Source organism: Ureibacillus manganicus DSM 26584, from assembly GCF_000772945.1.
In the GTDB taxonomy this organism is placed as follows: domain Bacteria; phylum Bacillota; class Bacilli; order Bacillales_A; family Planococcaceae; genus Ureibacillus; species Ureibacillus manganicus.
Window position 1 is genome coordinate 1 of the sequence record NZ_JPVN01000021.1, and the last position, 52,265, is coordinate 52,265.

At 34.6% G+C, this 52,265-nt stretch carries 46 protein-coding genes and 2 riboswitches; of the genes, 9 read left to right on the forward strand and 37 right to left on the reverse strand.

Annotation, left to right across the window (positions count from 1 at the left end; genetic code table 11):
• Positions 1-151: 151 nt before the first annotated feature.
• Positions 152-1,363, reverse strand: a complete 1,212-nt coding sequence (locus CD29_RS15015) for a sensor histidine kinase (protein WP_408056628.1) — start codon at positions 1,361-1,363, stop codon at positions 152-154.
• Between the two features lie 106 nt (positions 1,364-1,469).
• Entirely contained in the window at positions 1,470-2,198 is a 729-nt protein-coding gene (locus CD29_RS15020; protein ID WP_036188615.1) for a response regulator transcription factor, read from the reverse strand.
• A 280-nt stretch (positions 2,199-2,478) separates the two neighbouring features.
• Here CD29_RS15020 and CD29_RS15025 point away from each other — a divergent pair, with 280 nt between their 5' ends.
• Positions 2,479-3,465, forward strand: a complete 987-nt coding sequence (locus CD29_RS15025) for a diaminopimelate dehydrogenase (protein WP_036188618.1) — start codon at positions 2,479-2,481, stop codon at positions 3,463-3,465.
• A gap of 93 nt (positions 3,466-3,558) precedes the next feature.
• Here the strand turns inward: CD29_RS15025 and CD29_RS15030 are convergent, their stop codons facing one another.
• Positions 3,559-4,512, reverse strand: coding sequence for a LysR family transcriptional regulator (locus CD29_RS15030; protein ID WP_052124193.1), 954 nt, complete (start codon positions 4,510-4,512; stop codon positions 3,559-3,561).
• Between the two features lie 189 nt (positions 4,513-4,701).
• On the opposite strand from CD29_RS15030, the gene CD29_RS15035 reads away from it, so the two are divergent.
• The 4 genes from CD29_RS15035 to CD29_RS15050 all read left to right on the forward strand — a co-directional run bounded on the left by CD29_RS15035 (position 4,702) and on the right by CD29_RS15050 (position 9,140).
• Positions 4,702-5,916, forward strand: a complete 1,215-nt coding sequence (locus tag CD29_RS15035) for a pyridoxal phosphate-dependent aminotransferase (protein ID WP_036188620.1) — start codon at positions 4,702-4,704, stop codon at positions 5,914-5,916.
• A complete protein-coding gene (locus CD29_RS15040) occupies positions 5,913-6,353 on the forward strand; it encodes a RidA family protein (protein ID WP_036188622.1) in 441 nt (146 codons plus the stop codon). The genes CD29_RS15035 and CD29_RS15040 overlap by 4 nt, the downstream gene beginning before the upstream one ends.
• A 157-nt stretch (positions 6,354-6,510) precedes the next feature.
• Positions 6,511-7,794, forward strand: a complete 1,284-nt coding sequence (locus CD29_RS15045) for a dicarboxylate/amino acid:cation symporter (RefSeq protein WP_081976287.1) — start codon at positions 6,511-6,513, stop codon at positions 7,792-7,794.
• A gap of 41 nt (positions 7,795-7,835) precedes the next feature.
• A complete protein-coding gene (locus tag CD29_RS15050) occupies positions 7,836-9,140 on the forward strand; it encodes an aminotransferase class V-fold PLP-dependent enzyme (RefSeq protein WP_036188624.1) in 1,305 nt (434 codons plus the stop codon).
• A 74-nt stretch (positions 9,141-9,214) separates the two neighbouring features.
• Here the strand turns inward: CD29_RS15050 and CD29_RS15055 are convergent, their stop codons facing one another.
• Positions 9,215-10,471: a cation:dicarboxylate symporter family transporter gene (locus tag CD29_RS15055; RefSeq protein ID WP_036188626.1), complete on the reverse strand. Its 1,257-nt coding sequence runs from the start codon at positions 10,469-10,471 to the stop codon at positions 9,215-9,217.
• Between the two features lie 131 nt (positions 10,472-10,602).
• Positions 10,603-10,751, reverse strand: a riboswitch (cyclic di-AMP (ydaO/yuaA leader).
• A gap of 468 nt (positions 10,752-11,219) precedes the next feature.
• Here CD29_RS15055 and CD29_RS15060 point away from each other — a divergent pair.
• On the forward strand, positions 11,220-12,473 hold the full coding sequence (locus CD29_RS15060; protein ID WP_036188629.1) for an amidohydrolase family protein: 1,254 nt from the start codon (positions 11,220-11,222) through the stop codon (positions 12,471-12,473).
• Between the two features lie 61 nt (positions 12,474-12,534).
• Here the strand turns inward: CD29_RS15060 and CD29_RS20815 are convergent, their stop codons facing one another.
• The 3 genes from CD29_RS20815 to CD29_RS15070 all read right to left on the reverse strand — a co-directional run bounded on the left by CD29_RS20815 (position 12,535) and on the right by CD29_RS15070 (position 15,426).
• Entirely contained in the window at positions 12,535-12,663 is a 129-nt protein-coding gene (locus CD29_RS20815) for an aldehyde dehydrogenase family protein (protein WP_140422916.1), read from the reverse strand.
• A gap of 4 nt (positions 12,664-12,667) precedes the next feature.
• On the reverse strand, positions 12,668-13,756 hold the full coding sequence (locus CD29_RS15065; protein ID WP_036188631.1) for a LysM peptidoglycan-binding domain-containing protein: 1,089 nt from the start codon (positions 13,754-13,756) through the stop codon (positions 12,668-12,670).
• Positions 13,757-14,091: 335 nt separating this feature from the next.
• Positions 14,092-15,426, reverse strand: a complete 1,335-nt coding sequence (locus tag CD29_RS15070) for an amidohydrolase family protein (protein ID WP_036188633.1) — start codon at positions 15,424-15,426, stop codon at positions 14,092-14,094.
• 124 nt (positions 15,427-15,550) lie between these two features.
• Here CD29_RS15070 and CD29_RS15075 point away from each other — a divergent pair, with 124 nt between their 5' ends.
• On the forward strand, positions 15,551-16,444 hold the full coding sequence (locus tag CD29_RS15075; protein WP_036188634.1) for a helix-turn-helix domain-containing protein: 894 nt from the start codon (positions 15,551-15,553) through the stop codon (positions 16,442-16,444).
• A gap of 175 nt (positions 16,445-16,619) precedes the next feature.
• Here CD29_RS15075 and CD29_RS15080 read toward each other — a convergent pair whose 3' ends face one another.
• The 22 genes from CD29_RS15080 to CD29_RS15185 form a co-directional block, all read right to left on the reverse strand.
• The gene (locus tag CD29_RS15080) at positions 16,620-17,441 is read right to left on the reverse strand and encodes a cobalamin-binding protein (protein WP_036188638.1); all 822 of its coding nucleotides are present in this window, start codon (positions 17,439-17,441) and stop codon (positions 16,620-16,622) included.
• 37 nt (positions 17,442-17,478) lie between these two features.
• On the reverse strand, positions 17,479-17,907 hold the full coding sequence (locus tag CD29_RS15085; RefSeq protein ID WP_036188640.1) for a bifunctional adenosylcobinamide kinase/adenosylcobinamide-phosphate guanylyltransferase: 429 nt from the start codon (positions 17,905-17,907) through the stop codon (positions 17,479-17,481).
• Positions 17,862-18,497, reverse strand: coding sequence for a histidine phosphatase family protein (locus tag CD29_RS15090; RefSeq protein ID WP_036188643.1), 636 nt, complete (start codon positions 18,495-18,497; stop codon positions 17,862-17,864). The genes CD29_RS15085 and CD29_RS15090 overlap by 46 nt, the downstream gene beginning before the upstream one ends.
• On the reverse strand, positions 18,449-19,207 hold the full coding sequence (gene cobS / locus CD29_RS15095; RefSeq protein ID WP_036188706.1) for an adenosylcobinamide-GDP ribazoletransferase: 759 nt from the start codon (positions 19,205-19,207) through the stop codon (positions 18,449-18,451). The genes CD29_RS15090 and cobS overlap by 49 nt, the downstream gene beginning before the upstream one ends.
• Positions 19,204-19,758 carry a bifunctional adenosylcobinamide kinase/adenosylcobinamide-phosphate guanylyltransferase gene (locus CD29_RS15100; protein ID WP_036188646.1) on the reverse strand — a complete coding sequence of 185 codons (555 nt, stop codon included), beginning with the start codon at positions 19,756-19,758 and terminating at the stop codon, positions 19,204-19,206. Before CD29_RS15100 ends, cobS begins: the two co-directional genes overlap by 4 nt.
• On the reverse strand, positions 19,755-20,840 hold the full coding sequence (gene cobD, locus CD29_RS15105) for a threonine-phosphate decarboxylase CobD (protein WP_036188649.1): 1,086 nt from the start codon (positions 20,838-20,840) through the stop codon (positions 19,755-19,757). Before cobD ends, CD29_RS15100 begins: the two co-directional genes overlap by 4 nt.
• Before the next feature lie 18 nt (positions 20,841-20,858).
• Positions 20,859-21,839 (reverse strand): adenosylcobinamide-phosphate synthase CbiB, encoded by a 981-nt coding sequence (cbiB, locus tag CD29_RS15110; protein ID WP_052124194.1) that lies wholly within the window; start codon positions 21,837-21,839, stop codon positions 20,859-20,861.
• Positions 21,839-23,380 (reverse strand): cobyric acid synthase, encoded by a 1,542-nt coding sequence (locus CD29_RS15115; RefSeq protein ID WP_036188652.1) that lies wholly within the window; start codon positions 23,378-23,380, stop codon positions 21,839-21,841. Before CD29_RS15115 ends, cbiB begins: the two co-directional genes overlap by 1 nt.
• Before the next feature lie 58 nt (positions 23,381-23,438).
• The gene (locus CD29_RS15120; RefSeq protein ID WP_036188655.1) at positions 23,439-23,990 is read right to left on the reverse strand and encodes a cob(I)yrinic acid a,c-diamide adenosyltransferase; all 552 of its coding nucleotides are present in this window, start codon (positions 23,988-23,990) and stop codon (positions 23,439-23,441) included.
• Between the two features lie 18 nt (positions 23,991-24,008).
• The gene (cobT, locus tag CD29_RS15125) at positions 24,009-25,052 is read right to left on the reverse strand and encodes a nicotinate-nucleotide--dimethylbenzimidazole phosphoribosyltransferase (RefSeq protein WP_036188657.1); all 1,044 of its coding nucleotides are present in this window, start codon (positions 25,050-25,052) and stop codon (positions 24,009-24,011) included.
• Positions 25,053-25,056: 4 nt separating this feature from the next.
• Complete coding sequence (locus tag CD29_RS15130; RefSeq protein ID WP_081976288.1) at positions 25,057-26,439, reverse strand: cobyrinate a,c-diamide synthase; 1,383 nt, start codon at positions 26,437-26,439, stop codon at positions 25,057-25,059.
• A gap of 109 nt (positions 26,440-26,548) precedes the next feature.
• Complete coding sequence (locus CD29_RS15135; protein WP_036188663.1) at positions 26,549-28,027, reverse strand: adenosylcobinamide amidohydrolase; 1,479 nt, start codon at positions 28,025-28,027, stop codon at positions 26,549-26,551.
• Between the two features lies 1 nt (position 28,028).
• A complete protein-coding gene (locus CD29_RS15140; RefSeq protein WP_036188665.1) occupies positions 28,029-29,093 on the reverse strand; it encodes a FecCD family ABC transporter permease in 1,065 nt (354 codons plus the stop codon).
• Positions 29,059-30,051 (reverse strand): ABC transporter substrate-binding protein, encoded by a 993-nt coding sequence (locus CD29_RS15145; protein ID WP_036188668.1) that lies wholly within the window; start codon positions 30,049-30,051, stop codon positions 29,059-29,061. Before CD29_RS15145 ends, CD29_RS15140 begins: the two co-directional genes overlap by 35 nt.
• Before the next feature lie 184 nt (positions 30,052-30,235).
• A riboswitch (cobalamin riboswitch) is annotated at positions 30,236-30,437 on the reverse strand.
• Between the two features lie 73 nt (positions 30,438-30,510).
• The gene (locus CD29_RS15150; protein WP_036188671.1) at positions 30,511-31,056 is read right to left on the reverse strand and encodes a histidine phosphatase family protein; all 546 of its coding nucleotides are present in this window, start codon (positions 31,054-31,056) and stop codon (positions 30,511-30,513) included.
• A gap of 558 nt (positions 31,057-31,614) precedes the next feature.
• Positions 31,615-33,354 (reverse strand): recombinase family protein, encoded by a 1,740-nt coding sequence (locus tag CD29_RS15155; RefSeq protein WP_036188674.1) that lies wholly within the window; start codon positions 33,352-33,354, stop codon positions 31,615-31,617.
• Between the two features lie 174 nt (positions 33,355-33,528).
• Complete coding sequence (locus CD29_RS20890) at positions 33,529-34,815, reverse strand: murein hydrolase activator EnvC family protein (RefSeq protein WP_052124195.1); 1,287 nt, start codon at positions 34,813-34,815, stop codon at positions 33,529-33,531.
• A 315-nt stretch (positions 34,816-35,130) separates the two neighbouring features.
• Positions 35,131-35,607: a ZIP family metal transporter gene (locus CD29_RS15165; RefSeq protein WP_052124198.1), complete on the reverse strand. Its 477-nt coding sequence runs from the start codon at positions 35,605-35,607 to the stop codon at positions 35,131-35,133.
• Between the two features lie 50 nt (positions 35,608-35,657).
• Positions 35,658-36,065, reverse strand: a complete 408-nt coding sequence (locus CD29_RS15170) for a VanZ family protein (RefSeq protein ID WP_235801852.1) — start codon at positions 36,063-36,065, stop codon at positions 35,658-35,660.
• 363 nt (positions 36,066-36,428) lie between these two features.
• A complete protein-coding gene (ccsB, locus tag CD29_RS15175; RefSeq protein WP_036188680.1) occupies positions 36,429-37,616 on the reverse strand; it encodes a c-type cytochrome biogenesis protein CcsB in 1,188 nt (395 codons plus the stop codon).
• A gap of 36 nt (positions 37,617-37,652) precedes the next feature.
• Entirely contained in the window at positions 37,653-39,305 is a 1,653-nt protein-coding gene (locus CD29_RS15180) for a cytochrome c biogenesis protein ResB (RefSeq protein ID WP_036188682.1), read from the reverse strand.
• 201 nt (positions 39,306-39,506) lie between these two features.
• Complete coding sequence (locus CD29_RS15185) at positions 39,507-41,030, reverse strand: multicopper oxidase family protein (RefSeq protein ID WP_036188684.1); 1,524 nt, start codon at positions 41,028-41,030, stop codon at positions 39,507-39,509.
• Between the two features lie 249 nt (positions 41,031-41,279).
• Between CD29_RS15185 and spoIIP the strand changes: the two genes are divergently transcribed.
• The gene (gene spoIIP, locus CD29_RS15190) at positions 41,280-42,107 is read left to right on the forward strand and encodes a stage II sporulation protein P (protein ID WP_036188686.1); all 828 of its coding nucleotides are present in this window, start codon (positions 41,280-41,282) and stop codon (positions 42,105-42,107) included.
• 248 nt (positions 42,108-42,355) lie between these two features.
• On the opposite strand, the gene pdxT is transcribed toward spoIIP, so the two are convergent.
• The 5 genes from pdxT to CD29_RS15215 all read right to left on the reverse strand — a co-directional run bounded on the left by pdxT (position 42,356) and on the right by CD29_RS15215 (position 47,090).
• A complete protein-coding gene (gene pdxT / locus CD29_RS15195) occupies positions 42,356-42,961 on the reverse strand; it encodes a pyridoxal 5'-phosphate synthase glutaminase subunit PdxT (protein ID WP_036188688.1) in 606 nt (201 codons plus the stop codon).
• Position 42,962: 1 nt separating this feature from the next.
• Positions 42,963-43,847 carry a pyridoxal 5'-phosphate synthase lyase subunit PdxS gene (gene pdxS / locus CD29_RS15200; protein ID WP_036188690.1) on the reverse strand — a complete coding sequence of 295 codons (885 nt, stop codon included), beginning with the start codon at positions 43,845-43,847 and terminating at the stop codon, positions 42,963-42,965.
• 171 nt (positions 43,848-44,018) lie between these two features.
• The gene (locus CD29_RS15205; protein WP_036188692.1) at positions 44,019-44,984 is read right to left on the reverse strand and encodes a C39 family peptidase; all 966 of its coding nucleotides are present in this window, start codon (positions 44,982-44,984) and stop codon (positions 44,019-44,021) included.
• Between the two features lie 605 nt (positions 44,985-45,589).
• Positions 45,590-45,796 carry a copper chaperone CopZ gene (gene copZ / locus CD29_RS15210; RefSeq protein WP_036188695.1) on the reverse strand — a complete coding sequence of 69 codons (207 nt, stop codon included), beginning with the start codon at positions 45,794-45,796 and terminating at the stop codon, positions 45,590-45,592.
• Between the two features lie 370 nt (positions 45,797-46,166).
• Positions 46,167-47,090 carry a cupredoxin domain-containing protein gene (locus CD29_RS15215; RefSeq protein ID WP_036188696.1) on the reverse strand — a complete coding sequence of 308 codons (924 nt, stop codon included), beginning with the start codon at positions 47,088-47,090 and terminating at the stop codon, positions 46,167-46,169.
• A gap of 680 nt (positions 47,091-47,770) precedes the next feature.
• On the opposite strand from CD29_RS15215, the gene CD29_RS15220 reads away from it, so the two are divergent.
• Positions 47,771-49,132 (forward strand): IS4 family transposase, encoded by a 1,362-nt coding sequence (locus CD29_RS15220; RefSeq protein ID WP_036188698.1) that lies wholly within the window; start codon positions 47,771-47,773, stop codon positions 49,130-49,132.
• A gap of 12 nt (positions 49,133-49,144) precedes the next feature.
• Here CD29_RS15220 and CD29_RS15225 read toward each other — a convergent pair whose 3' ends face one another.
• From CD29_RS15225 to CD29_RS15235, 3 genes are all read right to left on the reverse strand, one after another.
• On the reverse strand, positions 49,145-49,474 hold the full coding sequence (locus tag CD29_RS15225; protein WP_036188714.1) for a four-helix bundle copper-binding protein: 330 nt from the start codon (positions 49,472-49,474) through the stop codon (positions 49,145-49,147).
• Positions 49,475-49,717: 243 nt separating this feature from the next.
• The gene (locus CD29_RS15230; RefSeq protein WP_036188700.1) at positions 49,718-51,157 is read right to left on the reverse strand and encodes an MATE family efflux transporter; all 1,440 of its coding nucleotides are present in this window, start codon (positions 51,155-51,157) and stop codon (positions 49,718-49,720) included.
• Between the two features lie 100 nt (positions 51,158-51,257).
• A complete protein-coding gene (locus CD29_RS15235; protein ID WP_036188701.1) occupies positions 51,258-52,055 on the reverse strand; it encodes a hypothetical protein in 798 nt (265 codons plus the stop codon).
• Positions 52,056-52,265: the final 210 nt, after the last annotated feature.

Genomic DNA, 52,265 nt, shown 5'->3' on the forward strand with positions numbered 1-52,265 from the left:
CGAATTTTTATCCACATTTGTACCGTAGAACGCCTCTATGAGACATTTCATCAGGAAATCCCCGACTCTTGTGTTTCACAACTTTAGCAAAATTATTACCACAGCTCAAAAGTAAAGAGATGGCTCGAAAGTTAGTCTTTCAAGCCATCTCTTAAATCGGCAATTCAATGATAAAATTCGTGCTTCCGCGCGTTGGATTTGTATCCACATAAACGCGCCCATTATGTTTTTGAACAATCTTTCTCGTAATGGCTAAACCTAAACCAGTTCCACCATCATTCATTCTACTTTTGTCTCCTCTTACAAATGGTTCAAAAAGAGTTTCCGCAAGATCTTCACGAATCCCTGTACCATCATCACCAATTTCAATCACCAAAAGATCCTTTGATTCTTTCAAACTAATAAAGACATTCGTTTGTAATGGATTGTACTTAATCGTATTTTCTAAAATGTTTGAGATTGCCCTATAAAACAGTTTCTGGTCGAATGAATACACTATCCTTTTTGAAGGAATTTCAATATTTAGCTCCATTTCTTTCTCTGCAAACATTTCATAAAACTCGACAATAAGCTGCCTCAAAAATTCACATAGGTCTTGCTCTTGTTTATTAATTAGCGAATCTGGATTATCTAATTTTGAAAAGATGAACAATTCATCGATTAAATCAGTTACTCGTATCGACTTATCATAAATGTATTTTAGATAGCGTCTTCTCTGTTCTTCATCTTCTACAAAATTATCATATAGCGCTTTTGAATAGCCTTGAATCGTCGTCATAGGTGTTTTCAAATCATGAGACAAGTCTGCTAGCATTCTTTTTTTACTTTCTTCTAACCTTTCCTTCTCCTCGCTTTTAATCCGCAATTCTTCTGCCACTCTTTTTAAGTCTTCATTCAATTCTTTATATCTTAACGAAGCCTTCATAATAAAAGGAAGAATGGCTCCCCCAAATACAGGCGGTAAAAAACTAACAATTAAAATCAAATGGTCAGGAAAGACTGTCTGATAGATGAGGATTAAACTAAATATGGCATAACTACCACATAGCCAATACAACCATTTCCACTGCAGACGTGTCATTAGATACGAAAAAACAAACACGATATATAAATATAATGGATCATAAAAATAAGAAAGAACAAGCGTAATTACAAGCTCAACTACAACGAAAAGAATTAAAAACTTCGAACTCCAAAATATTTGTCGATAGACAATAACAAAAATTAATAATAACAATAGCCCCGGATAAAGAGTTTCTGTAGGTTCTCGTAACATAAAGAACAGTGGTATACACATATTCGCTAGATAAATATATGGAAAAATTCCTTCTTCCTTTGGAAATACTTGATTAAATTTGTTCAAATTCATCCCCTCAATGTTTGGCCTATTAATGATAGAATAATAGATCTATCTTAAATTTATCTTAACTCCACCTTATGTTTTTCTTATTGAGTCCTTTAAAATTGGCCTAAACCTTAGAATTCTGTTTTTCAAACTTATAACCAAGTCCCCTAACCGTTTTAATATATAGAGGCTTTTTCGGATTCACTTCGATTTTTTCCCTTATCTTTGAAATATGTACGTTAATGGTATTGTCTTCTTCACCACCAATATAATAATCATCCCAAGCATTTTCGAAAATCTGCTGCTTTGTATAGACTCTTCCTGGTGTGCTCATCAGCAAGTTAAGTATTTTATATTCAATTTTCGTCAGTTGAATAACATGACCATTGCGAATAATAGAAAATGTCGCTTCATCAAGCGTTAAATCACCAACAACCTTTTTTACTGTTTCGGGCTCTATTGAATTCGAATTCTCAATGCTTGAAAAATTATAGCTTCGTCTCATTAAAGCTTGAACTCGCGCTACTACCTCAAGAGGATCAAAAGGTTTTTGAATATAATCATCTGCACCAATTTCAAGACCAAAGATTTTGTCCTGATTTTCTTGCTTTGCTGAAATTATTATTATTGGGATGTGCATTGATTCTCTTACTTTTTTTATAAGCTGATAACCATCTATAATCGGCATCATCAAGTCCACGAGCATTAAATCAATACTTCCTTTTGAAATATGCATAAGCGCATCCATACCATCCTTTGCTTGGATAATATTGAAGCCTACCTTCTCTAAATAAAGACTGAGCAATTCCGCAATTTCTGGCTGGTCATCAACGATTAAAATATTCTTTTTCAACGGACCCCTCTCCCCTTTTTGTGTAACTTAATTCAATGAAGTATTTTCTAGTAGTATATCAATGATAGACATTACAGAGTAGATAATTTTTCCAATTTTCATTTAATTACTGAAAGTAGAATTATTACAAATTCAAACTATTAACACAATATTGTTGTGCGAGGTTATTATAAAGGTATAATATTGTAATGGAATGGCTCTTTTTAATCAATAAGCAGTAGCTTAATTTATGATTCATTTCTTAACTAAACAATTCGTTCAAGTATAAGGAGACGCTGATATGAGTAAAAAGATTAAACTAGGAATCGTCGGATATGGTAATTTAGGAAAAGGTGCCATTGAAGCGATAAAACAAACGCCTGATATGGAATTAGTGGCAGTTTTCACAAGAAGAGACCCTAAAAATTTAAATATTAACGAACCAAATGTAAAAACACTTCAAATTCAAGAAGCTAGTGATTATAAAAATGAAATTGACGTTATGATACTATGTGGTGGATCAGCTACTGATTTACCTGAACAAACACCATACTTCGCAAGTATGTTTAATACGGTTGATAGTTATGATACACATGCGAAAATTCCAGAGTTTTACGAGTCTGTTAATGAAGCAGCAACAAAAAATAATACGACTGCAATTATTTCAGTTGGTTGGGACCCAGGTCTATTCTCCATTAACCGTGTATTAGCAGATGCTATTTTACCAAATGGAGAAAACTATACGTTCTGGGGCAAAGGGTTAAGCCAAGGGCACTCAGATGCAGTTCGCCGTGTCGAAGGGGTTAAAAATGGAGTTCAATATACAATTCCATCTGAATCTGCAGTGGACAAGGTACGCAGCGGTGAAAACCCTGAACTTACAACAGCAGACAAACATAGTCGTGTTTGTTATATTGTAGCTGAAGAAGGCGCTGACAAAGCGAAAATTGAAAAAGAGATTAAAACAATGCCAAACTACTTCGCTGATTATGATACTGAAGTACACTTTATCACAGAAGAAGAATTAAAACGCGATCACTCGAAAGCGCCACATGGTGGATTTGTAATTCGCGGGGGAAATACAGGAGCTGGTAATAAACAAATTTACGAGTTCTCTCTAAAACTAGACAGCAATCCAGAATTTACAGCGAGTGTGCTAGTAGCTTACGCCAGAGCAGCATATCGTTTAAATCAGGAAAAACAATACGGAGCTAAGTCTGTATTCGATGTGGCACCTGGCCATATTTCTCCACGCACTAGAGAGGAACTTAGAAGAGATTATTTATAAGTCATTAAATTCTTAAAATAAAAATTTCATTATTAAAGCTATCCCCCACCTTTAATGTAAAGGAGGGGGATAGCTAGTCTCTTTATTTTAATATTAAATTCCTACAGGCTTATGTTTGTATAAAAAGTTTATAAAATCAGTACCTACATTTGAAAGTGGTCGGGATTTATTGTAATACAACAATATATTCCGAACAGAATTTACATCATCAATCTTGTAAAAGTATAATTTATTTGTTTTTTCTATATATCGCGTTATGCCAGCACGGACAAATGAAATTCCCTTTCCATTACAAGCAAGATAATAGGAAGTCAATAACTGGTCAAGGTACATTGATACTTTAGGAGTGAAACCGGCCATTCTACACATTTTCAAACCTCTTTTATAAGAATCATTCCCCTTCTTCATTAGTAAGAAATTCTCGTTTTTAAATTCACTCAGACTTACTCTTGGATACATTTCACTCATAAATTTACCGCTTTTTACTTCCTCAAAAGTTAATCGATAGTTCTTTAATTTATTGTTAATCTCATAATGCGTTGGGACAGCCAATACAATTTGTTCTTCTGCCCATACAAAAGAACCGAAAATTTTAGGATCCCTTTGTTCAACATCTATAATAATATCAAATATACCTGATCGTAGATTTTTCATTAGATCATCCGCATTTGCCTCCATTAGATTGACTGTATAATCGGGAAATTCTCTCTTAAACTCTTGAACTATAGTTGGTAAAGTATATGCACAAAAGAAAGAAGATCCACCTACATTAATTGTTTTATTATTATTGTTAAGAAAACTATTAAAATAACCCTTCATATCTTTTTCAATTTCCATTACTTTTTCAATACATTCGATATAATATTCACCAGCTTTTGTTAGTTTCACAGGATTACTACTTCGATCAAAAATTGGTAGCCCTATTTTTTCTTCTACTTTTTTAACTGCCGCACTTAATGCCGGTTGTGAAATATATAGTTCTTCAGCCGCTTTAGAAAAACTTCTATTTAAATAAACCGCATAAACATACCCCATATTTTTCAGCAAAATATCCCCTCTTTTCACTTACTTATAACTAAACGCTTATACTTATATAAACTTTTTGGTATTTGAGCAATCAATTATTATTACTTATTATTATAGCTACAGAAGAAAATTGGGGCAAAATGTAAGTGCTTTCTTTTCAATTAGAGTTGCACGAATTAGATTCCCAGTTTAAGAAAGGATGGAATAAGAATGTCTTTAATTGTCGAAAAATTCAAAAAACTAGGCGCTGAAAATGCTCCTGGTCAAGAGACTCGTCAAAGCACATCCAATATAGAACTACGGGGAGAAGAAATTCCTGGCACTCCCGTTGATTTCTCACATGGTGATGTAGATGCTTTTGAGCCAATCCCTGGATCATTAGATGTATTTGTTGAAGGTGTTCATATTGGTGGTAAACAAGCTTATACAGAGTATCGAGGAAGTCAAAATATTCGAGAGGATGTTGCTCAAAAACTTTCAAATTTTACGGGGTCTTCCATTGACTATGATAAAAACTTGATTATTACACCTGGAACACAGGGTGCATTATTCCTTGCAATGGGATCAATGATTGCAAGAGGTGACAAAGTCGCCATTGTAGCACCAGACTATTTTGCTAATAGAAAGCTTGTTGAATTTTTCGACGGTGAAGTTGTTCCTATTCAAATGGATTATTTCAATACAAACACATGTTGTGGACTGGACTTAACTCAGCTAGAGGATGCTTTTAAATCTGGCGTAAAGCTCTTTTTATTCTCAAATCCAAATAATCCAACAGGTGTAATCTACTCCCAAGAGGAGATTCGAACAATTTCTGAACTTGCGCATCAATATGGAGCTCAAATAATTGTCGATCAACTCTATTCACGTCAACTTTTCGATGGACATTCTTATACTCATCTATGTGCACAGAATATTATGGATCCTGAAAATGTTATTACGATTATGGGACCTTCTAAAACCGAATCCCTTAGTGGATACAGATTAGGTGTTGCATTTGGTTCCTCCAACATTATAGACCGTATGGAAAAGTTACAAGCAATAGTTTCACTTCGTGCAGGTGGTTATAACCAAGCTGTACTGAAAACTTGGTTTAACGAGCCTGAAGGATGGATGGCGGGACGAATAAAAGATCATCAAGCAATCCGAGACGACTTGCTATCAAAATTTAATGCTGTAGAAGGCTTTAAAGTAAGAGCATCAGAAGCTGGAAGTTATATTTTCCCTAAAGTTCCAGAGTTAGATGTTTCAATTATTGATTTCGTAAAAATCCTTCGATTGCAAGCAGGGGTTACAGTAACACCTGGTACTGAATTTGGATCACAATTTACTGATAGTTTCCGCATTAACTTCTCACAAGATCATAAAGCAGCGATTGATGCAGTTGAGCGAATTATTAAAGTAACGGAGTTATATAGAAAATGAAACCAATAGATGAATTAAATAACCCAATTCCACAGGGAAATTATTCCCCTGCTTCACGTTATAAAGACATTATCTATACCGCTGGGATGACACCTCGCAAAAATGGGGTTCTTATACAAACTGGAAAAGTTAGTGCTACTCAGCCAATTAATTATTATGAAGATGCAGTTATTCAGGCTGTTTCTAATGCATTAACAGCGGCAAAAAATACTCTATCAAAAGGAGAAACACTAGCACAAATACTAGCAATGACAGTCTACATTAATGCTGAAGAAAATTTTACTGCACACTCTAAGATAGCTGACTATGCTTCACAATTCCTTTACAGTGAATTGGGCAATGCAGGAATAGGAAGTAGGGCTGCTATAGGTGTTGCTTCTCTACCAGGAAATGCACCAGTTGAAATACAGTTGGTTGCTGTAGTTACTTCATCATAGATTTTCGCTTTAGGGGTAAGCGATTTTCAAATATCATTCCATAGTTTTTAACAGATATAAAGATTATAAAATTTGTGTTCACTAGTAAATGCTGCTCTGTTTTTGTACACCAAGATAGATAGGTAAATAATTTATTAGAACAAGGGGGAAATTTTATATGAAATGGTGGTTTACAAGACAGCTATATGTCCAAATTTTTATATGTGTAATTATCGGTATTGCTATTGGATTAATCTTTGGCGAAAATGCCTCAGTGTTAAAACCTATTGGGGATATTTTCCTTAGACTTCTTCAATTTTTAGTAGTTCCATTAACAATCTTTTGTTTAATTGCGGGAATTACAAAAATGGAAGATTTAAAGTCTTTTAGAACAGTGGGCGGAAAAATAGGTATCTATTTCGTAATTACTGGTCTTATAGCTACATTAATCGGGGTAGTAGTATCACTAATTATTGGACCTGGTAAAGGTACAATCGGTTTACTGGATTCAAGTGAACAAGTTGATCAAGTCGAATTTAGCTTTATCACTCAAATTGTTGAATGGTTCCCAACAAACATCGTCAATGCAATGGCTACAACTAATATGCTTCAAATAATTATTGCTTCTATTATTATCGGTATCGGTTTACTAGCATTAGGTGACAAAGCATCTGGTTTAAGAAAGTTAGTTAATGAAGGCTCAGATTTAATGATCAAGATCACTGAAGGATTAATGTACTTTGCTCCTTATGGGATTTTAGCATTAGTTGCAAAAATGACAGGTACTTTAGGTACTGATTTATTAGCCCAAGTTGGATTATTTATTTTATCTGATTATATTTCATTACTAATTGTATTATTTATTGTTTATCCACTAATTTTAAAATTATTTGCACGTAAAAACGCATTTGGTTTTTATAAAAAAGTCTCACCTGCCATGCTAGTTGCAGCAAGTACAACTTCAAGTAATGCTACTCTGCCTGTTTCTATGAACGTAGCAAAGAATAATTTAGGTATTCCAGAAAAACTTTATGGGTTTACTTTACCACTTGGGGCTACAGTAAATATGGATGGTATGGCCGTGGCTTTAGGGGTAATATCAGTCTTTGCATTTAATTTATATGGTGTTGAAATTACATTTGCTTCAATATTCCAATTTGTATTCCTTGGACTAGCACTTTCTATCGGTGCTGCGGGAGTAAAAGGTGCAGGAGTTGTCATGTCAACTGTATTGTTATCTACTGTAGGCTTACCACTTACACTAGTTCCGATATTAGCAGCAATCTGGCCAATTATTGATATCGGTCACACAACAACAAATATTACTGGTGATTTAGTAGGTACTACAATGGTTGCATCTCAAATGGATATGATTGATGAAACTATTTATCAACAAACAAATCAACCAACTGCAGTACACGTTGAAACGGAAAATAAAGTTTTAGAGAAAGTTGGAAAGTAATGGCTTCTTATTTTCCAAATAGACCTTAAGGGGGATAAAAAATGAGTAATATCCATACTGGAGTGCTTTTCGATTCTCAGTTACAAAATGAAATAAAAGATAAGTTTTATCAGGTTGACCAAGATCATTTAGGAAGAAAAAGACTGTTCTTTGAAAATTCTGGTGGATCTCTACGATTAAAATCTGCAGTTGAAGCTAAAGAACGTTTTGAGAAAATTCCTGATTGTCCAGATCGAAATAACGAGACATCTAAATTGCTACAAAAGGTTAAAGAAGAAGGAATTCGTGATATAATACAAATCATTTTCGGCGCTAAGTCTGGCGCACTAGTAACTGAGTTAACGGCGTCACAGGTAATGTTTCAAATAACACAAGCTATTGTTGAAAATGTACCCGGTACAAACGTAGTCACAACTTCTATTGAGCATCCTTCTGCATATGATTCAGCAAAATACTATGCAGATAAAACAGGAAAAGAATTTCGAGTAGCAATGGCTAATCCTAAAACAGGTGGCGTTGATACTGAAGAAATCATTAAACTCATAGATGAAAATACGTGCTTACTAAGCGTAATAAGTGCATCAAATATTTCAGGTAACGTTTTAAATATTGAAGAAATAGTAACGGAAGCTAGAAAAATTAAACCTGATTTATACATTATTTCAGATGCAGTTCAACATGTGCCTCATGGCGTTATAGATGTTGATAAACTTCAACTTGATGGGGTGAATTTTGCTCCATACAAAGGCTTTGGTGTAAGAGGTTGCGGTTATGGATATATCTCAGATCGTGTTGCTAAACTCCCACATCATAAATTATTAGCAAAACCTGAAAATGAATGGGAGCTAGGCTCATTCCCAGCTTCAAACTTTGCCGCAATTAGTGCAGTGGTAGATTATGTATGTTGGATTGGAGAACAGTTTATAGATTCTGACGATAGACGTACTTTATATGTTGAAGGAATGAATCGTATACACCTTCACGAAAGAGCGTTACTACACCATTTGTTAGAGGGAACAAAAGATATACCTGGATTACGTTATATTAATGGTGTGAATGTATTGTTAGATTCAGAGAATTTACAAGATCGAGATTTGATTTCAGCCATTAGTATTGACGGCATCGGTTTCACCCATGCAGTTGAACAATACTATAAACGTGGTGTAACAGTATTCGAACGAGTAAATACTAGTATATACTCAAAGCGAATTGTAGAATCATTAGGTTTAGTTGGTGCTATCCGAGTATCACCACTACACTGTCATGATACAAAAGATATCGATGAATTTTTAAAGATTACATCTCAATTAGTGGAAGAAATAACTAAACACTCAGTAAATGTTTAACAGTCTTCTATTGCTTCTCTAAAAAATAAAATAAAAACCTTCAACTAATCGTTGAAGGTTTTTCTATATGTTTATTATGCTTTTTGAGCGTTATCCACTTCTTGAGGATTGAACTCGCCTTCCCATTTAGCTACAACAAGTGCTGCTAAAGAGTTACCTACCACGTTAACCGCAGTACGTCCCATGTCAAGGATACGGTCAATACCTACGATGAACATTAAGCCTTCTGCTGGTAATCCCATTGTACCGAATGTTGCAAGTAATACAACGAAGGATACTCCAGGAACTCCTGCCATACCTTTAGAAGTAACCATTAAGACTACCATTAACATAATTTGTTGACCAATACTTAAGTGAATGCCGTACATTTGGGCAACAAACATCGCAGCAATCGCTTGGTATAATACAGATCCATCTAAGTTAAATGAATAGCCTGTTGGAATTACAAAACTTGAAATGTGCTTTGGTACTCCGATTTGTTGAGTCTTGTCCATAATTCTCGGTAAAACGGTTTCAGAACTTGATGTAGAGAATGCAAGAATTAATTCCTCTTTAATTACTTTAAGTAATTTAAAGATGCTGTATCCAATCAATTTAGCTGTAATACCAAAAATAACAAGTACAAAGAAAATCATAGTTCCATATACAGTGAGCGCTAATTTCCCTAGTGGAATTAGTGAAGCAAATCCATATTTAGAAATTGTTACACCAATTAATGCAAATACACCAATAGGAGCGTACTTCATAAATAGGTTCGTAATCCAGAACATTGCACCTGCTAAACCTTCAAAAAACTGTAATGCAACTTTCCCTTTTTCTCCAATTGCAGCAATCCCTAAACCAATTACAACTGCAAAGAAGATAATTGCTAACATATCACCTTGAACCATTGCTTGGAATGGATTAGTAGGTACGATATGTAGAAGTGTATCTACGATGGATTTTCCTTCTTGTTGCTCACTCGTATCAACGTACTTAGAAATATCCGTTTGTTCTAATTCATTCATATTTAGACCAGTTCCAGGATGGAATAGATTAGCTGAAACTAGACCTATAACAATAGCAACACCTGTCATACCAATAAAGTATGCTAATGATTTACCACCTAATTTACCTACTGCTTTTAAATCGCCAACACCGGCAATAGCTACAACAATACTAGAAAGTACAATTGGTACTACAATTAGTTTAATTAATCGTAGGAACAAGTCACCGAATGGTTGTAAGAAACTTTGAGCTTGCTCACTGCCATAGAAAATTCCACCGACAGCGATACCTAAAACTAGACCAATAAAAATTTGAGTTGCCAAACTTAACTTAAATTTTTTCATAAAAATTACCCCACCTTCTAAAATTTTTTTGCAAGTAAATGCAGGTAAGGGAAACAAGTAGATGAATGAAATCTATTAATATAATGAACACAAATTTATGGCTTGTACCATTGACTAAATAATCCTCTCATACTGTTTCCTCTAAACGCTTACGAGGTTAGCTTTCAGGTTAGGACTTTGGAAACGAAAAGCCCCTTCTTTTCAGAACTCACCTATAACGGAAAATACCGTAAAAAAATTGGGTCCCCCGTTCTAAAAATAGATTAAGCGAAAAAAATGTATAGATAAATATTATCACCCTAATACTATTTATGTAAATACTTTTTTGTTTCCAGTTTTCTTTAATATAGAATTTCCGTATAATATTATTTATTCCCAATTATCCGAAAGTTGATAGATTTGAAGCTATTTAAACGCTTATTTTTAAGCGTTTATTTATTTAACATCAATCTCAGCGCGGTAAAAAAATCGCACTAAAACTTATTTCAATAAAATATTTTCTGCAACTTCCTATTTATTATTCATTATTTAGATATATCAAATAATTCTAATTAATTTGTATTTTCCATTCTATTCTAGAGAATTATTACTGTGTCTTCTTTACATCCAATTGCATCAGTAAGTGTTATAATTGTTAGTAATGTGAAACAAATGTTTATTAATGTACTTACTTATGTTGGCATCACTTATTGGCAACATTTAATAATAAACATTTATAATTAATTTTTTTGCAAGGAGTTAGGGAAGTATGAAGAAATTTATTAATGCGAATATATATGGTGTCCCAGGTTCGCAAGAATTTTTAGTGGAAAACAATCAATTCAAAGCAATTGGTAATAATTTAGATGACGCTGATGAAGTAATTGATTTAGAAGGACGATTAGTTTTACCTCCATATGTTGATCCTCATCTTCATTTAGATTATATTTTTTCCGGACTTGGCGAAGGAAATGCAAATGTTTCTGGAACTTTATTTGAAGGAATTCAACGTTGGAGTGATAATAAAAAATCATTAACGGAAGAATTAGTACGAGATCGTGCTATTAAAGGAATTCAAAAAGAAGTGAGTAAAGGTGTTCAATTTATTCGCACGCATGTAGATATAACTGACCCGAATTTAACTGGAATGAAAGCTTTAATTAAACTTCGTGAAGAGTTGAAAGATATCGTAACACTTCAACTAGTAGCCTTTCCTCAAGAAGGATTCTTTAGATATAAAGGTGCAGAACAGTTAATGGAAGAAGCCTTAAAGATGGGAGCAGACGTAGCGGGAGGAATACCTCATTTTGAAATTTCCTATGAACATGGGGTTGAGTCATTAAGAAGAATTGTTGATATGGCGATAAAATATGACGTCATGATTGACATTCATTGTGACGAAAACGACGATCCAAATAGTCGATTTTTAGAAGTATTAAATGCCCTTGTGATGGAAAAAGATTATGGCGAATATACAACAGCAAGTCATACAACAAGCTTCGGCTCTGTGGAAAATAGCTACGCCAATAAAATGATGGGGCTATTTAGAGAATCAAAAATCAACTTCATTTCTTGTCCAACTGAAAATGCACACTTACAAGGACGTGGAGACACATATCCAAAACGTCGTGGTTTAACTCGTGTTAAAGAGCTACTTAGTAACGGAAATAACGTTGCCTTTGCACAAGATTCTATTGCGGATTACTGGTATCCATTAGGAAATGGAAATATGATGAATATTTTAGATAATGGTATTCATTTAGCACATTATACTCACATCGAGGAAATCAATAAAGCGCTCGATCTGATAACAATTAACGGTGCAAACATTATGAGGGTAAATGACCAATATGGAATTGAAGCTGGAAAACCAGCGAACTTTATCGTATTAGATGCAAAAGATGCTTATGAAGCAATTCGTGAACGTGCAGAAGTACTTGCATCGGTTCGAAATGGAGAATATCTGTTTAAGCGGGAGCCACGAAGAAATGAGATTGAGATTGATTTCTTAAAACAATCATAGAGTCTAATTACTAATAAAAACACTCACCAATATTATTATATTTGTGAGTGTTTTATCATATTTAAATTAATTCCAGGACTTCTTCTTCTGTATCAAAAGGAATAATAGTTACTACTGGTCTGAAAATTTCCTCGTAGCAAATTCGAAATTTCGAATCATCATGAACATAAATTGTTGACTCTAAAATTATATTTCTATGGTTTCATTTCCCACCATTTTAAATAACTATAAGGGTTTATTGAGTTTCCTTGCGGATCATACATTCCGAAGTGTAAATGGGCCGGGAACTTACCGTTTGTACCTTGCTCTCCATATCCAGTATCTCCTGTAAAGCCAATAAGCTGTCCCGCACTTACCCACTGTCCAATATTTAAACCTTCAGGGTATCCCATGAGATGAGCATAATAGAAGGTATATCCATTTGGTGCCTTAATTGTTATACGATATCCACCGTAAGTATTCCAACCTAACTTCACTATGGTCCCTTCTATTGCTGAAAAGACAGGAATCCATTTTTCTGTCATAATATCAATACCTTCGTGGGATCTTGATTTTCCATCTGACGAAAAATCTCTACCTGCTCCATAACTATTACCGTAAGGTTGATAAGTTTCTTTTGCCAAAGGAAAAATCCCGTCTGCAAAAAGATTTGGCGGTTGTACAGATGGTTGTAAAGGTATTGTCAATTTTTGACCAGGAACGACTATATCAGATGTCAATTTATTTGTTGCAATTAAATCATTTACGGTACTTTCGGTTTTATGCGCAATTTCCCAAATAGAGTCTCCTGGTTTAACGATATAAATAGGGTTTTTTGTATGGAGATGTTGGCCAGGTATGATTACATCTGAATCTAAAGAATTCCATACTTTTAAATCTGGAACAGTTACATTGAATTTCCTAGATATCTTCCATAAAGTATCATCAGCTTTTACACGATAATGTTTTTCCTTGTTTACTGGTTTTGCTAATCCATAAACGTCTAATACACTAATCATATTTAGACTTTTCTTATTATCAAATCGAATGGCTTTGTTTAAAGTGTGCGATTGTCCGTTTTTTAGCGCTTTAGCAGAATATGGTGTTAAAACGATTACCTCATCTTTTTCTCGGACTAATTTGATATTTTTTCCTTCTAATATGACTTTATAACCCATTGGTTCGAATGCACTTCTAATAGACACTTCATGGGCTCCTGCGTGTGCATCGAAAGGCGTGAATAAACAAATCATTAATGTAAGTACAAGCAAGCATATAATATTTCTATTTCTATTCCAGATCATTCAACTTCGCTCCCTTCGGAAATTAGTATGATTAACTAAGGGATTAAGTACTCATTAATTTGGAGATTTTTTTATATACCTGTTTATGGAACAATCAACTCATTCCGCTGTTATATTAATGTAGTATTATTAAATATTTCTATACCATTGTGCTTTGTGGAAGACAATTAACAACAATTTAAAAACACCTACTTAATAATGTAAGTAAGCGTTAAATAAATACTTTGATATTAGTATTTCTACTATAAAAATTTTTGATGAGACTCATCACAGTCTTAAAAAATGATGCATCGTCGATTGTCGTTCCTGCGTATTTGCATTCGTAAATTCAATACTTAATCTATACTTGCTGCTTCCCACTCCTCAATAAAAGCTTGTATTGATTTATTCACTTCTTCTTCACTTGGAACACTACATAATATTTCGTCTTGCTTATATAATTTTCCGCCCTTAACGATGAAATCGATATCCTGTGTGTGTTTAATATTTTCTAAAGGATTCTTGCTTAATATGACTAGGTCTGCAATTTTCCCTTCTTTGATTGATCCAATATCATTTAGATTAATAGACTTAGCCGCATTCACTGTTGCTGCTTGTAGAGCCTCCATTTCTGTAAAACCAATCTCCACAAATATTTCCAGTTCTCTGTGTAATGCCATCCCAGGGTACGTAAACATTAAAGCTGGTGTATCGGTACCAGCAACGACCGTTCCACCCATATCATAGTAGGTCTTGGCAACGGCTTTCGTTAAGTTGTTTATAATAGCAGTCCTTGACTTTATAGAATCTACATACTCTGTATTTTTTTCCCACTCCTGCATAAGGTAACTTATACTGTCAATTGACTCAATTACATAATTTTTTGGAGACCAAATTTCAGGATATTTCATAGATTGATCGAAAACTACCATTGTTGGGCAAAGTTTTACATTATAGGCTAGCATTTTTTCACAAAGCTCTTTTATTTTCGCTTGATCTGGGTGATCCCAATCGATATGACCCCATTCCTTTTGATCTACCAGTGGATTCCAGCCTTTGTACATCTCTTGTGCAAAACCCGATATATGTTCAATCCAATTTACCCCTAACTCAGCTGCATCTAATATAGTTAACTCTTTTGAATTCATTAAATCACAAGCAACTTCTAAGTTGTACTTCTTCGCCTCGTCTACAGCTGCTGCCATAACCTCTCTTTTGATCCATCCATACAATTTAACAAACTTTGCTCCAGCGTCAACTTGTCTACGAACTTCTTTCCTTGCTTCTTCTGGATCATCTGTAACGAAATTCCCATAACTAGTTGGACCCCATTGACCAGGTGTTCCATCAATCATTCTATCTGATGCGTACACTCTTGGTGTTGGTCCATGATCTGGTTTTTCAATCAAGTTGGAAAGTAAGTTGACATTACCTGCAGCATTCCGTACCGTCGTTACCCCTGATGCAACAAAGTGGGGTGCGTATCTCTCATTAATGTGACAATGCATATCTATTAAACCCGGAATAATATATTTTCCATTTGCATCAACTGTCACTATAGCCAATGGTAACTCATCATTCTGTTTTATTATTCTTTTAATCTTACTTCCTTCTATCTCAATTGACCCAATAAAAGATACTCCACTCTCAACATCAATAATCGTTCCATTTTTGATTAATAATTTTTCCATTTTATTTCCTCCTTTATGACATCACATATATTTCTTTTTCTGATTTTATTGTATATTGATTAAAACAATAGGTACTCAAAATTGTCATATAGTGGAATGTTATCTTTTCTTGGGGGGTATGTAAGTGTCACTGGAATACGGTAAAACGCTAAGAATGATACGACAACAAAAAGGGATAACCTTAAAGAAGCTAGCCGATGACATCTGTTCTGTTTCTTTTTTATCAAAGTTTGAACGAGGGGATTCTGATATAACTCTTGGTCTCATGACAAGATTATTAGAAAAGTTAATGATGAGTTTCGATGAGTTCTTATACATACATCACGATTTTCAGCCTGACAAACTGGAGCAATTTTTTCAAACAGCACGTGCTGCCTATTTTAATAGGGATGTAATTCAACTTAAGCAGCTAAAAGATAAAGCATTTAATAAGTGGAAGCGATATGGTGTAGATACTTACCTTTATAACGCACTATTAATTGAAGTATATGAAAGTATAGTAGATAAACAATATACAGGGGAAAGATTAGAGGATTATGATATTCACCTTCTTTCCGATTATTTATTTGGTGTAGAGGTATGGGGTTATTATGAATTATCACTGTATAATGGAACATTACTATTACTTGATCCAGATTTGGTCATAATGTTATCTAGAACCGCTTATGAGAAAAGTGCACGTTTTAGAAACTATAAAAAGGTAAATGATGCAATTACAGCTGTGCTTTTTAACACCATTATATTTTTGCTTGGTCCTGTGAATCGATTTCACGAAGAATTTACATTTCAAAAGGAATTTAGTGAGTTTATATCGTATCTTGAGACGATTGCCATTCCTGAAAGTAACTTAATTGAAAGGGTCCATTTATTAGAGCTAAAGGGAGCTTATGATATTAGAACTGGAAATAAAAAAGAAGGTATCTCTAAAATAAGACAAGCTATTCAATTATTAAATAATCTAAACTCTACAAAGATGGCTAATAATATCGAGCAATACCTTTTGCAAATTATAGAATAAAAATACTCCCTCTAGATAAACAGATTTTGTTTTTTAATCTGTCTACAACAGAGGGGAGTATATCACTTATGATGATGGGAATTTTTATTTTCTGTACTCTTTTATTAAGATGGGGGAGCCTAATTTGTTTTAGGATAGTAATAGATTTGTAGAAAAGATAATATTTTTCACAATATTATTCTTCTTCCAGTAAAAACTCATTATTTTTTGAGAGTGGTGAAAAAATAGTTGGGTGAAGAATATTTGCTAGTTTATTTAAACCGAGTAATAATCTTGGTGATGGTCTACAATACAATGATTCTTCTAGAATGTAAAGTTCATTGTTTTTAATTGCATTTATTTTTTCCGACTGCGGGCGATTTAGAATAACTTTTGGATTAACCCTTTCCTTTTGAACTCCAACCCAAGCAATGCACATCACATCTGGATTTCTTTTTTTTACTTCCTCCCAATCTGTTTGAACACTCGCTTGTTCTTTATCCCGAAATACATTGATACCACCAGATAGCTCACTCAATTCTGTTAACCAATTAGTAGCACCAGGAGTAAAAATAGGTTTTGCCCACCATTCCCAGTAAATCGTTTTAGGGTGATCGATTTGCTTTGATAACTTATGATAGTTTTCAAGAATCAACGTGTATTTTTCATACAACCGTTGTGCTTTTTCTTCCGAATTCGTCACTTTACCAACGAATAATAGACTTTCTCCAATCTCTGTTAATGTCTGAGGGTTAGGTACGATAGTATATGGTATGTTTCTCTTTTTCAGCTCGTCGATGTTTCGTTCCATTCCTGGTACAGAGAGCGAAGCTAACACTAAGTCTGGCTCTAGCTTTTCGACTTTGTCCATATCAATATTCAAATCAGGACCTAACCTTGGTAATGCTTGAACATCACTTGGCCAATCTGAGAAATTATCTACACCTATTAACGAAGAAGTCAATCCTAAGTAAGCTACTAATTCTGTATTACTTGGACATATCGATATTAATTTCATATACAAACCCCTTTTCATTAGTTTGAATACAGTAAATTTATTTTAGTCTCCTTGATAAGCCATTCCATACATATTCTACTTGGACTGCAAATTGAGCAGCATCCTGTGCAATCCATCCAGCAATATCTCTTAGCCTCCTGTCATCCTTGTCGATTGGTACAATTCCCTTTCCAATATCTAACATAATAAGAACGACTCTGTTATTTCTTTTTTCTTCTTCCTCAATCAGTATTTGAAAAAGGGCTTTGAATTCTTTTCGAATGTCGTCATTGTTCTCAATCTTCTTAAGACAAGAAGCAATCCATTGTTCCCATCCCTCTAACACTAATGTTGTCCCTTCCAACCACTCTGTTCTCCAATCTTCTACCATATCTCCCTCATAAGCAGATACCCAGCTGAAAGTTCTGTTTCTTTCCCTTACTATTTTTCTTTTTCCTGAAAAGGCACCACCGATAACGAGTTGCATACCCATTCCCCCTTTTGTCTGACCAAAGTTAAATGAATACCATGTCCGTGTGGGACAGAAAGATCCCAAAAATCTGTTGAAGATACAAAACTCGAGACTAAATAGCGAATCACTCCACCATGGGTCATAATTAGAAATGTCTCTTTACCATTTTGGATCGATTGAATGGATTGATGTAATAAGTCTTGAATAAATGAGTCTATTCTAGCTTTGAATGTATCGGCTGACTCTCCATTTGGTATAGAATGCTCCTCCCAATTATTGAGCCAATCTTGATAAGTCCGGTCGTCCTTAAGCTCGTTATAAGTTTTTCCTTCCCAGTCTCCAAAATTAATTTCTCTTAATCTTGTGTCTACTGAATGCTGTGATGGAATATTCATATAAGCTAAAGTTTCACGGCACCGTCGCAAATCACTCGTAAAGACTTGGTCAAAACTAATTTCCATCAACTCTTTTTGAAGCTTATTTAGCTGAGTTAGCTCGCTAATTAATACTCCTCGATCAGTGTGCCCTAAGTACCTTTTTTCCTTATTCCAATCTGTTATACAATGACGAACGAGAAATAAATCCACGTAATGGCTAGTCCCCATAATTCGCCTCCTTCAATCGCTGTACCTAATAAATCTCCATTTGTACCTTTAAACGTACGGAACACCCAAGCTCCAAATAATCCAATAAATAAAATATATCCAGGTAAAAAATACAAAAAGTCATTAAAGAAAAATAAAAGTGCTAGTACTGGAATCATCGCGTACAAACAATCATAACGGTTCACATTTTTCTTCCATTCCCATGCCAACCCTTGTTGTTTTGCAGTCGGTAGAAAAATCATTAAAACAACCGCACCTAAACGAGAAAAGCACAAAATGAGAATAAAGAAATAGATTGGAATCCCTGACTCTAGTAAAAAATAAATCAATAATATTTTCCAAGCTAATAAAAATAGTAAAGCAATAATTCCAAAGCTTCCGACATGGGAGTCTTTCATAATCTCCCATTTTCTTTCAAGGGAAGCATTTGAACCTACTGCATCTGCTACATCCATCCATCCATCTAGGTGGAGACCTCCAGTAATCCACACCCATAAGGAAATAATAAGTAAGGTCATGATAGGTAAAGGAAGGGATGATTCTAGTAACATGTAAATAATAGTGATGATGAAGCCTAGAACTGCGCCGACAAGCGGATAACTTCTTATTGCCCATCTACTAGTATATTTGTTCCAAGGGCATTGAAAGGGAACGGGAATTCGTGTTAGAAATTGAACAGCAAGTAAAAAGCCATATACTGCTTGCTTCACAACCATTTAACCCCCTTCCAATATGTTGGAATTCCTGCCTGAACCTCAACAACAATTTCTGATTGCTCAATAATCGCTTGATGTAGTTGCTGTAAGTAGTACATATATGTAATTACAGAATCATGAGGATTTGGAATCCCTACATTTACATCATTAGAAACAATTATGAGGTGAAAGTGTTTTTTACGTGCTAAGTTTAAACAGGTGGAAATTACACTTTCTAATTTTTCCAAACTATAATTCAAATCAAAAATGACATTACTTACCCATATTGTTAAACAGTCTAGTAGAATAACATCACACTTTTTGCAATTTGAAAGAATATGTTCGATGTCAAAGGGCTCTTCAATTGTTTTCCACGTATGTCTTCTATCTTGCTGGTGAATTCGAATTCGATCTACCATTTCATCATCGCTTTTTTTAGCAGTAGCAATGTAATAAAGTGAGCTACTTTCTTTTTCCCTCACTGATTTGTTATATAAGGAAAGAGCAGTTTGCTCAGCGAAAGAACTTTTACCAGATCTTACACCTCCAGAAATAAATAGAATCATGATTCATTTCTCCAATTCTGAAGAACCGCTATCAACCGCTCATTTTCTTCTTTTGCCCTAATGGCAATACGTAAAAATTCACCATTTAGTCCTTTAAAATTATGAGTATGACGTGTTAAGATTCCGTGCTCTAATAAAAAATAAAAAAGTTCTTCAGTTCGCTTTGGATGCTTCTTATCTCGCAAAAGATAAAAGTTTACTTGTGTAGGAGATATATAGAAATCCAATTCTGCTAGGATTCCATGTACAGACTCTGATTGTTCACTAAGCCAAGCTCTAGTATTTTCAAGAAAAGAGCCATCTTCTAGTAGTTTTGGAATAACAGCATCTACTAATGAGTTAACGCTCCATGGAATTTGTTCGTTTTTTAATACGTTTATAATGGTAGGTTGAGCCAGTATATATCCAATTCTTAGCCCAGGGATCGTATATAATTTTGTTAACGAACGCAGTAATATTAAATTTGGATACGAAGCTAACCAAGTTGAAAGACTAGGAATGGAGGTCGGTAGAAAATCGACAAAAGCTTCATCTACCACTATATAAGTCTCCGTTTTTTTTCCTTCTTCTAAATATAACTGCAAATCTTCTTCAGCGATCACCGTTCCAGTTGGATTATTCGGGCGACAAAGGAAGATAACATCATTTTCCTTTATCTTTTCTTTAATTACTGAGGTTGGTAAATTAAAACTATTTTCTTGTTCATAAAAAATATCTTCCACATCAATATCGTAGTGTTTACACGCTCGTTCATACTCCGAGAAGGTAGGGTGAACAATTACCGCTTTCTTATTTTCAAAATATTTTGCTACCAAAAAAATTGCCTCGGCTCCCCCATTCGTTAGTAGAACATTATCTTGTTCTACCCCTTCATGATCGGCTATCGATAGGATGCTTTTTGAATAAGAAGGGTCTGGATAACGAGTAATCTTCTCATAATGCTCGTCTAATGTAGCCTTTAACCAAGAAGGAGGACCTAAAGGGTTTAAATTTGCACTAAAATCAAGCAATTCCCTATCCATTTTAATATTGAAGAGTTGTTTTAATTTTTCTGGCTGTCCACCATGATTTGGCCAATTCATCATTTCACCTCGTTTAAACTACCTACACAAAAGGAGGATACATACCTCTATCACCAAAAATACAATCCATCCTCCATGCATATATATAATTGTCTTTTTTATATCTGAACGTACTAATTCTCTTAATGGATCTCCAAGGTATGCCCTTTTTGATTTTTTTCCTCTATAATAATTAACTCCACCTAACTGAATTCCCATTAAGCCAGCAATCATAGATTCTGACCACCCGCTATTTGGACTTGGGTGTTTCCGCGCATCTCTCCATGTTACTCTCCATCCATTCTTCTTCTTAGAGCCTTTAATTACAAAGGATGCAAGCCACATCGAAAGTGCTGTTATTCTTGCAGGAACCCAATTTACGATATCATCAAGTCTCGCAGAGGCCCACCCAAATTCAATATATTTATCATTTTTATACCCAACCATGGAATCAAGCGTATTAATGGCTCGGTACACCATCGCGAGCGGTGCTCCACCTATCATTGCCCAAAATAATGGTGCTGTTATGCCATCGACTGTATTCTCTGCAACAGTCTCCACCGTTCCTCTAACGATTTCACTTTCTGGTAAGTTTGCTGTATCACGACCTACAATCATACTAAGCATTCGTCTAGCTTCGATCAAATTGCCATTCGTTAGTGGAGATAAGACATTATTAGCAGCAGACGATAGACCTTTCGCTGCAATAGTCGTTGAAATTAAATAGATTTGAACGATCGTACCAACAACAGGGTGGATATGATACACGATATAGAGGAGAGATACTGTTAGGAGGAATACTGTTAAAACAACTGTTACGGTAAGACCAATTCCCTTTCCTTTTCTATACTTTCCTTTATTCCATCTCTTCTCCAAAAATGAGATTATCTTTCCCATTTGTACGACTGGATGTGGGATCCACTTAGGTTCTCCTATCCACAAATCTAATAGAATTGCAGCAACTAAGATCGTACATGAAATTAAAACTGGATCATATATTACCCCCCCACTAAACAGCATTATTTTTTATCCTTTTCTTTCGTTTCATTATGTTTAATCTCTACTTTTTGGAAATCGGTAAGTAATTTATGAATTCGTTCTATTTGAATATTTTCTCGAACCACCTTGGCTAATAATTCAAAGCTTGCTTCCCTTTTTTGGGCAAAAGATGCGCGATTACGAATCGGCTCTAACCCTTTTTTAAACCTTATCTCATTAAGTAAGATCTCTCGTAATAAGTCATTATGGAAAATTCCATGTAAGTAAGTTCCAAAAATTTGCTTGTCTCTCGTCATTGCCCCTTCATTTCGACCAGGAAGCTGAATAAAATGGCTACACTCATCTTCAAAGTAAGATTCACCCATATGAATCTCGTACCCCGAAACTGGGATGTTTTCTTCCCCGAATCTTGCTATTCCTTTTGAGTGAACAGTTGTTTTAGTTGGAGTCATCTTAGTCTTCAAGGGAATAAGCCGTAATCCTTCAACCTTCATATGTACTGATTCAATCTGGTAATTATCCTCAATACTATTCCCTAACATTTGGTATCCACCGCATATACCAACTATTACCATCTCTTTCTGTACTAAGTCCATAATTCTATTTGCAAGTCCTGAACTGTGTAGAAACATCATATCTTCAATCGTATTTTTACTACCAGGTAAAATGAGTAAATCAGGAGCACCTAAATCATTTACACTATTTACAAAACGAACGTGACAATCAGGTTCCTCAAAAAAAGGATCTATATCGGTAAAATTAGAAATTAACGGGAGACGTATTACAGCAATATCAAGTTCCTTCGAGGCATCTAGTTTAGAAGTGTATTGGTTTAACACAACTGAGTCCTCTGCTTCAATTATTAAATTGTCGATATAAGGAACAACACCTAAAATCGGAACGCCAGTATATTCTTCAAACCAATTTAACCCTGGCTCTAATAATGATACATCTCCTCTAAATTTGTTAATGATAACACCAATCACTCTTTTTCGGTCCTCAGGTTCTAGAAGTTGTAAGGTTCCAACTAAACTGGCAAAAACCCCACCTTTTTCTATATCTCCGACTAAAATCACTGGTGCATTTGCAATGTTTGCGACCCTCATGTTTACAAGTTCACGGTCATTTAAGTTAACTTCCGCAGGACTCCCTGCCCCTTCAATGACAATACGTTCATAACTAGCAGACAATCTGTCATAAGAGTCTCTAATTATTTTTAAGCCTTGCTGAAAAAAATCTTCTCGATATTCTCCTGCCTTCATGTTTTTAAAGGGCTCACCATGTACAACGATTTGTGATTGGTAGTTTCCTGTTGGCTTAATCAGAATTGGGTTCATGTCTGTTGTCGCAATAATACCTGCTGCTTCAGCTTGAACTCCTTGAGCACGGCCGATTTCTTTCCCATCAATCGTGATATAAGAGTTTAAAGACATATTTTGTGATTTAAAAGGAGCTGTTTTAAAACCATCCTGGACAAATATACGGCATAAAGCTGTAACAATGGCACTTTTTCCAGCATCTGAATGAGTACCTTGAATCATTAAAGGAACTGCTTTTCTCATTACGCATTAACTCCTTATTTCTTAACTTGGGGCGTATCAGTCTACTATTTTGACTACATTAAAACTCTATCCCTTTTACAGCCGGAATGCCCTCATCGTAGTAATGTTTTTCTGAGTCAATTACCGAAACTAGGTCCGCTACATCTTTAATTTCCTGTTTCGCATTTCTTCCAGTAATAACTAGGTGCACATGTGTTGGCTTTTTATTAATTAAATCCATTACTTCGTTTAGTGGTAAAACATCGTCGATGGGAAAGGTATCAATTGAAAGTGCATTGTTCAACTCATCTAAGATAACTAAATCGTACTCCCCACTCATAACAGCGTCCCTAGCTTGTGGCCATCCGATTCTTAGTGCTTCTCTATGTTCTTCTGGGGTTTTCGTCCATGTAAATCCAATACCAAGCTGAATCATCTCAACCCCTAACTTTTGCAAAGCAATTTGTTCTCCATAGGAACGCTGGGGTGATTTTATAAACTGAAATATCTTTACGCTTAACCCTCTTCCTACCGCTCTCAGTGCTAGTCCTACAGCAGCTGTTGTTTTCCCTTTTCCATCACCCGAATACACAAGTGTTAATCCTTTTTTATTTTCATTTTCTTGTTCCATGGTTTACCTCCATAATAGTTAGTTTTTACCAGATATTCCTGCAGAATCAAAAGTGGCCATTTCCTTTAGCATCAATGTAGCTGATTGTATAATCGGATAGGTAATAGCTGCTCCAGTTCCTTCACCTAATCTAAGATCTAAATCAATAATCGGTTTCTTCCCTAATAAAGTAAGGGCTATTCTATGTCCTGGTTCAACTGATTGGTGTGTAGCAACCATATAATCAAAGGCATTAGAAGAAATCTCCTTTGCGAGCAATGCTGCGACTGTACAAATAAACCCATCAATAAGAATTGGTACTCTATTGCTAGCAGCAGCAAGCATTGCTCCTGCCATCCCGGCGATTTCAAGCCCCCCTACCTTGGCGATGATATCTATAGGATCATGCGGATTTGGATTACGTTTTTGAAGTGACTGTTCTATAACCTTTATTTTATGTAACAAGCCTTCCTGCGAAATACCAGTTCCAAAACCAACTAATGAAGACACATCACTATTACTAAGAACAGCTAAAATTGCACTACTCGAAGTCGTATTTCCAATCCCCATCTCCCCAAGTATGAGCGACTTGGCTCCTTTTTTGATCATATCGCAGCCTTGTTCATAACCTACCTCAATTGCTCTTTCGGCTTCTTCACGGGTCATCGCATCCTCTAAGTAAAAATTGGCAGTGCCATAACGTATCTTTCTATTTATTAAACTCTTATGTTCAATATCACTCGCAACCCCAATGTCGATGATGTTGATGTATGAACCTATTTGTTTACCAAAGACATTAATTCCTGCCCCTCCATTTAGAAAGTTGTAAACCATTTGCTCGGTCACGGCTTGCGGGTAGGCTGAAACACCTTCTTCAGTTATGCCATGATCCGCAGCAAAAACAAGAATACCTGCTGGCGCTATACTTGGAAATGCTTCATTTTTCATTTCAGCTAATTCAATTGCTAGTTCCTCTAATCTACCTAGACTTCCAAGTGGCTTTGCCAATCTATTAATATATTCATATACTTGTTTCCCCATTTCCTTATTTGCATTTGGAATGGAATAGTTTTTCTTTATCATGAGATTACCTCCTACTATTTTTATGCTCTATACATTTTTCTATCAAATTCTCCACCATTTCAGAACAAGAACCAAAATGAAAATGAGTAAACCCAGCAACTACATTGTGGATTAAGTACCCTTCATTTTTTACCCCTTGCAGCCCTTTCGTTTGATAAGAATAGGGCACATTTTCTTCTGCAGATTGAAAGGAGGCGTAATGAAATTCGTGCCCTTTTGCGTTTAGATCTTTCAGTATAAAATTCCCATTCTGACCAGTAATCTCTCTGTACCCTAATGCAACCAAACTAGGTTGCATTTGTATGCTACCAGGTATTACTCCTACCATTGGATACTTTTTCTTCTCGGTCGTTTCAATGGATTCTGTTAAATACATGAACCCTCCACATTCAGCAAGTGTAGGTAACCCACGTTCTACCGCTGCCTTCACTGATCGCTTTGTTTTTGTATTACGTGCCAATTCATACGCGAATTCTTCAGGAAATCCACCAGCTAGATAAAGTCCATCCACATCTTCAGGTAAATCTTCATTATCAAGTGGCGAAAAATAAACGATTTTAGCACCCTTTGCTTCTAGCATTTCTAAATTTTCAGGATAATAAAAATTAAAGGCCTTATCCTTCGCAACTGCAATTTTAACGATTTGTTCTTTTTTTGTATTAACAAACAAATTCTTGTTATTCACTTTTAATGGTTCAGCAGTAGCTAGTTCAAACAGTTTTTCAATATCAATTGTCTTATGAACTAATTCCCCTAATCTATCAAAAAGCGAATCCAGTTCTCCTCTTTCAATAGAAGATATAAGTCCGAGTTGCCTCTCAGGAATTTCAATGTCTTGCTCCCTTTTCAAATAACCAATTACTGGAACGTTACATTCTTGTTCAATTGCTTTTTTAATAAGTTGAAAGTGGCCTTCACTCCCAACCTTATTTGCGATAACACCAACAATATTTGGTCCTTCTGAAAACAGTTGAAACCCCTTAACAATAGCTGCTGCACTACGAGCCATACTTTCGCAATTGACGACGAGTAAAACTGGACTTTTGGTTAACATACTAATTTCAGCAGTACTTCCCTCATTGGTTTCTGGACTTTTCCCATCAAAAAACCCCATGACTCCCTCAATTACCGAAATGTCAGCACCTTGACTTCCATTTTTATATATTTCTAAAATACTCTCTTGCGAGAGCATCCAACTATCCAAATTACGAGAAACTCTTTTAGTTACAGCTGAATGGTATGAAGGGTCTATATAATCAGGTCCACATTTAAATCCTTGAACTATTAGCCCAGACTGCTTTAAAGCGGCCATTATTCCAATAGTAATAGTTGTTTTTCCAACTCCGCTTCCAGTGCCTGCAATTACTACTCGTTTTGTCACTAACAACTCCACCTTTTTAAGAAAATATAATGAAGGTCACTCAATTACATAATTAAGTACTGTATTGTTTAGAGGTTCACGTCATAAACTTGTTCTATTAAACATTATCTTTCTATTACAGCCATTGTTCTTCATGAACTCTTTGTAAGTATTTTTTTACCGCTTTCTTTGTTGCACTATATACTATTTGACCAATCCCTTTTCCAACAATTGTACCTGAGCCAGCATAAGGTGTTTTTTCCCCTTGCTGTGTAAGTCCAAGTAGGATTGAATCTGTTGAAGTTCCGGTTGCAATTGTATTAGACTGACTATCTTTTATCTTTAAATCTTGTAAGGCCTTCACTTTTGCTTCAGTAGCAGACATAATTCCATTTACAAGAGCTCCATCAGAAAAATGTGCATCTATGAATAAAAATATGTTAATTGTACCTACTGTTTGGATTGCGCCTGTATTAGACTTATTTGTTATATCAACAGCATTTCCTGTTCCTGCAGTGACAACTGCCATCATAGGAATACCTTCAAATTCATCTTCTAAAAAAACTGCATCCTCAAGCACTACAGCAGTCATCATCCCAACTGCTTGTTCATGGGGGATGGAGTGTTTAATCATCCTGCTTTGTAAATCACTTTTAGGTTCTGAACAATTATAGTCTTTCGTAACATGGAAATTACAAAAATGCTTTAACCACTGAATTCCTTCGCCGATTACACCATTAGAAATAGTTCGTAAAGGATGTTTGAACTCAACATGAATATATTCCTTGGTTTGTTTTATTCGATATGACTTGTTAAAGTCCAACGTATTAGAAACGGTGTAGCTTGGAGTCATAATAAGCTGGGGCTTCGGGAGCGTAGGATGTGCCCTAGACTTTAACTCCACGTCGTATACTTTTTTTAATTGGTCTTCTTTTCTTAAGATTCCAACATCACCTACTTCTAAGATGTTTCCGTTATGAAGAAATGCAATTCGATCTGCATATAGTGAGGCGACGTTTAAATCATGAAGGATTGCAAAAACTGTTAAACCGAACTTTTCCTGACGTTTTTTTAGTAAATCTAACATTTGGAATACATGCTTTATATCTAAATGATTAGTAGGCTCATCTAATAATAAAATTTCAGGTTCTTGTGCTAAAGCTTTAGCCAATAACACTCTTTGCTTTTCTCCACCGCTCATCCTTCGAAAAGCGGTTTTCCTAAAGTCGCTAATGTATGTTAGTTCCATGACTTCTTCAATGACAGCCAAATCTTTTTTAGTTAGATTTTTTAGTATACCTTTTTGATGTGGATAACGACCGAGACTTACAATTTCCTCAACGGTGTAATCAAATGCTACTTTGTTTTCCTGTGTCAGAACAGCCATGAGTTTCGCCTTTTCAATCTTCGATAGAGTCGCTATATTTTTTCCATCAATATAAACTCCACCCTCACTTATTAGTAATTGTCCGGTAATAAGCTTAAAAAGGGTTGTTTTTCCACTTCCATTTGGGCCAAGGAGGGTAAAAAATTCTCCTTTATTAATTTGTAAATCTAAACGATTAATAGTTGGAGGTTGAGCATATCCACCACTTATGCCTTTAAGATTGATCATTTTATCCCCTCCGCCCAATTCTTTCTCTTATTAATAACAACGCAAAAACAGGTGACCCTATTAAGGCTGTAATAACGCCGATTGGTAATTCCTTTGGAGCAATAATAGTTCTAGATAGTAAATCAGCTAATATTAGAAATGCACCGCCTACTAACATGGATATGGGCAGGACATGGCGATGATTGGGACCAGTTACAAGACGAACTAGATGGGGAATAACTAGTCCAACAAATCCAATTGAACCTGATACTGCAACTGCTGCTCCAGTTAATAAAGAAGCACCGATTAAAATGAATGTTTTCCCTTTACGAACATCCACTCCTATATTTTCTGCTGCATCCTCACCTAAGGCTAAAGCATTTAATTCCCTGTAGTGATAGAACAGAATGATAGTACCGATTATCATAAAGGGAAGGATTAACTGTATATGACTCCAACCTCTCATGCCGACACTACCATATAACCAATAGATAATTTGTGTCATTGAGTCTCGATCACTTAATGAAATAATAAGAGACACAACTGCTCCAATAAAGGCACTAACAATGATTCCTGCTAAAATTAAAGTTTCAATGGATAAACTTCTACTACTCAATCTAACTAGTCCAAATACTACAAACAAAGCTGCAAAGCCCCCGATAATTGAAACGACTGGAAGAGTAAAACTTCCCAAACCATTGATGGTAACTTGAAAAAATAAAACGATAACTGCACCAAGAGCTGCACCTGAGGAGACACCAATTGTGTATGGATCTGCTAATGGGTTACGTAAAAGTCCCTGGAAAGCAGCACCAGCTAATGCGAGAGATGCACCGACGCAAAAAGCAAGAATCACTCTTGGGAATCGGATATTCCAAATAATCATTTCTTCATTTCTCGCAATATCGTCTAACCAGCCTAAACTAATGGTTTTGTCCATGATTATATGTAAAATTGTTGAAACAGGTACCTGAACGCTACTTATGAATAAGGCAAAGAGGGCCGTACATAGTACTAACCCTCCACTAAAAACATACAACCATCTAACTTTATTAGTTAAAAACTTCCGGATATACAAACTTCGCAATTGCCTCTACTCCTTCAATTAAACGAGGTCCTGGTCTAGTAACAGTATCACTATCAACATCAAACACCTGCTCATTTTTTACAGCAGGCACTTCATTCCATCCTTCACGATTTAGTACTTGATCTCTGGGATTGTCTATATAGTAACCATATGTAGTAATAATAACATCAGGGTTTAATTGTACGATTTCTTCCTCTGTTAGTTTTACCCATCCTTCATGTGCCTCCGCAGCATTAGTTGCATTTATGGATTCGAGCATTTCATGCATAAAGGTATTAGTTCCAGTAGTAAATATATCCGGAGCAGGTGAAACTTCCACCCAAACTTTCTTTTCATCTGTAATCATTTCCGCAGCTTTTACTTTAATTGCTTCATGACGTTGCTTCATATCCGTAATAATTTTTTGGGCTTGTTCATTACTTCCAGTTGCATTAGCGATCATTTCAATATTGTGGTAAACATCTTCAAAGGATGATGCATCTCCAACAACAACTACGTCAATCCCAGCTTCTTCAAACTGCTTTAGTAGTTCTGGATGTGTATTGTAATGATAATCAGTAACTAACGCTAAATCCGGCAAAAGTGAAAGAACAAGCTCTGCATTAATATCTTGTGCACCTACTTTTTCTTTTTCCAATGCTTCTGCAGGGTAGTTACAGTAATCTGAAACCCCAATAATTTTATCGCCCAGTCCTAGTGCAAATGAGATTTCTGTGTTACTAGTTTGAATGGAAACAATTGTTTCTGGCTCATCATCAATTGTAACCTCACGATTAGCACCATCTAAAATAGTGACAGGAAATTGACTTTCATTATTTTTAATAACTTCCTCTTGAGCATCTTCTTTCTCTTTATTACTTACATCGTTCTCCTCTTGTGTACCGCAGCCTGTAATGATTGTTAAAATTAAAAGAAAAAGAACACTCAACAATCCCCATTTTTTCAAAATATCTTTCATTTCTAGTACTCCCTTCTTTTTTAAACACAAAAAAACGCTTTTCCTGTGGAAAGCGTTGGTTAAAGGTATCTATGTTATATACTAATCTTTGCAGATATTTTATATAAGCTTGCAATCTAATATTTAACGAAAAATAATTTAAATAAAGACTACCTACACTTTAAACATTCCTTTCCTCGAGGAAGCTTAAAAAACTTTATAGGCAGGTCTCCTGACTTACGAATCAACAGTTGGTTATTCCTTCCCATGCTTACACACAGTGGATATTTACTAACCTTCCTTCTCGCTTACAGTGGCGGGACCGTATTGGATTTACACCAATTTCCCTCTTAGTCTTAAATATAGTTCACAATCATATTTAAGAAACCTATTAGTTTAATATTCATTTTTTGTTGTTTATACAAGTTATTATAGTACGATTTCTATCATTTGTAAAATATTCCTGATAACACAATATAATTATAAGTAGTTTGTTCTGTTAAAATAGTTTATTGTCCATTGTACTTTATTGAATTCAATTTCGGATAAACTCGCATTGTTCACTTTAATATTGTATTCATTACTTTGAAATAATGTAGTTAATATAACCTGAATCACATCGCCATGTGTTACAAGTAAGATTTTTTTATTATCATATTTTTCTATTATTCGATTTAATCCTCCCAAAACCCGTTTTTTAAAAAGAATAAATTGTTCCCCTGCTTGGTCTTGTAGTGCCTTATTTGTTAATGGTGATCCAACAGCTTCTCCGTAATGCTTCTCCATAAATTCATCCATAATTTCCACATTAAAAGATATCTTATTTGCTATAATATTAGCTGTGTCCTTTGCACGATTTAAAGGACTCGTTATTATCATGTCCCAGTTTTTCTTTGATAGATATGTTGCACATGACTCTGCTTGTTGCTTTCCTCTATTATTTAATTCTGTATTTAAAGTACCTTGGATGATTCCGTTAGCATTCCAATCTGTTTCACCATGCCTAATTAAACAAATCTTTAGCATGTAGCATCCCCCCTCTAAGGACTCTCAATTTTAAAATTATTAGAATGTGTATTCATTTATTTCAGAATCCTTGTATTGTTTTATTAAAGCGTTATACTTAAACGCTTTTTCTCAGACAATATTTTTCTCATCACGTAAAAGTTGATAGATCGAGTAAATGCGAGTATTTTGTCCAATGGAATTATTTTCACATATATTAACACTGAATATATTATTATTTCACTACTAAAGTTTCAATTCTATTTTACTTTCCATCTTCCATAACTTACTATTATATAAAAACTCCACTATATAAAAATAATATTGAAAGTAGATTAGCAAATCATCTTAAACGTTTTACTTTTTAATCGAAAGGTTTATATAGAGATTTTCTTATGATTACATAATATTAATAATTAAAACTGATTCAAATGGAATCAATTTTGATAGTTAAAGTGGAATTTTTGTAAATCGCATTAATATGTAGTTTGATTTCAATTTATGCTATTTCCATACAAAAAAAAACACTCGCAAACATTGATTAATATCAACATTTGTGAGTGTTATATTATAGCTTTATTATATGTTTGAATCTAAAAATACCGAAGGACGGGGATGGCCGTCACCTACACAATCCTCACTATTTTGTGCAGATAACGGCTTTCTGGGAGAACTTTCAGAATTGTTCTCAACTGCTATCTTCATAATTTTGTGAAGAAGTTCTTTTTCAGTTTCTAGATTCTTATAATCTAGTTTGCTAATGTTTTTCACTAACTCAATATTTTCACTATCAAACTTAAAGTGGATATCCAGTTTAGTATTTCCATCTTCAAGTTGAACAACATCTATTTTGTCTATCAACTCACCGATAACTTTTCGTTGAATTTCTTTATCGACATAATTCAAGAAGTTAACAGACAATTCAAACTTTTCACTTGTAATAATGCTATGTTTTAATTCTTCTGCTTTTTCAACTAGTAAGTTATTTGTAGTATCAAATTGTTCAAGTTCAACTTGCACCTCTTCTATTTCTTCTTGAAGAGTTGTCATTTCCCTATCGAACCGTTCAATCATTTTTTCATTTTTAGTCCTTAAACTTCTATCCATTAAGTTGTTTATCTGCTCGTTCTTCCTTACAATCTGCCTTTGGAGAGAGACCTTCCTCTTTAACTTATCGGCTTCCTCAGTTGTTAGAGTGGCGAACTGAGAATTGAAAGCAGAGAGTAATTTCTTCTTACTCACAACATCTTCAAGAGTTGAGATAACTAATGGATCTACTTTGTCTACTCTCAAACCTTTTGCATCACAGAATGCTCTAGAGTGCCTTTGTCTACCACTGCAATAGTAATATTCATATTTTTTTCCGTCATTATTATATTTAGGATTTCCATTGAATGTATTACCACAAGAACAAGTCAATAGACCAGTTAATAAATGCTTAGTAGCAGCCTTGTTGGGGTTGAATGTTCCTTTACCTCTTGCCTTACTTTTGAGTAGTTCTTGCACTTCATTAAAGAGTTCTCTATCAATAATTGGTTCGTGTCTATTTTCAACAATAATCCAATCATTTTCTTCATTCTTCTTTCTTTTACCAGAAGTTGTTTTTCTTCTTTTATTATAGTAAAAGTCCCCAACATAAACAGGGTTTAGAAGTATAGCCCTAATAGTGGATTTGCTGAATTTATCCCTTCCTAAAGCATTGTCTTCTGTGAGTGTTCTAGTTAAAGCATCCATTCCTTTTCCATTCCGGTATTCATTGAACAACCACCTTACAACAACAGCCTCTTCTTCAACAATTTCAAAACCCGTCTTATCTTCTTTAACTGTATAGCCCAACGGTGCTAATCCACCTAAGAAGCGACCTTGACGTGCTGCTATTGATAGCATATTGTCTCGTACTGTTTGCCCTATCTGTTCTCGTTGGTATTCAGCCACAGAAGCCGTAATGTGGAACATTAAGCGTCCTTCTGGTGTGTCTGTTCTCAAGAAGTTTTCTTTCGTAGAAGCAAAGTCAATATCTAGATCGCTTAACTCTTGAACATATGATATTGTATGTTGAACATTTCTAGAGAAACGACTTAGATTATATACAACTACTACTTCAAATTTTTTCTTTCTAGCATCTTCAAACAATCTTTGAAAATCTGGTCTATTATCTGTGCCACCTGAGATATCCAAATCTTGATAAGAACCTATTAGTTCATAATCATTTTGTATACAATATTTCTTAATTTCTTCGAGTTGAGTGTCTTGGGAATCTTTCTCGCCTGTCGGTCCCATATCACTTACTCGAATATAAGCAACTGCCTTCTTACTCACTCTACCGCCTCCTCTTTCTTTTAAGAAATGAGTTTCTTCTATTATATAGTATTTTACAAGTAGAGTAATAGTTTCATTACAAAAGAGTTATAAATGAATTATGAAGAAATCCTCAAATAAATTTGGAATTGCCTCCAAATTCATTTGAGGATGCTAATTAGTAAAGCACACTATTTAAAACGGAACAAACTGCAACGGATTCATATGTCCTACCTTTTGACCTGCCCAAGTACCATTATGCAATTCAAAATGTAAATGCGGTCCTGTGACACGACCAGTCGCACCCATTTTCCCTATTTCCTGTCCTTTCGATACGGTTTGTCCAGCTTGGACACCAATCGAACTCATGTGAGCATAAACGGTTGTATAAATTTTCCCATTAATCGAATGTGTTAAGAGAACAGCATTACCGTATGTACTAAGAGGTGCAGCATACGAAACTACTCCATCCGAAGCTGCCACAATTGGTGTTCCAGTAGAATTTGCTACGTCCACACCATAGTGGAACTCACCACCGCCAAAACTTCTCCATCCATAACCAGAAGTAAATGTACCATATGTTGGAGTTGTCCACACTCCACTTGATGTTACAGGAACATTAGGTGAAGCTGATTCATTATTTTTATTTTGTTTACTTTCTTGTTCACGTCGTTTACGTTCTTGTTCACGTGCCAATTCTGCCATACGTTTCTGTTCTGCAATGATTTTTGCTTCTAAATCTTCACTGATTTCATGTACTTCCTCGTATGCATTTTCCAATTGCTGTTTTGAGTCTTTTAGCTTTTCTTGTTCGGCTTCAAGTTTTACAATTAGGGCCTTTTTATCTGATCTTTGGCTCTCTAAATTAGTCTTTAATGTAAGCAATTCTGTACGTTCACTCTCAAGTTTCACTAACGTTTCTTCTAAGTCAAACTCTTTTATCTCAATTAGTCTAATATCTTCATTTTGTTCATTTATAAGAGAACGGTCAGCCTCCAGTAATGTACTTGCTGCTGAAAACCTATCTATTAAATCAATAAAGCTATTTGCGCCTAGTAAAATATCTAACCAATTTATTGTTCCACTAGATTGAATTGTACGTAAACGTTCGTCAATTAGTTCATCTCGATTATTGACTTTCTCCTCTAGATTTTTAATGTCCGCTTGTAAATTTTCAATTTCTTGAGTTGTTTGCTCAATACTAGATTCAAATATATTAATTTGATCTTCGGTAGCAGTAATTTCTTTATTAAAGTTTGTTATTTGGTTTAATAAACTATCTTGTTCTGCTTGGTTTGTCTGAATTTCTATTTTTTTATCTTTTAATTCTTGGTTTAACTCTGTCTTTTTTTGTTCTATTTCATTTTGTTCTTCTTTTAAACTATCCAAATTATTTGCTGAGGCTTGTAGATTAAGGAAAATCGTTGAAGTAAACAACGTAAAAACTCCAATTAAGACAAAACCTTTTATTTTCTTATCCAAATAAAAAATCCTCCCGAAAATCTTGTTCTAGTTGATAAACCTATTAGTACTCTTTATCTAAAAAAGTGAGTATACCATTCAAAACACTTAATAGATTTTACAATAATGTTTCAGTTCATTGGAGTAATAAAACAAAATGATGACCAACAAAAGTCAATCTGAAACTAACTAATCTATTAAAATAAGTTTAAATTGAATGCCATAATTCCTATTCCGATTAGAGGATAAATTAAAATTCTATGTAATGAGGATTTTTCCATTACTGGCAACAGTATTTCTGTAACTGTAACCATTAAAATAATACCTATGGTAAAACTAATTAAGATGGTCGAAATAAAAGTATGATTTAAATCTAGTATATAAAATGATGCCTTCAGGGATATTATGAAGTAGAAGCGTTTGTAAAAGAGAAATATCATGTTCGTGACTTGTCGCTAGAATAATTCCAATAGGTAGATTGGGAATGGAGAAACTCAATATCAGTAACAAACCTTTACGAATATATACTCTTTCCTTTGAGGTATTCTTAATCACCTGATAATTCCGCATTACTTTATGTAATAATTCAAATATGACCATTCCAATAGAAACTTCAACTATTGTTATGAACCAACCGCCTAATTCAATTGCTTCTTGGAAAATTACAATACTTATTAGGCCAAAGATTAGGCCATCACATACTGCATTAATAATGATTATCTTTCGTTGAAAATCCTTAAAGAGCCATGCAACGGCTCCACCAATAAAAATCCTATAGAAGTGTAAAGGAACCCTAATAGCAATTATTCCCATTAACACCTTCCAATGGTTTAATTAGTGATATGGTGGTAATTTAAAAGATTTTATGAATTATGGTTTTTACTAATTAAAGTTACTAGACTAAAAGAAATGTATCCAAATAGACCACCAGTTGAATTTGTAATTAAGTCAGTCACATCAAATATTCTTGTCGAAGCAGCATTCCACCATACGCTAATTAATTGATAGCATTCTATGAACAAACTAAAAGTTAATGTTGCTATAACGGTCTTTAATAAGCCTTTTTTCATTATAATTGGGTATAAAAATCCAAAAGGCATCATCATTAAAATGTTTAAGAAAATTTCCTTTGTAGCACCGTGATATTTTAACATTAGATCTTTAAATGGCATAAAATTAGCAGTCTCTAAAAATAACTTATTTGTTCCATTTAATGGTATGGTGAAGGGCATTATTGTAACAAAAAATACCATTACTATATATACAAACATAAGAGTTTTAATTATTAATGTATTCTTCGAATCATTTTTCCATATTCTAAAATAAATATATATATATACCATAACTAATAAAGTAAAATCTATAAGATAACCCATTTTCTACACCTTTTCGTAAGTAATGGATTTTATAAGGTTGATTCCATGCTTAAAATCCAATTTTTATTATTGTTATAATACTTATAATATAATAATTTATAGGTCTATTAATTAAAAAGTACATCACAAATATATAAGTGATGTACTAATTATCGTATAATGTGTGACATTAAAGACAAGTAGCTGTTATTTTAATAAAAACATACATTCACTATCATTACTATACAAAGTAAGATAAACTCTCTTAAACTATTTATTTTATGCGTAAGAGTGCAATCCAGCGATAACTAAGTTGACTACGACTAAGTTAAAAATAATAATACCGAAACCGATTAAAGCTAACCATGCACTCTTTTTGCCTTCCCAACCTTTTGAAAGACGTAGGTGAAGGTATGCTGCATAAAATAACCATGTAATTAGCGCCCATACTTCTTTTGGGTCCCAACCCCAGAAACGTCCCCAAGCTTCTTGTGCCCAAATCATCGCAAAGACAAGAGCTCCTAGAGAAAATATCGGGAATCCTATTAATACTGAACGATAGCCAATTTCATCAAATAGTTGTAAGTTTACTTTCTGCACTAATGGATTCAACAATTCGATAATTCGCTTTCTAGCAATTAATCGAATTAAAACGTAAAGAATCGTACCAACTAATAATGACCAAACTACAATATTTAATTTTTGAGCATGAATAAATGCTGGCATTTCAATTAAAGGTTCCATCGCTCCTTCAGTTATAGCAGTAGATTCATTCATACCAAAAATCGGTGGATGATTATAAATAATCTGAAGTTCTATTTCATCTTTATTGATATAAGAATATCGGTCTTCATAGCCAACAGCATTAAATGCAACTGACGCTGCAATGTTACCTACAATGATGACTAAAAAATACAGTACTGCTTCAAGCCAAAAACGTTCTTTTCCTTTTTTCTTTGCATCAATAACTTTTAATAAATAAATTAATCCTGCAACCGCACTGATGGCTAAAATCGATTGACCAATAGCTGCTGTAATTACGTGAATTGTTAACCAGTGGCTTTGTAAAGATGGTACTAAAGGTGTTACTTCTCTTGGAAACATTGCTGCCCAACCAATGATTATTAATGCAATTGGTAACGCAACTAATCCAAGTGCAGTCACTCGATACATAAAGTACATATAGATAAATGCCCCTATTAAAAACATACCAAATGCTGTTGTAAATTCGAACATATTACTTACTGGTACTTGTCCTGAATAAATCCAACGTGTAATAAAGTATCCTAAATGTGCAAGGAATCCGATGATAGTAACAATAATCGCTAGTTGACCCCATTTAGTTGCGCGTCCTGCCGCTCCATCTGGTTTTGCGCTTTTAATCGAACCTCCAATTAATAACGTTGCAACTAAATAGGCAACAAATGCAACAAATAAAAGATTACCACTAATATCTATTAAACTCATAATAAGTAGTCACCTTCCCCTTTTATATTAATACTACTATTCATCTTTCTTTTCTTTCTCTTTTTCGTCAACTAACTGATCAACATATTGAGGTAAATGTGCATATTCAGTTAAGGCATCAATTTCTTTCTTAATTCCAAACCAGTTTTTGTTCGTATGTGCAGCAAGACGAATTTGTCCGTCTGCTAACTGTTCAATCCAAACTCTTCGATGATTCCAGTAAGACCCTATTGCTAAACCTAGTAAAAAGATAAATCCACCAACAATTAATAATGGAATTGTCTTATCCATTCGAATTGTTAAACCTGACATATTGATCGTATCTACACCAGTAAACGCCATTTTATAAGTATTCTCACTAGCCCCTGAACCTTCAACCGTTTGTTGAATAGCAACAAAGCTAATCTCACCTTTTGGTTTTTCCGGTGTTATCATATTAAAAATAAATGCTGGATTATTTGGATTCGGTGTTGCTGTTTGTGGCTTACCTTCATCATTAAACCCTGTATAATCAGGATAATATTCCATTAACTCTACTTTCGTATTTTCATCAATGACATACTCACTTTTTGGATTTCTTAAATCAATAGTGATATTTCCTAGTACAGTACCAGTTTCTTTATTCGTTAATGAAAACGTCATTTCTTTTAATTCATTTAATCTATAATCCATTTGATATAATGAATACCCATCATGCTCTAATGGATGGTTTACTCGGATCGAGTACTCTTTCACCACTTCTAAATTATTTGTTTCTCCTGGTAATGCATCATCCGATTGCTTGTACAATACTACATCCGTTTGATAGTTTTTTGCAATTACAGCCACACCTTGCTGTATTTGTGCAGTTGTCGGGTCATTATCATGTGTTTCTAAAATAAACTTTTTGCTTTCTAAAAAGTAACCATCCATTCCAGGGATAGCACGAGTTTCTCCATCACGAATCCACATTGATTCATCCACATGCATTCCCGGAAGTTGATGTAACATAACACCTAATAAAAAAATGATTAAACCCACATGATTAATGTAAGGACCATAACGTGAAAATCTACCTTTTTCAGCAAGTAAGGCTGATCCATCGTGACGTACTTTGTAATTCATTTTTTTTAGTTTTTCCTCAACCGAATAAAGTGTTTTAGATGGATCGCCTTCAGTAACAGCACCTTCTGCAATAATTCGTTGGCGTCTCATAAAGCTTTCGTGACGTTTTACTCGTTGTTTTGTTAATGATTTGTGTAATGGGATACCACGGTCAATACTTGCAACAATAATGGAAACCCCAAGCATTCCCACAAGTACCTGGAACCACCAAGTTGAATATAGATCAGAAAGCCCCAAATTGTAATATAGTGTACCTAATGATCCATAGTTTGTTTCATAATAAAGTGCCTTACCAGCCTCAGTTCCAGCAGCTACAAAAAATTCTTGTGGAAAAATTGTTCCGATAGATGCTACTACTAAGAGAATAATGATTAATGCCACTCCAACTTTTACGCTAGAGAAAAAATTCCATACTTTATCGACAAAAGATTTATTGTGCGTCTTTGATCGAATGGCAGATCCATCATATTTCATATCTAAAACTTTTTGTGACTTTCCTTCTTCTGTTAGTGGTCTACCACAATTGCTGCAAATTTTTGTGCCAAGTGGGTTTTCATGCCCACAAGCACAAACAATTTTTTCCATAATTTGCACTCCTATTCCGGAATAATCAACCCCATGTATAAAACGATATCAGCTTCACCTAATTCTCCGGTAATAATATTATTGATTTTACCAATCAATGTTACCTATTTTATACTTCCTTTATAAGACACTAATATAATATAAAAACCAAATTGGACTTAAAAAACCCAATTTGGTTTTTTTATATAACAGTGGATAAAGTTATAAAACTTCAACTTGTCCCATCATTCCGTTTTCTTCATGTTCAAGTACGTGACAGTGGAACATATAAATACCTTTGTTATTGAATTTCACAGCAAGTTTCACTTTTTGATCTGGTTCAATTGCAACAGTGTCTTTCCAACCTTGTAATTCAACAGGTGGTTCTTTGCCATCAATTGAAACGATTTTAAATTGTGTTCCATGGATATGAAATGGGTGTGTCATGCCGCCCATCATATCTGGTTTATTATAAATTTCCCAAATTTCTGTTTCACCTTGTTTTTGAGTAAAATCGATACGATTTATATCAAATTGCTTGTCATTGATATAGACCATTTCACCCATACCAAATAGTTCAAGTTTTTTCGTAACAGATAGATTTTTTTCTTCTTCAGTTACTACGTAATCATTTAATGTTTCTGAAATTGCTACTGTATTTGTTTTTTGTTCATCAATCTTAAATGGCAATAAGATAGAATCAGCTTCATTAACTAAGGCTACATCGCTTGATGCATCATATTTAGAAAAATCCACAATAATTTCCGCACGTTCTCCAGGTGTTAATGTAATTTCTGACATCTCAGTTGGTTCATTTAAGAATCCACCATCTGTTGCAATTTGTTGGAATGAATCTCCTGTGTTTAATTTAAATGTATAGTTACGAGCATTTGATCCGTTCAATAAACGTAAGCGCACTTTCTCTTTTCCAACTGTCAGTTTAGGGTTAAGAGTCCCGTTTACTAACATTGTATCGCCAATTGTTCCATCTTCATTACGCACTGCTTGGTAATCAAATTGTTTATCTTCATTGAATTGTCTGTCTTGGAATACTAATGGGAAATCATTTACTCCATATTCGTCAGGCAATCCTAAGCTTTTAGAGTTTTCATCCTCCACATAAATCAATCCTGCTAAACCTTTGTATACTTGTTCAGCTGTAGAACCTTCAGGATGAGGATGGAACCAAAGAGTTGAGGCACCTTGACTTACAGTGAATTTTACATCTTCTGAAGCACCTGGTTGTAGAAGTTGATGTGGTCCTCCATCCCCTTCACCCGGAATATCAACTCCATGCCAATGGAATGTTGTCGGTTCTAGCAAATCATTTTTCGTTCTAAATGTTACAGTTTCACCCTCACTTACACGAATAACTGGACCTAGGAATGAACCATTATATCCATATGTGTCAGTTTGGACACCCTCAAAAATTTCAGTTTTACCTTGTTGAGCCGTAATATCAACAACTCCATCCTTAGCTTCTACTAGTGGTGGAAGGGCTAGTTCATTTTCACCTGTCGAGTTATTTAGTTCTAATGGATTTGTATGACTTGCATGGCCGTTTTCCATATCCATTCCTTCCATATCCATGTTGGAATGATCCATACCCTCCATATTCTTCATTTCCTCTTCAGACATGTTGGAATGATCCATTTCTTCTGATTCTGAATTTGTATTATTTGCACTACAACCAGTAGCAATTACAGCACTAGCTATTAATGCGGTTATCCATAACTTGGATTTCATGCTGATTCCTCCTTAATTTGTTTACAAAAATAATGTAACAAATAATTATGGAGAAATTATGCACATATCAAAGTATGATAAAGGAGATTTAATGAAGTTCATAAAAAATTCATAATGTAGTTTAAGTTATAGTAGGTATAGAATAATATTTTACTAACAATAAATATTACAAATTATTAATCTCAAATTTTATAAACTTATAATAAATAATTAGAAACCCTCAAACATATAGTTTTTTGAGGTGAATAAATGATGCAATACAAACTCGTCATATTTTTTGGATTCATTTTACTATTATTTGTATCACCACTAATTGCAAGTTCTTTTAACCTATCTCAGGATATAACAGTTGAAGAGCTTGAAACACCTAAAAAACTTGTGTATGCTCTTACAACCACTGATGTACCTCTTGATAGTTTAGAACCGGCATTATCAAAGAATGTTTTGATGCTTTTTACACATTCCCATGAAGCTTTTATTCCCATAGTGAAAAATAAAAGTGGTAAAACAGCTGTTTATGACTCAAAATCAAATATTACTGAATTTGAAGAAATTATTAAAATGCACTTCAATGTAAACTCCTTAAACACAAAATTTCTTGACGTTGATACAATGGATGAATTATACAATACAAATCGTACTTTTTCTGAAGCTTATGATGTTGTACGACCTTATCTTTCAAACGAAATCCAAAATAATACCTACGACCTTATCGTTGACCTTCATAGAGATTCTGCTTCTAGAGATATATCTACGCTTACTTACAACAATCAGACCTTTGGAAAAATCTATTTTGTTGTAGGGGAAGATAATCCAAACTACTTAATAAATCAATCATATTCCGAACAAATCTCTGATAAATTGAATGAGTTGGTTCCAGGAATATCACGTGGTGTAATAGGGAAAAAAGGTGAGCATGTTGATGGTATTTATAATCAAGATTTAGCTAAAAATATGGTTTTAATAGAACTTGGCGGTATTGAAAATACAGAAGAAGAGATTAATCGTACGATTTCTGTGCTCGCACAAGCGATCTCAAAAGTTTTACAAGATGAATCATCTGTGGAAACTAATTAGCGGAAAAACCTATTATATCTTATATAATTAGTTCAATTTGCGGTTTAATTATTGTGTTCTTCCGTAATGGCACTTAATTGCGGAAGAACACATACATTTTTCTTTATTGTAAGCACAAGTTAAAATTAGTCTATGAGTGATACTAAATACCCATGAGCATTTTTAGGCTTTCCTTACTTAGAAGCTCCCATCCCCAAAAGGAACGAGAGCTTCCCAACGTTGCCATCCTAATTAATTAGACAAACAGACTACTTGGTATTTATTTTTGTTAGTGAAGTCTTTGTAAAATCATTTACCATGTCAATAAAATATTGAAGTACTCTTACATCTTTAGTCAACTCTGGATGAAAAGAGCAGCCTAAAAATTGACCATCTTTAGCAAGAACAATCCGCTTTTCATATGTCGCTAGTATTTCTACATTATCACCTACGGACACAATATGTGGGGCTCGAATAAAAACTGCTGGAATATCGTTACCAATTGAGGGAATGGGTAATTCAACTTCAAAACTATCTTTTTGTCGACCAAAAGAATTTCTTTCTACTATAACATCCATTAAGCCGAGATGATGTATTTTTAAACCCGTTATCTCCTTTGCTAATAATATTAGACCAGCACAAGTCCCAAACATCGGTATTCCCTGTTGTGCCAATGTTTGAATTGGCTCCAATAAGTGATAGCGATCTAACAGTTTACGCATTGTTGTACTTTCACCACCAGGTAAAATAAGACCGTCAAGACAATTCAAATCTTCGATTGTTTTTACTGCAATAGCTTCACAATCAAGAGATTCAATTTGGCAAATATGTTCTCTTACAGCACCTTGTAATGCCAGGACCCCTATTTTTGTCATACTACCAGCCACGCTCCTGCATACGTTCACTTACATCTAGTGTAGCAATGTCAATCCCTTTCATCGGGGTTCCAAGTTCCTTCGAAATTTCAGCAATAAGTTTATAGTCTCTGTAATGTGTTGTTGCTTCAACAATTGCACGTGCAAATTTCTCAGGATTTTCTGATTTAAATATACCGGAGCCAACAAACACACCATCTGCTCCAAGTTCCATCATTAGCGCTGCATCTGCAGGGGTTGCAACTCCACCCGCAGCAAAATTTACAACAGGTAAACGACCTAACCTTTTAATTTCCAATAGTAATTCAAAGGGTGCTCCTAAATTCTTTGCTTCTGTCATTAATTCATCCACACTCATACCAACCACACGACGTACTTGTGCATTTACTTTGCGAATATGACGAACTGCTTCTACAATGTTGCCTGTACCTGGTTCTCCTTTTGTACGAAGCATAGAAGCCCCTTCTCCAATTCGTCGTGTAGCTTCGCCTAAGTCACGGCAACCACAAACAAATGGTACTATAAAATCACTCTTAAGCAAGTGGAATTCTTCATCAGCTGGTGTCAATACTTCACTTTCATCGATATAATCTACACCTATTGACTCTAATACACGTGCTTCAACAATATGACCAATCCGGGCTTTTGCCATAACTGGAATCGTTACTGCATCCATAACTTCTTCCACAATTCGAGGATCAGCCATACGTGCAACACCGCCAGCTTTTCGAATATCTGATGGTACTTTTTCTAGTGCCATCACCGCAACTGCCCCTGCTGCCTCTGCTATTTTTGCTTGTTCCGCATTAATGACATCCATAATGACGCCACCCTTCTGCATTTCCGCCATTCCACGTTTTACTCTATCAGTTCCAACTTGAATCATATAAATAACCTCCTCGTGTAATAATTTTAGTATAATAAAAATTGGATATATAAAAAGATTCAATTTTCTCAAAATTAGTAAGGTCAGTTGGAGGTGAAATATATTAATATGCTTATATTTGAACTACAATATGTTTATCCAAACCAAATAATAAAAGATATTGACTTATATTTAGTAAACTATAATCGCTTGCTCTCCAAGAGATACATAGCTTTCAAAAAACATTGCTTTTTCTAAAGTAACATATCCCTTAAGGGGATCCATTACTTCAACTTTATCATCCTTTACACTCATCACTACAACTGTATGTAGGTTAGTAAACATTTGATGAAATTCGCCCGTTTCCTGTATGATCCACCCTCCGCGAATTTTCGGCTTCGAAAGATCTAAAGTGACCCATGCAATTACTGGTATCCCCATTTCCACATACTTTGTAATCTCTTCCAATGAACTACCACTAATATTTTGCGCTTCTAACTTAAGTTTTCTATCCTTTATAAAATTATTTGCCGCATTGACAATGGGCTCAGCAAAAACATATGTACCAGTTTCTAAACTACCTGGGTACCCTCCATAGGCTTTATTTGGATCAGGTCCATATTTATTATTCCCATCAAATTTAAATGACTGTTTGGGTAAATATTGATCAGTCATTTCCATTTTGTCAGTTGCTGCTCCATAATAATTGAGTACAGCTGTAAGAGCTGTTATTTCACATCCATTTGGTAATTCAGGAGTTTGAAGTATTGAAGGTACTGCTAATGACTGTTCACTATTTGCAGCGTTTGTTTGTACAATTACATTTTGTTTAGTTTGCATATATGTAATTTCTTTTTCAGTAATAAACTTTCCCGTCTTAAAATTTTCAAATAATCCAACTTGTATTAAATACTCTTCATTTTCATCTAAGTTACTAAAAATAACTCTCCCCTCATCAGTACTTACATTTGAATCTAGTATATTCCCTTCGTCATCAAGTAAAGTTACATATAAATTATCAAGAGGTGCTCCACTTGAGTATTCAACTATTAATACAGTCAGTTTATTTGAATCGTTGTTATTTTTTTCTACTTTGGTTGTGCAAGCGGTTAGTAAAGCTGTAACCATTAAAGAGATAGCAATTTTTCTTGTTTTCATTTTATTACCACTTTCAATATACTTTTCTTATAATTTAACAAATGATTATGGAGAAATTATGAATAGAAAGGATAATTTTCATCAAACTTATTAAAAATGTACAATTTAAAACATCTGGTTTTGGGTAGGGTATTCGAATATTGATGTGATAATAAAGCAAGAGGAATTGACCTTATGCGGTACTCAGTGACATGACAATTCCAGTTACTAGCAAGGATTGCACCAACGGAACGAGAGCGAAAAAAATGGATCAGCTCCATTTCTAGACTGGAACTACGTATTGTCTGAGCATCTAGGCTTGTAAAAGGGCGGCGACTAGTGTTTGATAAACAATAACCCCTTTTACATCAGACTGAGAAGGTGATATGTACAGTGAAAGAAATCTTACGTAGGCGAGGTGTCATCATCAGTATCCTCCCCAGGCAGTGCTAGATTATCCGATCCATCTTGTTAGTACCGCTATATTCACCTGTTCTGTGCATTCTAAGTCTACGTTAACTGAAGATAGCATGATGGATACTAACAAAACCTTTATTGTGTATACCATTACGGGGTATGATTTTAAGAAGAAAAAAGGGTGCTAATATTAGCACACTAAATCCTTTTTACTCAACATCATATCCTTGATCATCAATTGTCTCTTTTATTTTTTCGAGTGTTACTTTTTCATCATTGAATTCAACATTTACCTTACCAGCGCCTAAATCAACTTTTACTTGTTCAACACCATCTAACGATCCAACACTACCTTCAATTGATTTTACACAATGACCACATGACATTCGGTTAACGTTTAATGTTACATTGCCCATATTTATCTCTCCTTTTATGTTTTTATTAATTTGTGACAAATTCATCTAATACTTCTAAAACCCCTTATGGTTTACAATCAACAACACACTCTTTCATAAATGTTACAAGAAGGTTTTTTGCTGCACTTTTAACGCAACCTGAGTAATAGATTCTTGTGTGATAACATCATTACATTTAGTATCTCTTTTGATTAAACTATTTATCCGTCTACGTCTACCTTCCCTTTTATCTAAATTCCCTTTCCTGAAATAATGGTTTTACTTATTTTCAAACTCAAACCAAGGACAACATTCTTCTATAATGATTCATTTTCAAAATTCGGCTTCATGTTACTTCCACACCTCAAATTAAAAAGATCCTATATTCCATTTAGTTAACCGTAATCCAACCAACCATACCTGACTCCTTATGCCCAGGAATCGTACAAACAAATTCATATAATCCAGATTCCGTAGGAGTGAAACTAATCAACTGCTCTTCTTTAGGTCCTGCATGAAGATGAATCATATTTTCTTGATTCAATTGATTTCCATGATTATCACCAGATTCCATTTTATTAGTATTTGGAATTTTCAATTCAAGATCATGCTCAATATTATCTTCATTTTTCAGAATAAGCGTAACTGGCTGATTTTTTCCAAGAATAAAATTTGATGGCGAGTATTTCATATCGGCTGTCTTTATAATTATTTCTATTGAATCATCAACCTCTGAAGGTTTTGACTGTGTATGCTCATTATGTAAGGACGAATTAGATACTAAATTTACTTTATTCTCAGCATAAGAAACCCCAACAAATAAGTAAAAGGAAATTATCATTGCAAGTAGTAATGGTTTAAATAGCCAAATTTTATTATTTATCGTCTTTTGATTATGTTTATTAGGAAAAATTACAAATAAAAAGATTGTTGAAATAGTTAGTAATAAGAATAGTCTTACTAATTGAATTAACTGCTCTCCATTTATCATCTCTCCCAACATAGCACCCATCATTCCACCCATTAAACCAGACATAATTCCTTCTAAACAAGAAATTGTACCAAAGCTAATACCACATAATAATCCCGCTATCACTCCTATAACAATTGAAAGAATTGTCGATTGGAATAAATTTCCTTGTAGGTAACCACCAAGGAGAACGCCCGCAGTTAATCCGATATTCATGCTAAAAAACATCGTAATACTCATACCTTGCATAGGGGTAATCACATTTTTCATTTTGCTTGATAAAATTGTGATTATTAATGTTAAAACGAGAAGTGAAATTAAAATAAATGTCTGATAGTAGTCCACATCTCCATCCTTTCATAGTATATAAAATATATTATATACCCTTTATAGTTATGCTCCTCTATTAATAATTATTACTACATACAACTAATTTGTATTATTTCAATTCATAAAGGTAAATTAATTATATGTTCTGAAACAAAATTATGAATAATTTGAACTATTTGGAAGCACTGTTTGAATATCTAAGATCTGAGTATCCTTTCCATCGTCTATACCAAATTAAAAAAAGAGCTAAACCAATTAGTAGTATGGAGCTACTCTCAATGATTCTGTTAGCATTAAACTATCTGTTCTGAAGCCTTCTAACTTTGAACAAATTATTCAAAGACAATTATATTTTTACTCGAAAAGGAGGTAGAACTTTTTGATCCAGGTAGTGGGTTAAATTTTAACTTTTAGCTAATATACAATAGCTATTCCTTATAAACAAAATGCTTGAAGGTGTTTTCTACCCTCAAGCATTTTAATGTCAAGCAATTTTCTGATTTGCTTTAATTATTAACTCAACTTTCGCAGTTTAATTTCTACCCTAAACCTTCGGTATAACTAGTCGTCTGTTGTATCAGAAATACATTTGTTTTTTTTTTTGAAAAATTCGTTTGCACATAAAGAAAGACACCTCCTCTTTTGTTAAAATAATGGTGACCAAACCAAAACAAAGAGAGAAAGGTGTCACCTCAATGATAACGAAAGAAGACTACTTTGCGCAATTACCAAAAGAAATAAAACAGGGATTTTCTGAATTAAATGTTGGTTACCATCTTCGAAAAGCCCATATCAATAAACTTACAGGTTATTCATGCTTTAACGTGTTCAAGCTAGTTTTTTTACTCGTTTTTCAATATAAGAATTGGTTTCGAGCTCATCAGAGTAAAAAAGCTGGGGATTTACCAGGTAAGGATACGGTCTATCGTTTTTTAAACACACCAACTTTCAATTGGCGTCAGTTTCTGTTATCCCTTAGTAGCGAGATGATTCGGCTGCTCAAACCATTAACATCAGACCAGAGAGTGACGGCTTTTATTCTTGATGATTCTGTTTATTCTCGAAACCGCAGTAAATCCGTTGAGTTACTTGCTAAGGTATTTGATCATTCCACACACAAATATTTAAAAGGATTTCAAATGTTGACACTCGGCTGGACAGATAGCGCATCCTTTATCCCAGTTGATTTTGCCTTGATGAGTTCGTCTAAAAAGGATAGCCGCATACAAGAAATAAACGAAACAATCGATAAACGAACATCTGAGTATAAACGGCGAGCAGAAGCAATCAAACCAAAACCTACGGTTGTCTCTGACTTATTAGATCATGCATTAAATAAAGGCATCATCGCTGACTATGTTTTAATGGACTCTTGGTTCACACAAGCTCCTTTGATCAAAACGGTTACTGACAAGGGTTTATTTGTCATTGGCATGGTGAAGCAACTGAAACAACGTTATTTATATAACGGACAACGTTTAACGTTTCCAGAATTATACGCTAAAGCCAATCCATCTATGGGCAAAAAGGACATTTTAGGTTCTATCCATGTAACACTAGAAAATGGAATCCCAGCTAAAATTCTTTTTATCCGGAATCGCAATAAACGTAGTGAGTGGCTAGCTATTTTAAGTACGGATACAACACTTGATAACGAAGAGATCGTTCGAATCTACGGCATGCGCTGGGATATCGAAGTGTTCTTCAAATGCAATAAATCCCTTTTAAATTTAGAAAAAGAATTTCAGGGTCGCTCTTATGACATGTTAATAAGTCATACAACAATCGTTTACACACGCTACATTTTAATTGCTTGGCAAATGAGAAAAGAAGCAGATCCAAAGACATTTGGTAACCTCTTTTACATCCTTTGCGAAGACGTGAAAGATATGGATTATCTAACTGCCTTACAATCCTTAATTGATATTTTCCAGACTTTAGCAGAAGCTAAAGTTGTTTTAGATATGGACATTTTTAAAAGTCAAATGAATAAATGGTTAGCTGCTTTACCTAGTTATTTCAAGCAATGTCTCAACATTTCAAGGTGCGAAAGTTGAGTTATTAATTATTTATACAGCCATTTTCCTGCAAACTTCTGCACATTTGTAGCAAGATTCTGCACATTGTTTACAGTGTTCATGATGCTCATGTTTTTTACATACGTCACCACATGCTTGACAAATTTCTGCACAGGCTTGACAAATTTGTTTTACATATGGGCTATCTGATTGCATTGATTTCGCGGAAAAAGCACAAATGTCTGCACATTCACGTAATGAACGGATACACTCAGCTAACATTTTTACATCTTCTTCTTTTAAACACGCATCATAACACCCATTACAAGCCTCCATACATTCTAGGCAAGCTTTAATACATTCTTCTAAACTCATGTTCATCATCAATTACCTCCTATAGTTTTTAAATCAAATTTATTATGGTCAATACTCTTATTTATATACTATACATGACTACTTCACTAATCAATTTTGCCTAAGATGATTCGAAAAAAATTTTCCAAATCACTAGGACGTCTCAACTAATATTGTCTCATCCATCCTTACCTTTATTTCCCTTAATAAAGGAATTAGAGCTATCTTCTATTTCTTAGTTCAAACAGAACATGATTTAATGATAATTTATTAGTAGTTATTTGCACATGCTGACATATTTTCTTTAGTCGTCTGTGGATGGCAGTGTGCTTCTGATTCTGGCGCCTTATCGAGTGCCATCCATTTCCCTCTTAAAAATTGAACTACTAAAACAATAGCTCGAAAAACTATGTCAATACCTATGGCAATCCAAACTCCTGCTAAACCCAGTTCCAATTTAATGGCGAGGAAATATACCAAAATAGTACGAACAGCCCACATACCAATAGCCGTAAGGTACATAGGAAATTTTGTATTATTCGCACCTTGAAATACTCCTGTTAGAATTAGAAGAACGGCCAAAAAGGGTTGAAATATTCCTGAAATCCTCAATGCAATACTAATATCATTGATGACTAGCTTATCACCGGTAAAGAAGCTTCCAGCCCAGTCACCTAAAAAAAAGAGTATTGCACCAAATATAGCCATTGTTCCAAAGCCAAGATAGACTGTTAGCATTGCATAACGTTTTGCCTCATCAAATTTTTTGGCCCCAATCTGTTGTCCTACCAGAATAGTTGCAGCCGTGGCAAAACCGTACCCAATCATATAGGAAAATACCTCCACATTACTCGCTATTTGATGTGCAGCAAATGCATTAGTTCCTAAAGCGACAATAAAACCAAAATAAACAATCTGTCCTGCCCGCATTACTAACCTTTCCCCAGCTGCCGGCGCTCCCAGTGTTGTAAGTTCCAATAGATGGGACTTATCTGGTTTCCAATAGTCTCTCCTGAAAGAAAGGGCTTTTGAACGATTAATATAGAACAGTAAGAGTATGCTTCCAAGCATTCTTGAGAAGACAGTAGCAAATGCTACGCCAACAATGCCCATCTCGGGAATAAATAAAAGACCGTATATGAATACGTAATCAAGAAATGCATGTACGATATTGATTATGATGCTGACATACATAGGAGATTTGGTATCACCAGCACCCCTTAAAATAGCACTCATGACAAACATCAGTGACATAAAAATCGATGGAATACCAACAATTCTAAAGTAAAGAGCACCAATTTCCAAAACATCATTTTCTATTCCCATCAGCTTTAGGAGAGGTTCCGCGAAAATGAGTGTTAATAAACCCGTAAAAATTCCAAATAAAACCGCTAGTAGAATAGACTGCTGGGCTATATGGCGAGCTTTTTCCGGAAGATTGGCGCCAAGAAAATTGGCAATCCTAACATTTGCTGCTACTCCTATCGCCATAAATAAAGCAAAATAAATTGCTAAGATTGCATTGGTTACGCCAACTGCTGAAACAGCAGCAAGGCTTATTTTTGATACAAAATAGATATCCACGAATCCAACTGCAGTTTGAAAAAAGTTCTCTATAACTGCTGGTACCGCAAGAATAATAACAAGTTTTATTTTTGCCTTGTCAGAAGCAGGGGATAGGACGTTGCTAGTATCTTGATGTTCTTTCACAGATTACTTCTCCTTTGTACTTGGCATTCCTCGACGAAAACCACACAAAAAGTGTCTCTTTTTAATGTAGTTACCGTAATTATCTTAGAACGAAATTCCCCTAGCTATGGGAGTAGTCAGTAGAGACATTAATTACAAAAGGAACTGTAAATAGTGTTCCTTTATGCATGAATTGTCCCCAAATTTTATATATACCTGGTTCCGGAAAGGAGACCATGTAAGAAACAATAGGTCCAGTAGAAGCTTCATTAATAGGATGAACATGCAAGAATTTTTCTAAATCTTCACTGACTATGACCACATGGCCTGCGGACCCAAGATAAGGTTCTAGATCTGTAATTGGTTCCTGGCTGTCTGTTTCTAGTATGGTAAATGTCATATTTAGATGATGGTTTGCTACCAAGTTATCAAATTTCAATTGAAAATCAAGACCATTTACCGTTTTCTTTAACTTCTGGTCTGGCTCAATTTGTGCATTAGTCTCTTTGTTTCCAATTTGGACTTCAAAAGACTCTAACTGTTGTGTACCACCCTCAAGCATAAAATCAGCAAAGAGCTTATAAGTGCCTGACTGTGGGAATTGAGCTTTAACTTCAAATTTTCCATCTTCTCTATAATCAGGATGAAGATGTTGAAAACTAGCCAAATCTTTGCTGATAGCTAATAGATGCATTTGTTTTTTATGGACATAAGCAAAATCAGTAGCTGGGTTTCCCTGCTTATCTTTTATCGTTATTGTAATCTCTTTCACTCTGTCCTGCATTGTTTGCGAAGGGTTTATTTTCCATTCCACTCTTAATTCTTCAGCAATATTTATCTGATGGTGCTCTGTATGCATCCCTCCGTAGTTCATATTCTCATGGTCTTGTCTGTTTTCACGTTGTGTTTCTTGGTTCATTCTATATTTCCCCCTTGTTTAATGTTTTAGTTAAAAATAAGAATGTATCAAAAGTTGCAATACATAATTTTCTTAAATAGATTTCCTATCCTTTCTACTTTAGTATTTCCACAAAAGACTATAGTAATTCTGTTTTCTGCCTCGAATGTATTGAAAGTTACAAATCGAGTAGAGGGAAAATAAGTTAACTTATTTTCGCCCCTCTCACAA

Coding starts and splice junctions, on each gene's coding strand:
- CD29_RS15025 (WP_036188618.1), top strand. CDS start 2,479: ATGAGTAAAAAGATTAAACTAGGAATCGTCGGATATGGTAATTTAGGA.
- CD29_RS15035 (WP_036188620.1), top strand. CDS start 4,702: ATGTCTTTAATTGTCGAAAAATTCAAAAAACTAGGCGCTGAAAATGCT.
- CD29_RS15040 (WP_036188622.1), top strand. CDS start 5,913: ATGAAACCAATAGATGAATTAAATAACCCAATTCCACAGGGAAATTAT.
- CD29_RS15045 (WP_081976287.1), top strand. CDS start 6,511: ATGAAATGGTGGTTTACAAGACAGCTATATGTCCAAATTTTTATATGT.
- CD29_RS15050 (WP_036188624.1), top strand. CDS start 7,836: ATGAGTAATATCCATACTGGAGTGCTTTTCGATTCTCAGTTACAAAAT.
- CD29_RS15055 (WP_036188626.1), bottom strand. CDS start 10,471: ATGAAAAAATTTAAGTTAAGTTTGGCAACTCAAATTTTTATTGGTCTA.
- CD29_RS15060 (WP_036188629.1), top strand. CDS start 11,220: ATGAAGAAATTTATTAATGCGAATATATATGGTGTCCCAGGTTCGCAA.
- CD29_RS15065 (WP_036188631.1), bottom strand. CDS start 13,756: ATGATCTGGAATAGAAATAGAAATATTATATGCTTGCTTGTACTTACA.
- CD29_RS15070 (WP_036188633.1), bottom strand. CDS start 15,426: ATGGAAAAATTATTAATCAAAAATGGAACGATTATTGATGTTGAGAGT.
- CD29_RS15080 (WP_036188638.1), bottom strand. CDS start 17,441: ATGAAATTAATATCGATATGTCCAAGTAATACAGAATTAGTAGCTTAC.
- CD29_RS15085 (WP_036188640.1), bottom strand. CDS start 17,907: ATGCAACTCGTTATCGGTGGTGCCTTTTCAGGAAAAAGAAAAATAGTA.
- CD29_RS15090 (WP_036188643.1), bottom strand. CDS start 18,497: ATGGGGACTAGCCATTACGTGGATTTATTTCTCGTTCGTCATTGTATA.
- CD29_RS15100 (WP_036188646.1), bottom strand. CDS start 19,758: ATGATTCTATTTATTTCTGGAGGTGTAAGATCTGGTAAAAGTTCTTTC.
- cobD (WP_036188649.1), bottom strand. CDS start 20,840: ATGAATTGGCCAAATCATGGTGGACAGCCAGAAAAATTAAAACAACTC.
- cbiB (WP_052124194.1), bottom strand. CDS start 21,839: ATGCTGTTTAGTGGGGGGGTAATATATGATCCAGTTTTAATTTCATGT.
- CD29_RS15115 (WP_036188652.1), bottom strand. CDS start 23,380: ATGAGAAAAGCAGTTCCTTTAATGATTCAAGGTACTCATTCAGATGCT.
- CD29_RS15120 (WP_036188655.1), bottom strand. CDS start 23,990: ATGGAACAAGAAAATGAAAATAAAAAAGGATTAACACTTGTGTATTCG.
- cobT (WP_036188657.1), bottom strand. CDS start 25,052: ATGATAAAGAAAAACTATTCCATTCCAAATGCAAATAAGGAAATGGGG.
- CD29_RS15135 (WP_036188663.1), bottom strand. CDS start 28,027: ATGATCAATCTTAAAGGCATAAGTGGTGGATATGCTCAACCTCCAACT.
- CD29_RS15145 (WP_036188668.1), bottom strand. CDS start 30,051: ATGAAAGATATTTTGAAAAAATGGGGATTGTTGAGTGTTCTTTTTCTT.
- CD29_RS15150 (WP_036188671.1), bottom strand. CDS start 31,056: ATGCTAAAGATTTGTTTAATTAGGCATGGTGAAACAGATTGGAATGCT.
- CD29_RS15165 (WP_052124198.1), bottom strand. CDS start 35,607: ATGGGAATAATTGCTATTAGGGTTCCTTTACACTTCTATAGGATTTTT.
- CD29_RS15170 (WP_235801852.1), bottom strand. CDS start 36,065: ATGTTTGTATATATAGTAATGGTATTTTTTGTTACAATAATGCCCTTC.
- ccsB (WP_036188680.1), bottom strand. CDS start 37,616: ATGAGTTTAATAGATATTAGTGGTAATCTTTTATTTGTTGCATTTGTT.
- CD29_RS15180 (WP_036188682.1), bottom strand. CDS start 39,305: ATGGAAAAAATTGTTTGTGCTTGTGGGCATGAAAACCCACTTGGCACA.
- CD29_RS15185 (WP_036188684.1), bottom strand. CDS start 41,030: ATGAAATCCAAGTTATGGATAACCGCATTAATAGCTAGTGCTGTAATT.
- spoIIP (WP_036188686.1), top strand. CDS start 41,280: ATGATGCAATACAAACTCGTCATATTTTTTGGATTCATTTTACTATTA.
- pdxT (WP_036188688.1), bottom strand. CDS start 42,961: ATGACAAAAATAGGGGTCCTGGCATTACAAGGTGCTGTAAGAGAACAT.
- pdxS (WP_036188690.1), bottom strand. CDS start 43,847: ATGATTCAAGTTGGAACTGATAGAGTAAAACGTGGAATGGCGGAAATG.
- CD29_RS15205 (WP_036188692.1), bottom strand. CDS start 44,984: ATGAAAACAAGAAAAATTGCTATCTCTTTAATGGTTACAGCTTTACTA.
- copZ (WP_036188695.1), bottom strand. CDS start 45,796: ATGGGCAATGTAACATTAAACGTTAACCGAATGTCATGTGGTCATTGT.
- CD29_RS15220 (WP_036188698.1), top strand. CDS start 47,771: ATGATAACGAAAGAAGACTACTTTGCGCAATTACCAAAAGAAATAAAA.
- CD29_RS15225 (WP_036188714.1), bottom strand. CDS start 49,474: ATGAACATGAGTTTAGAAGAATGTATTAAAGCTTGCCTAGAATGTATG.
- CD29_RS15235 (WP_036188701.1), bottom strand. CDS start 52,055: ATGAACCAAGAAACACAACGTGAAAACAGACAAGACCATGAGAATATG.